The organism is Methylobacterium crusticola, from assembly GCF_003574465.1.
Classification (GTDB): Bacteria; Pseudomonadota; Alphaproteobacteria; order Rhizobiales; family Beijerinckiaceae; genus Methylobacterium; species Methylobacterium crusticola.
On sequence record NZ_QOWC01000062.1, the window covers coordinates 1 to 40572 of the forward strand.

Annotated in this window: 39 protein-coding genes; 16 read left to right on the forward strand and 23 right to left on the reverse strand. The window is 74.5% G+C overall.

The window, feature by feature from the left end:
- Positions 1–94: 94 nt before the first annotated feature.
- Complete coding sequence (locus DT057_RS19205; RefSeq protein ID WP_128563712.1) at positions 95–1057, reverse strand: LysR family transcriptional regulator; 963 nt, start codon at positions 1055–1057, stop codon at positions 95–97.
- A gap of 142 nt (positions 1058–1199) precedes the next feature.
- On the opposite strand from DT057_RS19205, the gene DT057_RS19210 reads away from it, so the two are divergent.
- From DT057_RS19210 to DT057_RS19220, 3 genes are read left to right on the forward strand one after another with little or no spacing between them, the layout of a single operon-like run.
- Positions 1200–1823 (forward strand): YceI family protein, encoded by a 624-nt coding sequence (locus tag DT057_RS19210; protein ID WP_128563713.1) that lies wholly within the window; start codon positions 1200–1202, stop codon positions 1821–1823.
- Between the two features lie 13 nt (positions 1824–1836).
- Positions 1837–2460 (forward strand): cytochrome b, encoded by a 624-nt coding sequence (locus DT057_RS19215; RefSeq protein ID WP_128563714.1) that lies wholly within the window; start codon positions 1837–1839, stop codon positions 2458–2460.
- Positions 2457–3023: a YceI family protein gene (locus DT057_RS19220; RefSeq protein WP_128563715.1), complete on the forward strand. Its 567-nt coding sequence runs from the start codon at positions 2457–2459 to the stop codon at positions 3021–3023. Before DT057_RS19215 ends, DT057_RS19220 begins: the two co-directional genes overlap by 4 nt.
- A gap of 73 nt (positions 3024–3096) precedes the next feature.
- On the opposite strand, the gene DT057_RS35535 is transcribed toward DT057_RS19220, so the two are convergent.
- The 6 genes from DT057_RS35535 to DT057_RS19245 all read right to left on the reverse strand — a co-directional run bounded on the left by DT057_RS35535 (position 3097) and on the right by DT057_RS19245 (position 11169).
- Positions 3097–3246, reverse strand: a complete 150-nt coding sequence (locus DT057_RS35535; protein WP_162501451.1) for a hypothetical protein — start codon at positions 3244–3246, stop codon at positions 3097–3099.
- A 4-nt stretch (positions 3247–3250) separates the two neighbouring features.
- On the reverse strand, positions 3251–3628 hold the full coding sequence (locus DT057_RS19225) for a hypothetical protein (RefSeq protein ID WP_128563716.1): 378 nt from the start codon (positions 3626–3628) through the stop codon (positions 3251–3253).
- 564 nt (positions 3629–4192) lie between these two features.
- On the reverse strand, positions 4193–5701 hold the full coding sequence (locus tag DT057_RS19230) for a DUF2252 domain-containing protein (RefSeq protein WP_128563717.1): 1509 nt from the start codon (positions 5699–5701) through the stop codon (positions 4193–4195).
- Between the two features lie 92 nt (positions 5702–5793).
- Positions 5794–9069: a TRCF domain-containing protein gene (locus tag DT057_RS19235; protein ID WP_128563718.1), complete on the reverse strand. Its 3276-nt coding sequence runs from the start codon at positions 9067–9069 to the stop codon at positions 5794–5796.
- A gap of 165 nt (positions 9070–9234) precedes the next feature.
- Positions 9235–9822, reverse strand: a complete 588-nt coding sequence (locus DT057_RS19240) for a c-type cytochrome (RefSeq protein WP_128563719.1) — start codon at positions 9820–9822, stop codon at positions 9235–9237.
- 57 nt (positions 9823–9879) lie between these two features.
- Positions 9880–11169 carry a PQQ-dependent sugar dehydrogenase gene (locus tag DT057_RS19245; RefSeq protein ID WP_238313268.1) on the reverse strand — a complete coding sequence of 430 codons (1290 nt, stop codon included), beginning with the start codon at positions 11167–11169 and terminating at the stop codon, positions 9880–9882.
- Positions 11170–11407: 238 nt separating this feature from the next.
- Between DT057_RS19245 and DT057_RS19250 the strand changes: the two genes are divergently transcribed.
- The 4 genes from DT057_RS19250 to DT057_RS19265 are packed head-to-tail and all read left to right on the forward strand — an operon-like array spanning position 11408 to position 15337.
- Positions 11408–12328: an N-acetylmuramic acid 6-phosphate etherase gene (locus DT057_RS19250; RefSeq protein WP_128563720.1), complete on the forward strand. Its 921-nt coding sequence runs from the start codon at positions 11408–11410 to the stop codon at positions 12326–12328.
- A gap of 44 nt (positions 12329–12372) precedes the next feature.
- Entirely contained in the window at positions 12373–13371 is a 999-nt protein-coding gene (locus DT057_RS19255; protein ID WP_128563744.1) for an SIS domain-containing protein, read from the forward strand.
- Entirely contained in the window at positions 13368–14549 is a 1182-nt protein-coding gene (nagA, locus tag DT057_RS19260; protein WP_128563721.1) for an N-acetylglucosamine-6-phosphate deacetylase, read from the forward strand. The genes DT057_RS19255 and nagA overlap by 4 nt, the downstream gene beginning before the upstream one ends.
- Positions 14550–14590: 41 nt before the next feature.
- Positions 14591–15337: a DUF4336 domain-containing protein gene (locus DT057_RS19265; protein WP_128563722.1), complete on the forward strand. Its 747-nt coding sequence runs from the start codon at positions 14591–14593 to the stop codon at positions 15335–15337.
- Positions 15338–15361: 24 nt separating this feature from the next.
- Here DT057_RS19265 and DT057_RS19270 read toward each other — a convergent pair whose 3' ends face one another.
- Positions 15362–16192: a phosphogluconate dehydrogenase C-terminal domain-containing protein gene (locus DT057_RS19270; protein ID WP_128563723.1), complete on the reverse strand. Its 831-nt coding sequence runs from the start codon at positions 16190–16192 to the stop codon at positions 15362–15364.
- 110 nt (positions 16193–16302) lie between these two features.
- Positions 16303–17499, reverse strand: coding sequence for a cytochrome P450 (locus DT057_RS19275; protein ID WP_128563724.1), 1197 nt, complete (start codon positions 17497–17499; stop codon positions 16303–16305).
- Between the two features lie 198 nt (positions 17500–17697).
- On the opposite strand from DT057_RS19275, the gene DT057_RS19280 reads away from it, so the two are divergent.
- Genes DT057_RS19280 through DT057_RS19295 form a run of 4 tightly spaced genes read left to right on the forward strand, consistent with a single transcriptional unit; the run spans position 17698 to position 22952 of the window.
- Positions 17698–19290 carry an ABC transporter substrate-binding protein gene (locus tag DT057_RS19280; RefSeq protein WP_128563725.1) on the forward strand — a complete coding sequence of 531 codons (1593 nt, stop codon included), beginning with the start codon at positions 17698–17700 and terminating at the stop codon, positions 19288–19290.
- Positions 19291–19336: 46 nt separating this feature from the next.
- Entirely contained in the window at positions 19337–20350 is a 1014-nt protein-coding gene (locus DT057_RS19285) for an ABC transporter permease (RefSeq protein WP_128563726.1), read from the forward strand.
- On the forward strand, positions 20347–21246 hold the full coding sequence (locus DT057_RS19290; protein ID WP_128563727.1) for an ABC transporter permease: 900 nt from the start codon (positions 20347–20349) through the stop codon (positions 21244–21246). The genes DT057_RS19285 and DT057_RS19290 overlap by 4 nt, the downstream gene beginning before the upstream one ends.
- Positions 21243–22952, forward strand: a complete 1710-nt coding sequence (locus DT057_RS19295) for a dipeptide ABC transporter ATP-binding protein (RefSeq protein ID WP_128563728.1) — start codon at positions 21243–21245, stop codon at positions 22950–22952. The genes DT057_RS19290 and DT057_RS19295 overlap by 4 nt, the downstream gene beginning before the upstream one ends.
- A 112-nt stretch (positions 22953–23064) precedes the next feature.
- Here DT057_RS19295 and DT057_RS19300 read toward each other — a convergent pair whose 3' ends face one another.
- The 6 genes from DT057_RS19300 to DT057_RS19325 all read right to left on the reverse strand — a co-directional run bounded on the left by DT057_RS19300 (position 23065) and on the right by DT057_RS19325 (position 28953).
- A complete protein-coding gene (locus DT057_RS19300; RefSeq protein ID WP_238313270.1) occupies positions 23065–23457 on the reverse strand; it encodes a PPC domain-containing DNA-binding protein in 393 nt (130 codons plus the stop codon).
- A complete protein-coding gene (locus tag DT057_RS19305) occupies positions 23450–24004 on the reverse strand; it encodes a PPC domain-containing DNA-binding protein (RefSeq protein WP_128563729.1) in 555 nt (184 codons plus the stop codon). Before DT057_RS19305 ends, DT057_RS19300 begins: the two co-directional genes overlap by 8 nt.
- Before the next feature lie 160 nt (positions 24005–24164).
- The gene (locus DT057_RS19310; RefSeq protein WP_128563730.1) at positions 24165–24944 is read right to left on the reverse strand and encodes an SDR family NAD(P)-dependent oxidoreductase; all 780 of its coding nucleotides are present in this window, start codon (positions 24942–24944) and stop codon (positions 24165–24167) included.
- 73 nt (positions 24945–25017) lie between these two features.
- Positions 25018–26655: an acyl-CoA synthetase gene (locus DT057_RS19315; RefSeq protein ID WP_128563731.1), complete on the reverse strand. Its 1638-nt coding sequence runs from the start codon at positions 26653–26655 to the stop codon at positions 25018–25020.
- Entirely contained in the window at positions 26652–27821 is a 1170-nt protein-coding gene (locus DT057_RS19320; protein WP_128563732.1) for an acetyl-CoA acetyltransferase, read from the reverse strand. The genes DT057_RS19315 and DT057_RS19320 overlap by 4 nt, the downstream gene beginning before the upstream one ends.
- Positions 27822–27933: 112 nt before the next feature.
- A complete protein-coding gene (locus DT057_RS19325) occupies positions 27934–28953 on the reverse strand; it encodes a TRAP transporter substrate-binding protein (RefSeq protein WP_128563733.1) in 1020 nt (339 codons plus the stop codon).
- A gap of 201 nt (positions 28954–29154) precedes the next feature.
- On the opposite strand from DT057_RS19325, the gene DT057_RS19330 reads away from it, so the two are divergent.
- Positions 29155–30012, forward strand: coding sequence for an IclR family transcriptional regulator (locus tag DT057_RS19330; RefSeq protein ID WP_128563734.1), 858 nt, complete (start codon positions 29155–29157; stop codon positions 30010–30012).
- A gap of 252 nt (positions 30013–30264) precedes the next feature.
- On the opposite strand, the gene DT057_RS19335 is transcribed toward DT057_RS19330, so the two are convergent.
- The 3 genes from DT057_RS19335 to DT057_RS19340 all read right to left on the reverse strand — a co-directional run bounded on the left by DT057_RS19335 (position 30265) and on the right by DT057_RS19340 (position 31551).
- Positions 30265–30555 (reverse strand): hypothetical protein, encoded by a 291-nt coding sequence (locus DT057_RS19335; RefSeq protein WP_128563735.1) that lies wholly within the window; start codon positions 30553–30555, stop codon positions 30265–30267.
- A gap of 133 nt (positions 30556–30688) precedes the next feature.
- Positions 30689–30844, reverse strand: coding sequence for a hypothetical protein (locus DT057_RS36185; protein ID WP_203236325.1), 156 nt, complete (start codon positions 30842–30844; stop codon positions 30689–30691).
- 188 nt (positions 30845–31032) lie between these two features.
- Positions 31033–31551 carry a hypothetical protein gene (locus DT057_RS19340; RefSeq protein ID WP_128563736.1) on the reverse strand — a complete coding sequence of 173 codons (519 nt, stop codon included), beginning with the start codon at positions 31549–31551 and terminating at the stop codon, positions 31033–31035.
- 458 nt (positions 31552–32009) lie between these two features.
- Between DT057_RS19340 and DT057_RS35540 the strand changes: the two genes are divergently transcribed.
- The 3 genes from DT057_RS35540 to DT057_RS19355 all read left to right on the forward strand — a co-directional run bounded on the left by DT057_RS35540 (position 32010) and on the right by DT057_RS19355 (position 36432).
- On the forward strand, positions 32010–32390 hold the full coding sequence (locus tag DT057_RS35540) for a hypothetical protein (RefSeq protein ID WP_162501450.1): 381 nt from the start codon (positions 32010–32012) through the stop codon (positions 32388–32390).
- A gap of 285 nt (positions 32391–32675) precedes the next feature.
- Positions 32676–34946 (forward strand): TOMM precursor leader peptide-binding protein, encoded by a 2271-nt coding sequence (locus DT057_RS19350; RefSeq protein WP_128563737.1) that lies wholly within the window; start codon positions 32676–32678, stop codon positions 34944–34946.
- 13 nt (positions 34947–34959) lie between these two features.
- The gene (locus tag DT057_RS19355) at positions 34960–36432 is read left to right on the forward strand and encodes a SagB/ThcOx family dehydrogenase (RefSeq protein ID WP_128563738.1); all 1473 of its coding nucleotides are present in this window, start codon (positions 34960–34962) and stop codon (positions 36430–36432) included.
- A gap of 26 nt (positions 36433–36458) precedes the next feature.
- Here the strand turns inward: DT057_RS19355 and DT057_RS19360 are convergent, their stop codons facing one another.
- The 3 genes from DT057_RS19360 to DT057_RS19370 form a co-directional block, all read right to left on the reverse strand.
- A complete protein-coding gene (locus tag DT057_RS19360; RefSeq protein ID WP_128563739.1) occupies positions 36459–37358 on the reverse strand; it encodes a VOC family protein in 900 nt (299 codons plus the stop codon).
- A gap of 139 nt (positions 37359–37497) precedes the next feature.
- Positions 37498–38358, reverse strand: coding sequence for an HD domain-containing protein (locus DT057_RS19365; RefSeq protein WP_128563740.1), 861 nt, complete (start codon positions 38356–38358; stop codon positions 37498–37500).
- 299 nt (positions 38359–38657) lie between these two features.
- Complete coding sequence (locus DT057_RS19370; protein WP_128563741.1) at positions 38658–38960, reverse strand: hypothetical protein; 303 nt, start codon at positions 38958–38960, stop codon at positions 38658–38660.
- Between the two features lie 123 nt (positions 38961–39083).
- Here DT057_RS19370 and DT057_RS37255 point away from each other — a divergent pair, with 123 nt between their 5' ends.
- The gene (locus DT057_RS37255; protein ID WP_276469424.1) at positions 39084–39212 is read left to right on the forward strand and encodes a hypothetical protein; all 129 of its coding nucleotides are present in this window, start codon (positions 39084–39086) and stop codon (positions 39210–39212) included.
- 269 nt (positions 39213–39481) lie between these two features.
- On the opposite strand, the gene DT057_RS19380 is transcribed toward DT057_RS37255, so the two are convergent.
- Positions 39482–39892 (reverse strand): hypothetical protein, encoded by a 411-nt coding sequence (locus DT057_RS19380; RefSeq protein ID WP_407068089.1) that lies wholly within the window; start codon positions 39890–39892, stop codon positions 39482–39484.
- A 203-nt stretch (positions 39893–40095) separates the two neighbouring features.
- A partial coding sequence (locus DT057_RS19385) for a TCP-1/cpn60 chaperonin family protein (RefSeq protein ID WP_276469425.1) occupies positions 40096–40572 on the reverse strand: 477 nt, incomplete at its 5' end.

Genomic DNA, 40572 nt, shown 5'->3' on the forward strand with positions numbered 1-40572 from the left:
CGGCCCCCGGCCGAGGTGCCGGCGGAGGGCAACGTCTACTGATCCGGCGCCCGGGCCGCCGGGCGCGGCGCCTGCGTCAGGCGCGGCGCCTGCATCAGGCGCGGCCGGCCTCGGCCGGGCGCTCCCCGGGGCTGTCCTGCCAGGTCGCCAGCGCGCCGCGCACGTGCTCCCGGAACAGGCGCACCCGGGCCGGCGGCTCGCGGCCCGCGAGGCTCACGGCCCGCAGGACCCCGCCGCGGCTCGCCCAGTCCGGCAGGACCCGCACGAGGGCGCCCGCCCGCAGGGAGCGCGCCGCCACGAGGCTCGGGATGTGGCCGATGCCGCCGCCGGCCAGGGTGAGCCGGAGCACCGTGGCGTAGTCGGTCGCGCGGATCGCCGGGCGCAGGGCGAGCGGCCGGTCCCTGCCCTCGCGGTCGGTGACGTGGAGGGGGGCGGCGCCGAGGCGCTCGCGCGACAGGATCAGGTCGTGGTCCGCGAGGCCGTCGAGGTCGGCCGGCGCCGCCCGGGCCGCCAGGTAGGCGGGCGCGGCGTAGAACCCGATGGCGAGGCGCGCCAGCACGGGGGCGCGGTATCCGCTGTCCTGCGCCGCGCCGGCGCCGAGCCGCAGCGCAAGGTCGATGCGGTTGGCCGCGAGGTCGAGGCGGGTGTCGGTGATCAGGAGGTCGATGGTGATCTGCGGGTAGAGGACCCGGAACGCCGCCACGAGGTCGGGGATGACCTCGGTGCCGAAATCGATCGAGGTGGTGACCCGCAGGTGGCCGTGCGGCAGGGTGCGGGCGTCGCGGGCGGTCTCCAGCGCCTCGTCGAGGAGCGCGAGGCTCTCCTGCGCCTTAGCGTGGAAGGCGAGGCCCTCGACGGTCGGCGACACCGCCCGCGGCGTGCGCGCGAGGAGCGTCACGCCGAGCTCGGCCTCGAGCCGCGAGATGCGGCGGCTGACGCTGCCCTTCGTCTCGCCGAGCGCCTCCGCGGCCTGCGTCACGGTGCCGAGGTCGACGACGGCGCAGAAGGCCCGCACGTCGCCGAGACCGCCGCGGAAGGTTTCCGAACGAGCAACCATGTGTCCCGGATTAGCCGTCTTACGCGGCTGCGGAAACCGCCTTAAGCGGTGACCCGCACGGTCGCGACTCCCGGACGCGTCCGGCCGGACCCGTCCGGCCGAACCCGTCCGGGACGCGAAGGCTGCCGCAACGGAGATCATCGTGAAGCCGTTCCTCTCGTCCGCCCTGGCGCTCGCCCTCGCGACGTCCCTCGCCGGGACGATCCCCGCCCACGCCCAGGGCGCGCCCACGCGCGACCCGGCGCAGATCCCGGCGGGCACCTACCAGGTCGATCCCGGGCACAGCCAGGTGGTGTTCAGCGTCCTGCATTTCGGGTTCTCGCACTACACGGGCCTGTTCTCGGACGCCTCCGGCACGCTGGAGCTCCAGCCGGCGAAGCCCGGCGCCAGCAGCCTGAAGGTCAGCGTGCCGGTCAAGTCGGTCTCGACGCCGAGCCAGAAGCTCACGGACGAGCTGAAGAGCGCGCAGTGGCTCGATGCCGGCCAGTTTCCGGAGATGACCTTCACGTCGACGAAGGTCGCGCTCGAGGGCAGCGACAAGGCCAAGGTCACGGGCGACCTGACGCTGCACGGCGTGACGAAGCCGGTGACGCTCGACGTGACGCTCGTCGGCGCCGGCACGAACCCGATGAACAAGCGGACCACGGTGGGCTTCGAGGCCAAGGGGACGATCAAGCGCTCGGAGTTCGGGGTGAAGACCTACGTGCCGATGATCGGCGACGACGTCACCCTGACCATCGCGGGCGCCTTCGAGCGCAAGGACTGAGCGGGCCCGCCCGATGCAGAGCGCCGCGACGCCCCGCCGCTACACCACCGTGGCGATCCTGCTGCACTGGCTGATCGCGCTCGGCGTGCTCGGCATGATCGGGATCGGGCTCGCCATGACGCGGGGCGGGCTGGCGCCCATGCGCCAGTTCCAGCTCTACCAGTGGCACAAGTCCCTCGGCATCACGGTGCTGCTGCTCGCGGTGCTGCGCGTCGCCTGGCGGCTCCTCCATCGCCCGCCGCCCCTGCCGGCCGCGATGCCGCGGGCGGAGCGGCGGGCGGCCTCCGCGGCGCACGGGCTGCTCTACCTCCTGCTGCTCGGCCTGCCGCTCACCGGCTGGGCCGTGGTCTCGGCCTCGCCGTTCAACATCCCGACCGTGCTCTACGGCCTGGTGCCCTGGCCGCACCTGCCGGTCCTGTCGGACCTGCCGAACAAGGCGCCGGTCGAGGCCGCCCTCAAGCTCGTGCACGGCTACGGCGCCTGGGTGCTGATCGGCCTCCTGCTCCTGCATCTCGGGGCGGCGTTGCGCCACCACCTCGTCCTGCGCGACGACACCCTGTGGCGGATGCTGCCCCTGGTCCCGCGCCCGGGCGCCCGCTCTCTCCCTCCCGCCGAGCCGGAAAGGTCCGCCCGATGATCCGCACCCGCCTCGCCCTCGCCCTCGCCCTGGCGCTCGTCCCCGCGGCCGGCCGGGCCGCCGACTGGACCGTCGACCCGGGCAAGAGCCGGCTCGGGTTCACCGGCACCCAGGTCGGCGTGCCCTTCAAGGGCCGGTTTTCGCGCTTCGAGGCGCAGATCAGCTTCGATCCGCAGAAGCCGGAGGCCGGCCGCGCCGTCGTGCTGGTCGACCTGACCAGCGCCGAGACCGGCGACGTCCAGCGCGACGAGGCGCTGCCGCAGTCAGACTGGTTCGACGCGAAGAGCGCCAAGCAGGCGCGGTTCGAGGCGACGCGCTTCGTGCCGAAGGGCGGCGACGCCTACGACGCCGTCGGCACCCTCACCATCCGGGGCGCGCGCCGCGACGTGACGCTGCCGTTCCGCCTCGCGCTCGACGGGGACACCGCCCACGCCACAGGGCACCTCGACCTCGTCCGCACCCAGTTCGGCGTCGGCCAGGGCGCCTGGACCTCCGGCCAGTGGGTGGCCCTCGAGGTCGGCGTCGACATCGACGTCACCGCCCGCGCGCGTCCCGGCGGCTGAGGCGGGGACGCGCACCGGGAGGCGGTTGCTTCGTGGTCACGACGGGGGAGCGGAACCGGCGGGCGGCTCCGCCTTACTCGCCGGTGGCGGCGCGGTTCCGGGGCGCCGCGTGTCCGTACTTGCGGTCGAACGCCTTACCGGCGAAGTGGAAGTAGCCGATCCCGCCACCCGCGAGCGCGAGGGCTCCGAGCACGAGCTGGACGGTGTACCAGTACGCGTCCACGGCCTCACTCCTCGCTTCGCATCTCGAACCGGACGACCGCCTGCCCTGCCATATGTAGACCGAGGCCGACGAAAACCCAAACCGGCCTGTACTCCTGGATGAAGCTGTCCAGCCCCTTGACCGCGGGGGCGATCCAGGCTGCCGCGAGCGCTGCGGCGGAGAGGGCATTCGTCCAGGCGGCGAAGACCTTGACGCCCTCGTTCCATCGCTTGGCCGCAAGTCTGCGCTCGGCGGGTGAGGGGCCGGCGGGAGGACTATCGCCTCCTCCGCCCGCCTTCGGTGATCCGGGCTCACGGGCCGGCACGCCTGCGCCGATGTCGGTCGCTCCGCTCGCCGCATCATCCCAGCTTTCCGACGGTCGTCGAACCGGTCCGCTCGTCATTCTCTGCTCGGCGAGGCGCTGGACATAGCAACGTCACGGAGCGCCCTAGATAGGCACTCATTCGTTTTCCGGCCGAGCAACGTAGTTGAATGCAAAGACATCGATAATCCGTGCATTCTTGGTCCGTCGCGCATGGGATCGTGATCGTCGAGTGTCGTCCATCGCTTGCGCGAGGGAGCCAGTACACGCACGCTCCGCACCCGAGGCGATGCACGCGGCTCCCGGCGCCCTACCGGTCGCGGCGCGTTCGCATCGTGATCACCGTGGAATCCTGGGGCTTTCCGCGCCGGGCGCTCGCCAAGCCGGGTGAGCCGCCCGGAAGACGACCTGCCCGCCGTCCGGGGCGCCCGTCCGCTCACTATGTGGGGAGTGAAGCGACCCGGCAAGGGGCAACTCCCGAGAGCGGTCGCGGCGGCGCGGCCGATGGGGGAAGGCCTGCGTCGCGGCGGAGAGTCGGGCGGGGAAGCTCCGCCCCTTACCGATCACCCGCGGGCGCGGGCCCGATCGCCGGCCAGCCGGAACGCGCGGCGGCGGCCGGCAGCCCGCCGGGACTTGCACCCCGCCTCACAGAAAAGGGTCCGGCGCCGCCTCGATCCGGCCGCTCGCGACGGCCTCGAGGAGGCGGCGGTGGTCGGCCGCGTTCTGCTCGCCGTAGGCGTCGGCCCACGCCGCCAGGGCCTCGCGCAGGCCGGCCTGGCGGTCCCGGCCGCAATAGCCCGCGATGGCGGCCGAATCCCCGGTGCGGGCGTGCGCCCGGGCCAGGAGGGCGCCGTAGGCCCACGAGAAGTAGATCAGGGGCTGGCCGCGCATGCAGCCGACCGGGATCTCGCCCTTCATGTTCTTCATCTGCCGCACGTAGAACGGGCGCCCGGCGATGCTGGTCCAGCCCAGCAGCGGGTCGCCCACCGCCTGGAGCAGGCGCTGGCCGTAGATCACCCGCTCGCCCTCGTGCGAGGCGTAGGGCTCGGGCATCCCGGGCAGGTAGGGCGCGTGGGCCGGCCGGACCGCCTCCTTGACCTGCAGGAAGAGCACGTCCCGGTCGGAATTGCCGCACAGGAGCGCCACGTAGGCGCGGGTGCCGACGCTGCCGACGCCGACGACCCGGTGGGCCACGTCGACCACGTGGTAGCGGCTCAGCATGAACCGGCGTTCCCGCGGCAGCGTCTCGGCGTAGCGCTCGAGGCCGCCGGTCACCGCCTCGCGGGTGGCCGCGTCGACGCGCGTGAGGATCGGCGGCTCCTCCCGGAAGCGCCAGCCGCCGTCGACGCGCCGCTCGCCCACCCGGGCGAGCAGGCTCCCGTTGTGACGCCGGCGCGCCTTCTCGATGGCCCGACGCACCACCTCCTGCGAGTGCGCGTCGATCCGGATGCCGCTGAAGCCGAGCTGGTCGGCCCGCGCCGCCTGGTGCCAGACGTCGAGCGGCCCCTGGGGGGCGAGCTCGGTCATGGTGTGCTGGTAGCCGCCGACCGCGGCCATCACGGCCTGCCGGCGGGCCTCCTGCGGCACGCCCTGGTCGCGCGCCGCCACGTCGATGCTCGCCACGAGGCGCTTCAGGTCCCATTCCCAGGGACCGACCGTGACCTCGTCGAAGTCGTTGAGGTCCAGGACGACGTCCCGCTGCGGCGTGCCGAACAGCCCGAAATTCGCGATGTGGGCGTCGCCGTTGATCACCACCGCGATGCCGCTCGCGGGCGTCCGGGCGAGGTCCCGGGCCATCACGTGCGCGGCGCCGCGCAGGAACGCGAAGGGCGAGCTCGCCATGCGGGCGACCCGCAGCGGGGTCAGGTGCGGCTGGCGCCCGTCATGCGCGGCCTCGATCACCGCGACCGGGTCGGGCCGGTCCGCGGGCGCGTCGAGATCCGCGTGGGCGGCGTGCGGCACGGCCGCCCGCAGGCCCTTGCCGGCGGCGCGGCGCTTCTCCCAGGGCTCGCCGGAGCTGCGCAGGTCGATCCGCGGGAAGTCGGCGAGCGGGACGAGGACGACTTCCTCGGCCGCCTCCACCGGGCCGGGGCCGGGCCCGGATCCGGGCGGCGGGGGGAAGTCGGGCGACGCGACGTCCGGCAAACGGTCCATGGGGGGCTCATCACTCAACGCCCGGGTCAACCTTGGCCTTCGCCGATCGTTCCGGTGGCCGGGATGAAAGCGACGCCGCGAACGTGCGCGGCTCACTCCTGGTGGTCGCGGGCGTCCTGGATGCGCTGGAGGAACGCCGCCGCGAGCCGCCCGCGCAGGACGGGATCGTCGCTCGGCCGGCGCAGGATGAGGCGTCCCTCCCGGGCCGTGATGCCGTCGCCGAGCGGCATCGCCCGCGGGGCGCAGCCGGGGCGGAAGTCCACGGCGAGGCCCTGGGGACCGCCGCTGAGCCGGGCGATGCCGAGGGCCAGGCACGCCACCCGCAGGTGCGCGAGGGTGAGCAGCGCCCGGACCGGGTCCGGCGGCGGGCCGAAGCGGTCCTCGACCTCCCCGCGCAGGGCCTCGACCTCCTCGGCCGAGCCGACGCGCAGGAGGCGGGTGTAGAGGCTCAGGCGCAGCTCCGGCTCCGGGACGTAGTCGTCCGGCACGCCCCCGGACAGGCCGAGCTCGATCTCCGGCGCCCAGTCCTCCGCCGGCTCCCCCTTGGCGGCGCGCAGCGCCAGGTGGAGAAGGTGCTGGTAGAGGCCGAGGCCGATCAGCTTGACGTGCCCGGCCTGGTTCTCGCCCACGAGGTCGCCGGCCCCGCGCAGGTCGAGGTCGCGGGCGCTGATGGCGAAGCCCGCGCCGAGGCGGTCGAGGGCCTCCAGGGTGCGCAGCCGCTTCTCGGCGGCAGGCGGGAGCGGCCGGTCCGGCCGGGCGAGGAGGTAGGCGACGCCGCGCCGCTGGCCGCGGCCGACGCGGCCCCGGAGCTGGTGGAGCTGGGCGAGGCCGAAGCGCTCGGCGTCGAAGACCAGCATCGTGTTGGCGCGCGGCACGTCGAGGCCGCTCTCGATGATGGAGGTGGCGAGCAGGACGTCGCCGTGGCCGTCGGCGAAGCGCACCATCGCGTCGTCCATCTCGGCGGCCGCGAGGCCGCCATGCGCCACCACGAGGTCGAGCGCGGGCACGAGCGCGCGCAGGCGCTCCGCCAGGGGGGCGATATCCTCGATCCGGGGGCAGACCACGAAGCTCTGGCCGGCCCGGCGGTGCTCGCGCAGCAGCGCCTCCCGCACCGTCTCGTCGGAGAAGGGCGCGATCACCGTGCGGATGGGCTGGCGCACGGCCGGCGGCGTCGCGATGACGCTGAGCGTCTTGAGCCCGACGAGGGCGGTCTGGAGCGTGCGCGGGATCGGCGTCGCGGTGAGGGTCAGGACGTGGGCGTCGCCGGCGGCCCGGCGCAGCGCCTCCTTCATCGTGGCGCCGAAGCGCTGCTCCTCGTCGATGATGGTGAGGCCGAGGTCGCGGAAGCGCACGCCGCGGCCGGCGAGCGCGTGGGTCCCGACGACGAGCCGGACCGTGCCGTCCGCGAGCCCCTGCCGGACGCGCCGGGCCTCGGCCGGGGCGACGAGGCGCGACAGCTCGGCCACCCCGATCCCGAAGCGCGCGAAGCGCCGCCCGAAGGTCTGGACGTGCTGGCGCACCAGGACGGTGGTCGGCGCCACCACGGCGACCTGCCGGCCGGCGAGGAGCGCGGCGGCGGCGGCCCGCAGGGCGACCTCGGTCTTGCCGAAGCCGACGTCGCCGCAGACCAGGCGGTCCATCGGCCGCTCGGTCGCGAGGTCGGCGAGCGCGGCATCGACGGCCCGGGCCTGGTCGGCCGTGAGCGGGAAGCCGAACCCGGCGCTGAACCGCTCCATCTCCCGCTCCGGCGCCGCCAGGGCCGGCGCCCGGGCCTCCCGGCGCGCCGCGGCAGCCTCCAGCATCGTCCGGGCGGCCCGGGCGAGGGTGGCCTCGGTCTCGAGGCGCCGCCGGGGCCAGGTGCCGCCCTCGAGCCGGTCGAGGGAGACCGCCCCGGCCTCCGAGCCGTAGCGCCAGATCCGGTCCGCCTGGGCGACCGGCACCATCAGGATCGCGTCGCCGCAGAAGCGCAGCCGCAGGGCCTCGGTCCGCCCGCCGTCGCCCGTCCCGATGGACTCGAGCCCCTCGAACACGCAGAGCCCGTGGTCGCGGTCGACCGCCACGTCGCCGGGCCGCAGGTCGACCTCGCCCAGGGGCAGCGCCGCGGGCTGTCCCGGGGCCGCCGACGCCGCGCGGCCGCCGTAGAGGTCGGCCGCCGCGATCACGGTGGCGCCCTCGGCGGGCACGTGGAAGCCCGCCTCCGCGGGCGCCTCGATCGCCAGGATCTCGCCCGGACGCGCCCGCCCGACCTCCGCCCAGGCGGCGATGGGCCGGACCTCCCGACCCGCGGCCCGGGCGGCCTGCCGCGCGAGGCGGCGCAAGGGGGCGCCCTCGCCCGCGAGCACGACGCGGTCGCGGGCCGCGATGCGCTCGCGCAGGGTGCGGGCGAAGGCCGCGCCGGCCCGGCGCTCCCGGACGAAGGACGGCACCGCGACCCCCTCGTCGGCCGCGGCGAGGCCGATCTCGCGGGCCCGGCGCTGGGCCGCCCACTCCTCGGGCGTCTGGTACAGGCCGGACCCCGCCGCGGCGCGGTCGGCGCCCTCGCGCCCCTCGGCGATCTGCTCGAAGAAGGCGGCGGCGCGCTCGTCCGCGCCCCGCTCGCACACGAGGCGGCCCGCCGGCACGTAGTCGAGCACCGTCGCGAGGGCGGGGTAGAGCTGCGGGAGCCGGTGCTCCTGGCCGGTGAACGGGGCGAGGCGCACCTCGGAATCCGGCGCCAGCACGATCTCGGTCGCCGGATCGATCACCAGCACCTCGGCCTCGGCCACCGAGCGCTGGGACACCGGGTCGTAGGAGCGGATCGCCGTGACCCGGCCCTCCTCGTGCTCGACGCGGCAGGGCCGCGGGGCGGCGGCCGGGAACACGTCGATCGTGCGGCCCCGGACCGCGACCTCGCCGGGCTCGTCGACCCGGTCGTCCAGGATGTAGCCGAGGCGCCCGAGCGCGGCCGTGATCGCGTCCGGGTCGAGGGCGTCCCCGACCCGGATCTCGACCCGGGCACCCGCCCAGGTGCCGGCCGGCGGCACCCGCTGGATCAGGGCGGGCGCCGTGGTCAAGACGACGGCGGGCAGGGCCGCCGCGTCCGTGAGCCAGCGCAGGACGCCGGCCCGGGCGCCCATGGTCCCGCGCGACGGCGAGGCGCGGTCGTGGGGCAGGCAGTCCCATTCCGGGTAGACCGCCACGCCGAGGCCCGGCGCGAGGGCCCGCAGCAGGGCGGCGATGTCCTCGAGCCGGCGGGCGTCCCGGGCGACGTGGATCAGCGGCGCACCCGATCGGGCGAGCCCCAGGAGGGCCACCGCGAGGGCTCCCGTCGGGACCAGCGGCGCCACGATCTCGGCGCCGTCCTGCGCCCTGCTCTTCCGCTTCGCCATGTCAGACCCACGCGCCTCGACTCCGGGAGCGAGGAACGCCGCGCGGGCGGGCCGGGGTCCGCGGCCTCCGGGACGATCCCCAGGGATTCGCCTGGGGCCGCGAGCCGCACCCCGACCGCCGGCCCGCCGCGCCGGGGCGCGGGGGCGCGGGGGCGCCGGCCCCGATCAGAGGCCCGCGAGGTAGCGCGCCAGGACCTGGATCTCGCCCGCGCCGAGACCCTGCGCGACCTCGTTCATCGCCGGGTCGTAGCCCGGGCGGGCGTTCGACTTGTAGCCCGCGAGCGCCTTCAGGAGGTAATCCTCGCGCTGCCCGCGGATGCGCGGGATCGCGTCGCGGCCGGCGAGGTCCGCCCCGTGGCAGGAGCCGCACTGGTGCCGGCTCACGAGGGCCCGGGCCTGCTCCGCCGCGGCGCCGATCGGCGCGGCGCCGTCCGGCGCGGCGGCCGGGCTCGCGGGCGCCGGCAGGGCCGCGAGCGCGTCCGCGAAGGCGCGCAGGTCGTCGTCCGAGAGGCCGGCCGCCATCTCGTTCATCGGCGGCGCGACCCGCTGGGTCTCGCGGAACTGGTAGAGCTGGGTCACCAGGTAGTCGGCCGGCTGGCCGCCGAGGGAGGGCACCTCCGGGATGGCCGAGCGGCCGGTCTCGCCGTGGCACGCGAGGCAGGGCGCGAGGCGCTCCGCCAGGGCCTCGGCCCGGGCGGCGGTGCTGCTGAGGAGGGCGGCGGCGAGCGCCGGCCCGATCGGGCAACGAGGCATGCGGGGCGACTCCCGGAAGGGGGACGGACGGGGCCCCGCGCGGGCGAGGCCCGGGGCTCAGCGGCCGTAGGAGATGCGGTAGATCGCGCCGTTGTAGTCGTCGGAGACCAGCAGCGCGCCGTCCCGGGCCACCAGCACGTCGACGGGGCGCCCGAGGTAGCGGTTGTCGTCGAGGAACCCGGTCAGGAACGGCTCGACCGAGGCGATCCTGCCGTCCGCCCCGAGCTTTGCCACCACGACGTCGCCGCCGACCTTCCTGGTGCGGTTCCACGAGCCGTGCCGCGCGATGAAGATCGCGTTCCGGTAGCTCTCCGGGAACTGCGTCCCGGTGTAGAAGCGCATCCCGAGCGCGGCGCTGTGGGGGCCGAGCAGGGCCGCGGGCGCCGTGAACGCGGCGCAGGACTGGCCCCAGCCGTATTCCGGGTCCGTGAAGGTGCCCTGGTGGCAGTAGGGGTAGCCGAAATGCTGCTTGCCGGGCTCCGACAGCACGTTGAGCTCGTCCTCGGGTATGTCCTCCGAGACCCAGTCGCGGCCGTTGTCGGTGAACCACATCTGCTTCGTCGCCGGGTTCCAGTCGAAGCCGACGGTGTTGCGCACGCCGCGCGCCACCACCTCGACGCCGCTGCCGTCGAGGTTCATGCGGCGGATCTGGGCGTGGGTGTCGGGCGGCATCAGGATGTTGCCGGGCGAGCCCACCGGCACGTAGAGCTTGTCGTCGGGCCCGATGGCGATGAACTTCCAGCCGTGCGCCTCGTCCTTCGGCAGGTCGTCGTAGACGAGCGTCGGCTTGAGGGGCGCGTCGAGATGCGCCTCGATGTCGTCGAAGCGCCAGATCCGCGAGAGCTCCGCCACGTACAGGGCGCCCTTGTGGAAGGCGAGGCCGTTCGGCCGGTGCAGCTTCGAGGCGATGACTTTGACGTCGCGCCTGCCGTCCTGGTCGCGGACCGCGTAGACCCGGTCGAGCAGGCGCGTCCCGGCGAAGACGGTGCCGCCGTCGCCCTGGCGCAGGGAGCGCGCGTTGGCGAGGCCTCCGGCGTAGACCTCGACCTTGAAGCCCTCCGGCACCTTGAGCCGGTCGACCGGCAGCTTCGCGACGGGGGTCGGCAGCGGCGGTCCGGCGACGGGCGCGAGCTTCGCGGCCTCCCCGCCCTCGGGCCGGCCGTAGAGCGCCGAGCCGCGTTCCTGCGTGGCGACGGGCGCCGCGCTGCCGGCCGGGGCCACCGGCGCGCTGCCCGGGGTCGGGGCCCCGCTCGGCTGCTGCTGGGCCGAGGCGCCGTGCAGGGCGAGCAGGCCGAGGGCGACGCCGGCGAGCGCGCCGCGCGCGCCGCGGGATGGGACAGGCCTCATGGGTTCACTCCCCGATGCGTCCGGCGCGAGGCCCTTGAGGCGGCCCGCCAGTTCGCGTGCCCGGATATCTGGACCGGGATCCCGGGCGTGCAACCCTGGCGGCGCCGCGAACACGGACCGCCTTCCCGGGGCGGGACCGCCGCGGCCCGGGACGGATCCCCGGCCGGGGGCCTGAGTTAGACACGAGGCGGCAGCGGAGCGGCGCACGCCGGTCGCGCGCGAGCGAAGGACGGGACGGATGACCACCGAAGGCGCGAGCGCCCGCTACTTCGACCTCGACGGCTGGGAGAGCGCGGACGTCCTCCAGGCGCTCTGGGAAGGCCAGCTCGCCGCGGTCGCGGCGATCGGCCCGGCCCTGCCGGCCCTCGCGGCCGCGGCCGAGGCCGCGGAGGCCGGCCTGCGCCGGGAGGGACGCCTCGTCTACGTGGGGGCGGGCACGTCGGGCCGCATCGGCGTGCAGGACGGGGCGGAGCTGCCCCCGACCTTCGACTGGCCCGAGGAGCGCCTCGGCTTCGCCATCGCGGGCGGCACCGGCGCGATCCTGCAGGCGGTGGAGAACGCCGAGGATTCCACGGCCGCGGGCGCGGCCTGGATCGCGGAAGCCGACGTCGGGCCGAACGACGTCGTGGTGGGCCTCTCGGCCAGCGGGACCACGCCCTTCACGCTCGCCGCCCTCAAGGCCGCCCGCGGGCGCGACGCCGTCACGGTCGGGATCGCCAACAATCCCGGCACGCCGATCCTCCAGCACTGCACCCATCCGATCCTGGTGGCGACCGGCGAGGAGGTCGTCGCCGGCTCCACCCGCCTGAAGGCGGGCACGGCCCAGAAGGTCGTCCTCAACCTGCTCTCGACGCTGATCATGATCCGGCTCGGGCGGGTCTACCGCGGGCGGATGATCGCCATGCGGGCGACGAACCAGAAGCTGCGCGCGCGGGGCGTCGCGATGGTGGCCGAGCTCGCGGGCTGCGACGCCGAGGCCGCGGCCCGGGCGAGCGCGGAGGCCGAGGGCGACATCAAGCTCGCGGTGCTGATCGCGGCGGGCGCCGCCCGCGACGAGGCCGAGCGCCTGCTCGCGCGCCACGACGGCAACCTGCGCCGCGCCATCGCGGCCTCGGAGCGGGAGGCCGCCGCGCTCCGCGACCCGGCCCGCGACGCGTGAGCGGCCACCCGGTGCCCGGCCCCGGAGCGGGCCTCGCGAGCTTCATGGCGCGGGAGACCGCCGAGGTGCCGGCGGCCGCGGCCCGGCTCTGCGCCGGGGGCGGGGCGGCGGCGCGGATCGCCGCCCAGCTGGCGGGGCGCAGCTTCCCCCTCGTGGTGGTCTGCGGCCGGGGAAGCTCGGGGCACGCGGGCGTCCACCTGCGCTACCTGATCGAGACCCGGCTCGGGCTCCCGGTCTCGGCCTCGGCGCCCTCCGTGGTGACCGGCTACGCCCGCACCCCGCGCGTCGCCGGGGCGCTGTTCGTCGTCGTGTCGCAATCCGGCCGCTCGCCCGACCTCGTCGCGGCGACGCGGGCCGCGCGGGCGGGCGGGGCGCTCACGCTCGCGATCGTCAACGACGCCGCCTCGCCGGTGGCGGCGGCCGCCGACCTCGTGCTGCCCCTGGAGGCCGGGCCGGAGCGGGCGGTCGCGGCGACGAAGACGGTCGTCACCTCCCTGGTCGCGGGCGCCGCCCTGGTGGCGGCCTGGGCCGGCGACCGCGCCCTCGCGGACGGCCTCGCGCTCCTGCCCGACCGGCTCGCCCGCGCCCTCGCGCTCGACTGGTCGGCCTGGTGCGCCGACCTGGCGCAGGCCCCCGCCGCCTTCGTGACCGGGCGCGGCCACGGCCTCGGCACGGTGCGGGAGATCGCCCTGAAGGTGGCGGAGACGCTGCGCCTGCCGGCCCTCGGCTACAGCGCCGCGGAGCTGAGGCACGGGCCGCGGGCCTCGGTCTCGGCCGCGACTCCGGTCCTGGCCCTGCGCCAGGCCGATCCGCTCGCCGAGGGCGTCGACGCGCTCGTGCGCGACCTGCGGCGGGACGGCATCCGGGTGCATGCCTGCGGCGGACCCGCCGGCACCCTGCCCTGGCTCGCCGACGGCCACCCGGCCTGCGACCCGATCGCGATGCTCCTGCCCGCCTACCGCGCCATCGAGGCCGAGGCGCGCCGCCGGGGCCTCGACCCGGACGCGCCGGCCGGCCTGACCAAGGTCACGGAGACCCTATGAGCGCCCCGGCGCCGGACGGGCCCCCCGACCTCGTCGTCGCGGCCGAGCGCCTGTTCGACGGCGAGGTCCTGCACCATGGCCGCGCCGTGGTGGTGCGCGGCGGGCGCATCACGGACGTGACGGCGGATCCGCCGCCCGCGTCCCGCCTCGTGCGCCTGCCGCCGGGCGCCATCCTGGCGCCGGGCTTCGTCGACGTGCAGGTCAACGGCGGCGGGGGCGTCCTGCTCAACGACGACCCGAGCCCGGCCGGCATCGCCCGGATCGCCGCGGCGCACCGGGGTGGGGGCACGACGGCGCTGCTGCCGACCCTCATCAGCGACACCCGCCCGGCGATCCGCGCCGCCATCGCGGCCGTCGCCGGGGCGATCGCGGCCGGGGTGCCGGGGATCCTCGGCATCCACCTCGAGGGGCCGTTCCTCAGCCCCGAGCGCCCCGGAATCCACGATCCGGCGCGCCTCGCCGGGCTGATGCCCGGGGACGTCGAACTCCTCACCGGCCTCGGCGGCCGGGGCGTCACCCTGGTCACGCTCGCGCCGGAGGTCGTTCCTCCGGGCACCGTGGCGGCCCTCGTCGCCCGCGGCGCCCGGGTGAGCGCCGGGCACACGGCGGACGACGGCGCGGCGATCCGGGCCGCCCTCGACGAGGGGCTGACCGGGTTCACGCACCTCTTCAACGCGATGTCGCAGCTCGGCCCCCGGGCGGCGGGCGCGGTCGGCGTCGCGCTCGCCGACGACCGCGCCTTCGCGGGCATCATCGCGGACGGCCACCACGTCGGCGAGGCCGCGCTCCGGATCGCGGCGCGCCTCAAGGGCCCGGCGCGCCTGATGCTGGTCACCGACGCGATGTCGCCGGTGGGCGACCCGGAGGCGGGCGCGACCTTCCGGCTGTTCGGGCGCACGATCCACCGGGACGGGGACCGCCTTGCGGCCGCCGACGGGACGCTCGCGGGCGCGGCGCTGACGATGGCGGGCGCGGTGCGCCACATGACGGCGCGGGGCGGCGCCTCGCTCGAGGCGGCGCTCGCCATGGCGTCGCTGACGCCGGCGCGCTTCCTCGGCCTCGACGGGCGGATCGGCCGGATCGCGCCCGGGTACGCCGCCGACCTCGTCGCCCTCGACGGGGCGCTCGCCGTCCTGGGCACCTGGATCGGCGGCGACGTCGCGCCGGCGGGAGCGTAGAACCGGCATCCGCCGGGCCCGACCGCGTCCAGGAGGCAGCCGTGAGCACCGTGACCTACCCGCCCCTCGACGTGCTCAAGCCGGTCGGGCCCGACCTCTGGATCGTCGACAGCGGCCCGGTGCGGGCCCTCGGCCTGCCCCTCCCCGTGCGCATGACGGTGATCCGGCTCGGCGGCGGCGACGTTTGGTTGCACTCGCCGACGCGCTACGACCCGGGCCTGCACGCCGCGATCGAGGCCATCGGCCCGATCCGCCACCTCGTCGCGCCGAACGTCGCGCACTGTACCTTCCTGGAGGGCTGGCAGCGGCACTGCCCGGGCGCCGTGACCTGGGCGGCGCCGGGCCTGCGCGAGCGCCGCCCGCTGCGCCGCCGCGCGGGACGGGACGCCCCGCGGCTCGACCGGGACCTCGCCGACGCGGCCCCGCCCGACTGGTCGGGGGACCTCCGGCAGGTCGTGGTGCGCGGCGGCCTGGGTTTCCGGGAGGTCGCCTTCTACCACCCGCGCTCGCGCAGCCTCGTGCTGACGGACCTGATCGTGAACCTCGAGCCCGGGCGGCTGCCGGCCCCGATGCGGCCCCTCGCCCGGCTCGCCGGCGTGTCGGCGCCCGACGGCCGGGCCCCGGCCTACCTGCGCGTCGTCGTGCGCCTGAGGCGGCGCGAGGCCGTGTTGGCGGCCCGGGCCCTCGTCGCCCTCGAGCCGGAGCGCGTCCTGTTCAGCCACGGCGCCTGGTTCGCGCGCGACGGCGCCGCGCGCCTGCGGCGCTCCCTGCGCTGGCTCCTCGACTGAGCGCGCCGGCCTCGCGGCGGCCGGTCAGGTGATGCGCCGGATGCTCTCGGCGATCTCGGCCTCGTCGAGGCAGCCGAGCCAGTCGTCGCGCATCAGCCGCGGCTTGCCGAACCGGATCGCCTTGTTGCAGGCGTCCGAGAACACGCCGGGCACCTCCCCGAAGGTCACGGCCGCCAGGATGTTGAGGTGGCCGAGGAGGAAGTCGCGGGCGCACTCGGCCGGCACGCCGCGGCGCACGGTCTCGTCCATCGCCTCCCGCATCACGTCGAGGAGCGTGGCGCAGACCGTCTCGGACAGGCCGGGCTCGAGGAGCGCCATCTGCTCGACGGTGACGCGGTGGGAGCGCAGGATCGGGGCCCAGATCGCCTTGGCGACGCGCTCGCCGAGGTCGAAGGCCTCCTCGGGCCCCTGCATCAGCGCGCTGGTGATCGACTGGCGGGCGGCGATGCCGCCGAAATGGTCGCGCCGCCCCTCGGGCGTGGCCTCGTCGTTGAAGATCGGCGGGTGGCAGGGATGGGTGACGAAGTAGGTCAGGTCGGGCCGCTCCGGGAGGTGGCCGGCGAAGGGCGCGGCGGCGTCGAGGATCACCACCATGGTCCCGGCCCTGAGCTTCGGCGCGAGGCCCGCCGAGACCGCGCGGATCAGCGTGTCGGGCACCGCGAGGATCACCACGTCGGCTCCCTCGAGCGCCGCGTCGGCGTCGACGCAGTCGAGGCCGAGCTCGTCCTTGAGCCGCCGGCGTCCGGCCTCCCCGACCTCGACGTGGGCGACCCGGAACTCCGAGCCCGCGAGGTTGCGCGACAGGCGCACGCCCATCTTCCCCCCGGCGCCGAACAGCGCGACCGTCTCGTTCATGGCTTGGCTCCTCCCAGATATGCGTCGCGCATGCGCGCTCTCGGGGCGCGCGGGTGCGAGCGTAGACGCGGGCCCGCGCCCGGGCGAGCGGCGACGCGGGGCGTGGCGCGTCAGGCCCAGGTCACGGGCAGCTCGGCGACGCGCCGGATGCCCCCGAAGGCCTCGACGCGCAGGGGCGCCGCCGTCCTCAGCCCGGGCACGCGGCGCGTGAGCGCGCGCAGCCCCTCCTCCAGCTCCATCCGGGCGAGCGCCTCCCCGAGGCACCGATGCGCCCCGCCGCCGAACACGAGGTGCCAGCGCGGGTGATCCGCGCGGCGGATGTCGAACCGGTCGGGATCGGCGTAGAGGTCGGGGTCGCGCAGCGCCGACAGCGTCGAGAACGAGACGAGCGCCTGCGCCGGGAGCACGTGGCCGTCGATGTCGATCTCCTCCACCGTGAAGCGCGGGAAGGAGCCGACGGACGGCTCGTAGCGCAGCGCCTCGGCGACCGCGCCCGCGACCAGGCCCTCGTCCGCGCAGACGGCCCGCCACTGCTCGGGGTGGGCGAGCAGGAGGGCGACCTGGATCGTCAGGGCGGCCCGGGTCGTGTCGCTGCCGGCCAGGACGACCGAGACGACCTGCGCCACGGCCTCGGCGGCGCGCTCCCCGCCGTCGTCCCCCGCGGATTGCGCGAACGCCGTGAGGAAGTCGTCGCGCGGCGCGCGGCGGCGCTCCGCGAGCCGGTCCCGCACGTAGTCGGTCAGGCTGCGCGTCGCCTCCTCGATCCCGGGCGTGTCCGCGGGCGTCCACGAGGAGCTGAGCGCGCGCGCCATCCGGTAGACCCAGCCCGTGAAGCGCGGGATGTCGTCGTCCGGCAGGCCCAGGACCGCGCCGATGGTCCGCGCCGGCAGGGCGGCCGCGTAGTCCGCGAGCAGGTTCATCCCGCCCGCCCCGTGGTGGCGCTCGAGGATCGCCTCCGCGATGGCGCGGATCCGCGGGCGCAGCGCCCGGACCATCTGGAACGCGAAGGCGGGCGCCATCGGGGCGCGCCGCCGCGCGTGGGCCTCGCCGTTGGACAGGAGCATGCTGCGCTCCAGGAAGTCGAACAGGGGCCCGGCGGTCACGCCGCGCAGCCGCGCGAACTCCGTCTCGACCTGGCGCGTGCGCGGATCGGTGACGAGCCGCTGCACGTCGCGCGCGCGCAGCAGGATCAGGACCCCGTCATCCGCCGAGATGAAGGGGGCGAGCGGCCGGTAGCGGCGGCAGGCACCATGCGGGTCCGCCTCGAGCTCGGCCCGCGGCACGACGATCGGTGCGCCTGCATCCATGCCCGCCTCCCCGGAACCGTCCTCGCGGCCGCGCCGACGATGGTGGAGGCTGGTGCGGGATCGGGCAACCCGCAAAAGCGGGCGGCGCGCCTGCCCGCGGGGCAGCCCGCCCGCGCGGCACGAGTCCTGCCTCTGGGATTCCCGCCTCCGGCAAAGCTCGCGCGCCGGCGGCGCGGTCCGGGAGGGGGAAGTCCACGCATGATCACGCGCCGCACAGCCCTCGCGGCCGGCCTCGCCGCGCCCTTCGTGGCCAACGGACGGGTCCGGGCCCAGGCGCCCTCGCGCAACGAGACGCTGCTGCTGATCCAGGAATACGGGCCGAATTCCCTCGACATGCAGGGCATCGGCGCCTCGCAGCCCGTCAACGGCGTGGCGCTGAACTGCTACGACCGCCTGCTGCGCTTCAAGCCCGTGCCGATCCCCGGGGGCGGCGGCCACCAGGTCGCCATGACGGAGCTCGAGGGCGAGCTGGCCGAGAGCTGGCAGGTCGCCTCGGACGGGATGAGCTGCACCTTCACCCTGCGCGAGGCCCGGTTCCATTCCGGCCGGCTGGTCACCGCCCGGGACGTGAAGTGGTCCCTCGACCGGGCGGTGTCGATCGGGGGCTTCGCCACCACGCAGATGAACGCCGGCTCGCTCGAGAAGCCCGAGCAGTTCGTCGCGCTCGACGACCGGACCTTCCGGGTCGATTTCGCCCGCCGGGACAAGCTGACGATGCCGAACCTGGCCGTCACCATCCCGTTCGTGTTCGATTCCGAGCTCGCCCGGCGCAACGGCGGCGACGATCCCTGGGCCAAGGAGTGGCTGAAGAACAACGTCGCCGGCTCCGGGGCCTTCAAGGTCGAGAGCTGGAAGCCCGGCGTCGAGACCGTCTACGTCCGCAACGACGCCTGGGCGTCGGGCCGGCGGCCGTCGCTGCGCCGGGTCATCGCCCGCGACATCGCCTCGCCCTCGACCCGCCGGGCGCTGATCGAGCGGGGCGACGCCGACATCTCCTACGGCCTGCCGCCGAAGGACTTCAAGGATCTGATCGACGGCGGGAAGGTGAAGGTCGTCGGCGTGCCGATCCCGAACGGGGTGTGGTCGCTCTACCTCAACACCAAGGTCGGCCCCTTCGCGGACGTGCGCCTGCGCCAGGCCGTGGCCTGGGCCGTGCCCTACGAGAAGATCCTGCAGGCCTCCCTGTTCGGGCGCGGGGTCGCCATGTCGGGCGGGCCCGAGACCCCGCGGGTCGCCTGGCCGCAGCCCTTCCCCTACCGGCCCGATCCCGCCCGGGCCAAGGCGCTCGCGGCGGCGGCGGCACCCGGGGGCTTCGCGACCACGCTGCTGTTCGACGCCGGCAACGCCACCGTGGCCGAGCCGATGGCCGTCCTCATCAAGGAGGCGCTCGCGCCCCTCGGCATCGCGGTCGAGATCACCAAGGTGCCGGGCTCGAACTTCCGCGGCGAGATCGGCAAGAAGACCAACCCGATGGTGCTGAACCGCTTCGCGGGCTGGCTCGACTACCCGGATTATTACCTGTTCTGGACGCTCCACGGCAACAACTCGATCTTCAACATCGCCTCCTACCAGAATCCGGAGCTCGACAGGCTGGTGGATGCCGCCCGCTTCACCTCCGATCCGGCCGCCTACGACAGGAGCGTGATCGACTTCGTGTCGCTGGTGGAGCGCGAGGTGCCGATGGTGCCCATCGCCCAGCCGACCCACGACGTGGCGATGCAGAAGACGATCGGCGGCTACCAGTTCCAGCCCTGCCGCGAGCCCGATTTCCGCTACCTGACCAAGGGGTGAGCCCGATGGACCCCCACCCCCCAGACGGCCGCCGGCGGGCCGCCCGATGCTGAGGCTCGTCGCCGACCGCCTGATCACGACGGTCCCCGCCCTCGTCGGCGTGATCGTGGTCTGCTTCCTGCTCACCCGCGTCCTGCCCGGGGACACGGCTGCCTATTTCGCGGGCCCGACGGCCACCCCGCAGGCGATCGAGCAGATCCGCCGGGAGCTCGGCCTCGACCGGCCGCTGCCCGAGCAGTTCGCCCGCTACGTCGCGGACCTCGCGCGCGGCGACCTCGGCCAGTCCCTCACCACCGGGCAGCCCGTGGCCGCGGACCTGCGGGCGCGGCTGCCGGCCTCGGCGGAACTGACGCTGTTCGGCCTCGTCCTGTCGCTGATCGTGGCGATCCCGCTCGGCATCACGGCGGCGGTGCGGCAGGGCTCGATGGTCGACCACGCCTGCCGGATCGTAGCGACGACGGGCGTGTCGCTGCCCGTCTTCTTCACGGGCCTGCTCCTCGTCACGGTGTTCTACTTCCTCCTCGGCTGGGCCCCGGCGCCGCTCGGGCGCCTCGACACCTTCGCGTCGCCCCCGCCGGAGCTCACGGGCTTCTACCTCGTCGACAGCCTCGCGGCCGGGGACCTCGAGACCTTCCGGGCGGCCCTGGCGCAGATCGCCCTGCCGGGCATCACCCTGGCGATCTTCGCCCTGGCGCCGATCGCCCGCATCACCCGCGCCGCGATGCTGGCGGTGCTCGCCTCCGACTTCATCCGCACGGCGCGGGCCGCGGGACTCTCGGGCCGCACCGTCGTGATCACGTACGCGTTCCGCAACGCGATGCTGCCGGTCGTCACCACGCTCGGCATGGTGTTCTCGTTCCTGCTCGGGGCGAACGTGCTGGTCGAGAAGGTGTTCGCCTGGCCGGGCGTCGGCTCCTACGCGGTCGAGGCGCTGATCGCCTCCGACTTCGCGCCGGTGCAGGGCTTCGTGCTCGCGATGGCGATCCTCTACATCGCCCTCAACCTCCTGATCGACCTCACCTACGGGGTGATCGACCCGCGCACCGCGAGCGCCGCGTGAGCGCGGGCCCGCTCCTCGATCCCGCGCCGGGCCCTCGCCCCCAATCCGGCCTCGGCGCGACGCTCGCCCACGCCCGCTACGTCGTGTCCGGCAACCCGGTCACGGCCCTCGCCTTCGGGCTCCTGCTGCTGCTCGTCCTCTGCGCCGTCCTCGGGCCCGCCCTGGCGCCCTACGACCCCCTCGCCTCCGACACGGCGGCGGCCCTGAACCCGCCCTCCCTCGCCCACCCGTTCGGGACCGACCAGCTCGGGCGCGACATCCTCTCGCGCGTGGTCGCGGCGGCCCGGCTCGACCTCGCCATCGCGGTGTTCTCGGTGGCCCTGGTCTTCGCGGTCGGGGGCCTGGCCGGCCTCGCGGCCGGGTATTTCGGCGGCTGGACCGACCGCGTGGTGGGCCGCATCGCCGACACCATCATGGCGTTTCCGCTCTTCGTGCTCGCCATGGGCATCGTGGCGGCCCTCGGCAACACGGTCACGAACATCGTGCTCGCCACCGCCATCATCAACGTGCCGCTCTACGCCCGCCTCGCCCGGGCCGAGGCGGCGGTGCGGCGCAACGCCGGCTTCGTGCTGGCGGCGCGGCTCACCGGCAACAGCGAGATCCGCATCCTGCTGACGGGCATCCTGCCGAACATCCTGCCGCTGATGATGGTGCAGATGTCGCTGACCATGGGCTACGCCATCCTCAACGCCGCCGGCCTGTCGTTCATCGGGCTCGGCGTGCGCCCGCCCACCCCCGAATGGGGCATCATGGTCGCCGAGGGGGCGGGCTTCATCGTCTCGGGGGAGTGGTGGATCGCGCTCTTCCCGGGGCTCGCGCTGATGATCGCGGTGTTCTGCTTCAACCTGATCGGCGACGGGCTGCGCGACATCGTCGACCCGCAGAGGCGCACGTGACCGCCCTCCCGCTCCTCGAGGTCCGCGACCTCACGGTCGAGTTCGCCACCCGCCGCGGCACCGTCCAGGCGGTGCGCCGGGTCGACGTGGCGGTCGCCCGGGGCGAGACCGTCGGCATCGTCGGCGAGTCGGGCTCCGGCAAGTCCGTGACCTCCTACGCGGTCATGCGCATCCTCGACCGTGCGGGCCGCATCGCCGGCGGCTCGGTGACGTTCTCGGGCGTCGACCTGCGGGCGGCGGGCGAGCGGCAGATGCGCGACCTGCGCGGCCGGGAGGTCTCGATGATCTTCCAGAACCCGCGCAGCGCCCTGAACCCGATCCGCAAGGTCGGCCACCAGATCGAGGACGTGCTGCGCCGGCACGCCCAGGCCGGCTCCGGCGACGCCCGCGCCAGGGCCGTGGCGGCCCTGGAGCAGGTGCGGATCGCCCGGGCCGCCGAGCGCTACCACGCCTACCCGTTCGCGCTCTCGGGCGGCATGTGCCAGCGCGTCGTCATCGCGCTCGCCCTCGCCTGCCGGCCCCAGCTCCTCATCGCCGACGAGCCGACGACGGGCCTCGACGTCACGACCCAGAAGGCCATCATGGACCTCGTGGCCGAGCTCACCCGCGCCCGCGGCATGGCGACGATCCTGATCACCCACGACCTCGGGCTCGCCGCCGCCTATTGCGACCGGGTCGTGGTGATGGAGCAGGGCCGCGTCGTCGAGGCGGCCGCGGCCGAGACCCTGTTCCGCGCCCCCGCCCACGCCTACACGCGCCGCCTCGTGCGGGCGACGCCCCGGCCGGGCATCGGGCTCCGGGACCTCCTGCCCGAGCCCGCGCCGGAGGCCGCGCCCCTCCCGGCCGGCGCGGGCGTCGTCCCTGGCGAGCCCCTCCTCACGGTGACGGGCCTCGCCAAGGACTACGCCGGCGGCGGGACGGCGCCGCTGCTGCGCCGTCTCCTCGGCCGCGGGCGGGCCGGCGCGGCGCCCGCGCCCGTCCGGGCCGTCGACGGGATCTCGTTCGCGGTCCGGCGCGGCGAGAGCGTCGGGCTCGTGGGCGAGTCGGGCTGCGGCAAGTCCACGACCTCCACCATGGTGATGCGGCTCCTCGACCCGAGCGCCGGCTCGATCGTGTTCCGGGGCGAGGACATCGGCGCCGTCCCGGCGGCCCGCTTCGCCCGGCATCCGCTGCGGCCCCGGATCCAGATGGTGTTCCAGGATCCCACGGACGCGCTCAACCCGCGCTGGACCGCCGCCCGCGCCATCGCGGACCCGCTCCTGCGCTTCGGCACCACGCGCGCGGTGCGTCCCCGCTGCGAGGAGCTGGCGCGGCGCGTCGGGCTTCCCGCCGCGCTGCTCGACCGCTTCCCGCACCAGCTCTCCGGCGGCCAGAAGGCCCGGGTCGGCATCGCCCGGGCCATCGCCACGAACCCCGACCTGCTGATCCTCGACGAGCCGACCGCGGCCCTGGACGTCTCGGTGCAGGCGGTGGTGCTGAACCTCCTCGCCGACCTCAAGCGCGACCTCGGGATGAGCTACCTCTTCGTCAGCCACGACCTCCACGTGGTGCGGCTGCTCTGCGACCGAGTCATCGTCATGCGGGCGGGCGCCATCGTGGAGGAAGGCAGCGCCGCCGAGGTGCTGGAGCGACCGAAGGCCGCCTACACCCGCGAGCTGATCGCCGCGATCCCGCACCCGCCCGCGGCCTCGCCGTCCCCGGCCTGACGCCGCAGCGCCGGGCGGCCTGCGTACCGGGAGGCGGCCCGCCTGGCGGGGGCTCGCTCGCCGCGAGCGTCACGGCCGCGGGCCGGTCCCGCGGGCCCGGCTCCGGGTCGGATCACCGGGCGGGAAGCCACTCCTCCAGCGTCACCTCGAAGGTCATGCAGATCGGGTTGGAGCCGGCCACGAAGGGGCCGCCGTAGACGTTCCCGTCGGGATCCGCCACCACGCCGGTGAGCGAGGCCCGCAGGGCGCCGTCGCCGCTCGAGCGCACCTCGCCGGCGAGGCTGACGATCTCGACGGCGGGACCCTTGACCTCGATGTAGTGGCCCTCCTGCGTGCCGAGGCAGGCGTCGACGAGGCTGCCGAGCGCGCCCCGCACGAAGGCGTTCCTGAACCCCTCGGCCAGGCACAGCTTCTCGACCCCGAGGACCAGGTCCTCGTTCGGGCCGATGCGCGCGTAGGCGACGCGGCCCATCGATCCCGTCTCGACCCTGATCGTGTCACTCATCGACGCCTGCCTTGAAGGGCTGGAGGAGCGGGATGTTGGTTTCCGGATCGTAGGCCTGGCGCAGCTCGAACCCGTCGAGGGAGGTCACCAGAACCGGGATCGGCGCCGAACTGACGACGCAGGCATCCGTCAGGATGTGGCCGCCCTTCACGGAGCCGTCCTGCGTCCGGATGGCGGCGTGGCAATGCACCAGGGGCTCGCCCTTCAGGCTCTTCCCCAGCGTGGCGTTGCCGAAGATCATGTAGGTGCGGCCGGCCTCGATCGGCGGACCGTACGCGATGACGGCCTGCCCGGACGGGTCGGGCGGGGCCACGCAGTAGCGCAGCTCGGCGAAGTAGCCCCCGAGGATCGTCATCGAGGCGTTGCGGATGCCGAGGAGCGCCAGCGGCTCGACGAGGCCCCGGAACAGCGTGTCGCCGGGCAGGAGGGCGAGCCGGACGTGGCGGCCGGCCTCCGAGCGCAGGCTGTGGATGCGCACCGGGTTGAACCGCCCGGGATGGATCAGGGTGCGGGGCCTCGGGGGCCGGGCCGAGACGGGGGATCTCACGCCGGCCCTCCCCGGTCGGCGGGGCGCGCGTGCCGGCGCCCGCGAGCGTCCGCCCGGAGCCCGGCGCGGCCCGCGCCCGGTGCGACGAGGCCCCGGCCCTCCGGCGGCGGGCTGGGCGGGATCCGGCCCGGGGCGTGCGCGCGTGCCATGGACGTCTCCCTCAAGGTGTCGTCGCGGAGGCCGCCGCGCCGATGAGGCCCCCGATGGTGAAGCCGCCGTCGACGCAGAGCGTCTGCCCGGTGACGAAGCTGGACTTGCGCGAATCGAGCAGGAACACCGCCGCGGCGGCGATCTCGTCCGCGGTCCCGTAGCGCCGCTGGGGCACCGTCGACAACCAGGCGTCGCGGGTCTCCTGCGAGTGCATCTCCCGCGCCATGGGCGTCTCGATCGGGCCCGGCGCGATCGCGTTGACCCGGATGCCGAGCGGAGCGAGCTCGACCGCCATGATCCGCGTCATGGTGATCATCCCGCCCTTCGAGGCGCCGTAGGCGGTGCGCCCCTCGTTGCCCATGATGCCCGAGACCGACGCGATGTTGAGGATCGCGCCGCCGCCGTACGTCCGCATGTGCCGGGCGGCCTCGCGCGAGACCACGAAGCTGCCGATGAGGTTGACCTCCAGGACCTTGCGGAAGAGCTCCGTGCCGGTCTCGAGGGTCGGCACCACGGCCCCGATCCCGGCCGAGTTGACGACCCCGGTGAGGGGCCCGAACTCGGCCGCGCAGGTCGCGACCGACCGCGCGACGGCCGCCTCGTCGGCGACGTTCAGGGCCTCGAAGCGCAGCGCGGCGTGGTGGCCGAAGGTCTCCCGGGCCCGGTCCAGGCTCCGCTCGTCGAGATCCGCCACGACCGCCCGCCAGCCCTCGGCGAGCACCGCCGCGACGATGGCGAGGCCGATGCCCGAGGCACCTCCGGTGATCAGCACCGTCTGCTGGTGGGTCACGGTTTCCTCCGCATGTGTGATCCGGGTCAGGCCCTCCGGTCCGGCAGCGCCCGTGCCGCCGCGGCGGGCCGGGTCAGGCCGAGACCTGGGCCGGTCGCTCGAGGGGCAGGCAGCCGCGGGCCTCGAGCTCGGCCCGGACGGCCTTCTTGGTGATCTTGCCGTAGCCGGATTTCGGCAATTCGTCGAAGAAGAACACCCGCTTGGGGAGCTTGTAGCGGGAGACCTGGTCCTCGAGCCACGCCAGCACCTCGCGCTCGTTCAGGGCCTGCCCGGGCCGCAGGACGCAGACGGCGACGCCGACCTCGCCCCAGGTCCGGTCGGGCACGCCCAGGATCGCGACCTCGGCCACCGCCGGGTGCTTCAGCATCTTCTCCTCGGTCTCGCGCGGATAGACGTTCGAGCCGCCCGAGATGTACATGTCCGAGGCGCGGCCGGTGATGAACAGGTAGCCCTCCGCGTCGAGGTGGCCGAGGTCGCCGGTGCGGAACCAGCCGTCCCGGAACGACTTCGCGTTCGCCTCCGGGTTGTCGTAGTAGCCGGCGAACACCGCCGGGCCGCAGACGCAGATCTCGCCGGTCTCGCCGGGCCCGACCTCGCGCCCGTCCGCGTCCTGGATCTGGACCTGCATCCCGGTGCGCTCGTAGCCGCAGGTGCCGGCCCGGATGCCGGGCCCGTCCTCGAGTTCGTGCAGGTGGGCCGGCAGCACCGTGATGTTGCCGGTGACCTCGCCGAGCCCGAAGTACTGGACCAGGACCTTGCCGAGCTTGCGCAGCGCGTGCTTCTGGTCCTCGCGGTACATCGGCGCGCCGGCATAGATGACGTGGCGCAGCGAGGCGTGGTCGTGACGGTCGACGGCGGGGTGCTCGGTCAGCATCTTCACGATGGTGGGAACCGTGAACATGTTGGTGACGCGCCAGCGCGCGACGAGGGCCCAGGCCTCCTCGCCGTCGAAGCGGTCGCCCGTCAGCAGCACCGTCTTCACCGCGCGGGCGACCTGCGCGAGCTGGTGGATGCCGGCGCCGTGCGACAGGGGCGCCACCACCAGGGAGGCGTCGCGGTGGGTGGTGCCGGGCATCAAGTCGCAGAGGTGGTTGGTGATCACGAAGGCCATCTGGCCATGCGTCAGCACCGCGGCCTTGGGGCGCCCGGTGGTGCCCGAGGTGAAGAAGAACCAGCACGGGTCGTCGTAGGCGACCGGCGCCGTGGGCGCCGCCTGCCCCGCATGCGCGGCCACGAGCGCATCGTACTCCTCGCCGAAGCCGGCGGGGCCGATGGCGATCACGAGGCGGATCGCCGGCGCCGCCGCGCGGGCGGCGGCGACGTGGTCGGGGAAGTCGCTGTGGCAGATCATCACCGAGGCGCCGCTCGCCTGCCCGAGATAGGCGACCTCGCCGGGCGTCTGCCGGAAGTTCGTCGGCACCCAGACGGCGCCGAGGCGGAAGCAGACGAACATCGACTCGAAGAGCTGGTTGCAGTTCTTCGCCTGCACCAGCACGCGGTCGCCCGGCGTCACCCCGCGCGCCGCGAGGGCCGCCGCCATCGCGTCGACGCGCCGGTCGAGCTCGGCCCAGGTCCAGGTCCGCTCGCCCCAGACGAGGCCGATCTCGTCGCGGTGGCGGCGGGCCGCCTGGCGCAGCACGTGCGAGAGGTTCATCACCCGCCGGGAGGACGGCGCGACGCCGCCCTTCGGGGCGGGAGCGGCCGGCGTCATCGCCGCCGCTCCAGGATCGAGACGTAGTTGGTGACGGCGGCGCCCCCCATGTTGAAGACGCCGGCCAGGGCCGCGCCCTCGACCTGCATGGCGCCGGCCTCGTTCATGAGCTGCAGGCAGGCCATGACGTGCTGGGACACGCCGGTCGCGCCGACCGGGTGGCCCTTGGACTTGAGGCCGCCCGAGGGATTGACCGGCAGCCGGCCGCCCATCTCGGCGAGGCCCTCGCGCACGACGCGGTAGCCCTGGCCGGGGGCGGCGAGGCCCATCGCCTCGTACTCGATCAGCTCGGCCACCGTGAAGCAGTCGTGGGTCTCGACGAAGTCGAGGTCGTCAAGGGAGATCCCGGCCGCGGCGCGGGCCTTGTCCCAGGCGAAGCGCGCGCCCTCGAACGCCGTCGGGTCGCGCCGCGACAGCGGCAGGTGGTCGTTGACGTGCTGGCGGGTGCGGAACCCGATGGCGCGCTCCAGGGTCTCGGCCGTCTCGGCGTCCGCGACCACGAGGGCGGCCGCGCCGTCCGAGATCAGCGAGCAGTCGGTGCGCCGCAGGGGCGCGGCGACGTAGGGGTTCTTGTCCGAGACGAGGTTGCAGAACTCGAAGCCGAAATCCCGGCGCATCTGCGCGTAGGGATTGGCGACGCCGTTGCGGTGGTTCTTGGCGGCGATGCGGGCCAGTTCCTCGCTGCGGTCGCCGTACTTCTGGAAGTAGGCGGCGGCGATGCGCCCGAACACGCCGGCAAAGCCGCCGTCGATGTCGCCCTCCTCCTTGCGGTAGGAGGCGCTGAGCAGGATGTCGCTGGTCTCGACGACGGGCTTGGCCGTCATCTTCTCGGCGCCGATCACGAGGGCGATACGGCCCCGGCCGCTCTCCACGAAGTCGAGGGCGGTGTAGAGCGCGGCCGATCCGGTGGCGCAGGCGTTCTCGAGGTGGGTCGCCGGGACGTGGACGAGGCCGGGCTGGTGCAGGGCGACCTGGGCCGCCTCGAAGCCCTGCTTGGAGAAGCCGTTGTTCATCACCCCGACGTAGATCCCGTCGACCTGGTCGGTCCCGACGCCCGCGTGGGCGAGGGCCTCGCCCGAGACGCGCGCCATCAGGCTCTCGACGTCCGGATCCTCGAGCTTGCCGAAGGGGGTGTGGGCCCAGCCCACGATGCAGGCGCGTGTCATCTGAGATCTCCTGTCGAGGCGGTGAGGATGGGTGACGCGTCCCCGCCGCGGGCGCCGGCGGCGCCGGGATGAAGGCCCCGGCCGCGGCGCGTCCGCGGCCGGGCCATCGTCGTCACACCAGCTTGCCGGTGGTCTTCTCGAGGACGGCCCAGGCCTCCTCGCCGTAGCGCCCCTTCCACTCGGTGTAGAACCCCGCCTTGCGCAGCTTGTCGCGGAACAGGGTCGGATCGGGCTGGTTCACGATCAGGCCCTTGGCGGAGAGGTCGGTCTGGAGGCTGGCGTTGAGCCGGGCGACGTCCTCCCGCTCCTTCAGCCCGGCGGCGTCGATGTGCCGGGCGACGACCGCCCGGACATCCTGCGGCAGCCGCTCCCAGGCGCGCCGGTTCGCGAGGAACCAGAACCCGTCCCACATGTGGTTGGTCAGGGAGCAGTACTTCTGCACCTCGTTCAGCTTCGCGGTGCTGATGATCGCCAGGGGGTTCTCCTGGCCGTCGACGATCTTCGTCTGCAACGAGGAGTAGACTTCGTTGAAGTTGATCGAGGTCGGCGCGGCCTCGAAGGCCTTGTACATCGAGGTCCAGAGCGGCGAGGGCGGCACCCGGATCTTGAAGCCGCGCAGGTCGTCGGGCGTCGCGATCTGCCTCGACGACGAGGTCGTCTGGCGAAAGCCGTTGTCCCAAATCCTGTCCATGGCGACGAGGTTGGCCTTGGCGATCTGCTGGCGGACATGCGCCCCGAGGGCGCCGTCCATCGCCTTCCAGACCGCGTCGTAATCCGGAAACACGAAGCCCATGCCGCTGATCGAGGCGGCCGGCACCAGGGTCGACAGGATCAGGGGCGAGAGCGTGAAGAACTCGACGCCGCCGGCCCGCACCTGGCTCAGCGTGTCGGTGTCGGACCCGAGCTGGCTCGTCGGGAAGATCTGGAGCTCGAACCTGCCGTTGGTCTCCGCCTTGATGGCGGCCGCCATCTCGCGCGCCCGCAGGTTCATCGGATGCGTGTCGGGCAGGTTGTTGGCGTACTTGTAGCTGAACTCGGCAGCCTGGGCGCGGGCGACCCGCGGCGCGCCGATCAGCCCTCCGGCGAGGGCCGACGAACCGGCGGCGAGCAGATTGCGGCGAGACAACATCATGGGCAGCCCTCCCGGCACGAGCCCCGCGGGACCCTTGCGTTCCCGATCCGGTTGGTCCATTATATGGACCTCACTGGTTCGACGATCGATTGATACGCGATCGTCCCGGACTGTCAACAGCCGTTTGCGGCCGAGCTTTGAGCCGGATCGGCGGGTGCAAGGCGCCGGCTCGATCCGGCGCGCACAAACCTGGTCCATGATATGGAACATTCTCGCTCCGCCTCGGCCCGGAAGGCCGTCCAGGCGACTGCCGACGTCAGTGCCGGTGGGGCGCAGAGCCTCGACCGGGCGGCGACGCTCCTGATCCTCGTCGGGCGCGCCGGCCCCTCGGGGGCGCGCCTGGCGGACCTCGTGGCCGAGACCGACCTGACGAAGCCGACCGTGCACCGGATGCTCAACGCCCTCGTCCGCGCGGGTCTCCTCGACCAGGATGCCGAGACGCGGCGCTACCACCTCGGCCCCGAGATCTACGTGCTGGGCACGCTCGCGAGCGTGCGCTTCGGGCTCCACCCGGTGTCGCTGCGCGCCCTCGTGCGCCTGAGCGAGGCGACCGGCGACACGGCCTTCCTGTCGGTGGCGCGCGACGTCTACGCGATCTGCCTGCATCGCGAGGAGGGCGCCTACCCGATCCGGGTCCACGCCCTGCAGGCCGGCGACCGCCACCCCCTGGGCGTCGGCGCCGGCAGCCTGGCGCTCCTCGCGGCCCTCCCGGACGCCGAGGTCGAGGAGGTCCTCACCGCCAATGCCGACATCCTCGACGAGCGCTACCCGAGCTACGCCGGCGCGGTCCTGGGCGCCCTCGTGCGCGAGACGCGCGCGCAGGGCTACGCCCTGAACCCCGGGATGCTGCTCCCGGGCTCGTGGGGCATCGGCGTCGCCATCCGCGGCCAGGACGGGCGGCCGATCGGCGCGCTCTCCATCGCGGCGATCGACAGCCGGATGGGCGAGGAGCGTCAGCGGGAACTGATGCACCTGCTGCGGCGCGAGGCCGCCTGGATCGAGGCGCGCATGCTGCAACGCGATCACGGCCCTGCCCGGGCGAACGGCAAGCGGACCTGAGGCGCGCACCACCGGACTCCTTCGGGAGACGCCGTCCGGCGCACGATCGTTCCGGACCGTTCGAGAGGTTCCCCGGGCGGCTCGGGTCATGCAACCGATCGAGGACCTGTGCGCCTCCCGGTGCGCGCCGAGGCCCGGGGCCGGTCGTGCCGCCCGCGTGCGGCAGGCCTCGGCGTGGGTCGCCGCGAGCGATCGCCCTCGATCGCCGGGAGCGCCTCGACGGAAAAGCCCCGCCCGGACCCGCCGGCGGGCCTAATCGTCGTCGATGTCGGCGGGCGATCCCGGCGCCATGGGGCCGCTGTCCTCGATGTCGTCGTCGAAGATGCCCGGGGGCCCGTCGAAGCCCACGACCCCGTCCGGGTTGTCGGGGCTGACGTTCGGGTCGACGGGCGGCGGCCGGTCGCGCCCGAGCCTGCGCTCGAGGCGGCGCTCGCGCTGGAGGTCGCGCTGGATCGGCACCTCGTTCGATCCCTGGGCATAGGCGTCGGCGGCGAAGGCGGCTCCGACCGTTCCCAGCAGGGCCGCCGCGATCATGGCTCTCATGGGGTGTCTCCGCGCGAGGCTCGGCCTCGCCTGCCACCCGTCAGCTAGAGCAGGCGCCGACGGAATCGAGTTGTTAGCCCTTCCGGCCGGCGCGCGGCCCCTCCTGCCCGGCGGGATGCACCGGCCGCGCGCCTCACCGGCTCGCCGCCGGCGCGTCCCGGCGGATCGGCCGGCCCCGTCTCTGGATGCGGGGAGCCGGGGTCTGGCCGGCCACGGGCCGATAGCCGTGGAAGAGCGGCAATGCACCCGCCATCAACAGCAACGCCGTCACGAGCAGCAACATCTCCATCGCATCCTCCCTGTTCGATCACAGTCCTTCGCGGATCTGACGGCGACGAGAGGGTGGACGGGCCGAAGTCGCAAGCGAGGCAGCGACACGTCCTGGTCGCGAGGCTGCTTTTACGCCAGCCGTGTTGCAACGCGGACACGGTTGGGTGGCGGAGTCCCGGGCGCCCGGAGCCGCCGCGCCCGCACCGCTCAGCCGTCGCGGCGCGCCTGGGCGTCCTTGACGGATTGCGAGACGCGGCCGACCTGGCCCGGCTCGATCCCGGCGACGCGCCTGGCGCTGTCGGCGGGGTGCATGCCGTGCCGCGGGGTGCGCCCCGGCGCGGGATGGTGCCGGCGGCCCGCGCCCTTGCGCCTGAGGGCGTCGCCGAGATTCGCGCGCGCCGCCTCGCGCCGCTTCGCCGCGCGGGCGCGGTCGAGCCGCGCGTTCACGCGCCTGAGGGCGCGGGCGAAGACCTGCTTCTTGGCCGCCAGGCCCCGTTCGCTGGACCCGGGCGCCTCGATCCCGCCGGTCGCGGCCTTGCCGCGGCGCGCCCGCCTGCGGGCCGCGACGATGTCGCGGATGCGGTCGCGCTGCTCGCGCAGCCACCGCGCCAGGGACAGCGTCGCCTCGCCGTCGAGGCCGCCGAGATCCGGGTAGTGGCTGAGCCTGACCTGCTGCAACTCGTCCTCCGAGAGCAGCCGACGCTCCGACGCGATCCCGACACCCATGGTCCGCCTCCTCCCCGGTCGCCGATCCGGCCCCGCGGCGGCGGGGGCCACCGGCCCTCGCGACGAAAACGGGGTCCTCTGCGTCGCGGCGCGCCCGGCCTCGCGCCGTCCCGGCGCAGCGCTTCGAGCCGGCCAGGAATAGTCCTCGCAGCGGCCTCCAGCAAGCGCCGAGCCCACGCGCGAGGGCCGCCGGCACCCGGGGGGCGAAGGCCGAGCCGGCGCGCGAGGCAGCGCCTCGGCACCCCGCTTGACCGCTCCGCCTGCAAGACACGGCCCGGACACAATGCTCCAAGACCAACTCCATCAATTTCTTAGCATTTCGGCGAGCGTTCGACCCGCATCATGCCTCCTATATTGACGCTGTTTCGGAGACCGTTATGCTACAACCCCCGGCGTGACTGCGCCGGGTTGGAACGCGTAGGACTGATCGGACCCAGGCTCCACCAGCGGAGGGAACCGTGTCGCGCAATTCGAAGGGTAAGCGTCCGAGCGACGTGGTGCCGGCAGCGGGCATCGTCGGCTTGACATTGTCGATGGCCGGCGGTGCGTCCGCCGCCGTCGGGACGCCTGCGACGGATGCCGCAGCGCAAGCGCAAGACAACCCGCCCCGGCCCGAGATCGCGCTCGGGCTCCACGAGGAGGAAGTCAGCGACGTCAGCCTCGCGACGTTCTTCGTCTTCGACAAGGAAGCGACCGACACGCTGCAGGGCAACGTGCAGCCCGCCTACTACGTCTGGAGAGGCTGCCGGGGATGCCGCGGCTGCCGGGGATGTCGCGGCTGCCGGGGTTGCCGCTGCGGCGGGTGCGGGTGCGGCGGCTGCGGCGGCTGCCGTTGCTAGAGCGTCGCCCGGTTCCGCGGGATCGGCCGATCCCGTCGGACCGGCTCACCTCTGCACGCGTCCGCCGCGCGGCGCGCCCCGTCTCCGGATCCCCTCCGGTGCCGCGGGGCGCGGGGCCCGGCGCGGGCGGCGTCGCGACCGCCCCGTGAGGCGCCCCGTCGGGACCATCCGTCCGTCGCGCGGTCCGAGGCCGGCGCGCCTGCGCGCGCCGTCCCTCCCGGTGCGGGACGGCGCGGCACGCGAACCCACCGGAATGTCCGCGATGGCACGGCGGGCGATCTCGGGATGACGGCCGATCGGGGCGGCGCTGCGGTTCGGCGTGACGGTCGCGAGATCCCGTCCTTCGCACCGAACTTCTCCGTCTACGTGCTGCCGCCGAACGTCGTCTGCCTCTACTCGGACCATCGCAAGTTCTTCCTGGAAGGCGAGCTCTACGTCGCGCTCGCGCCGCTGCTCGCGGCCGGGCGGAGCTTCAAGGCGATCTTCGACGCGCTCGAGCCCGACTTCCCGGTCGCGGCCGTCACCGAGGCGCTCAGGCGCCTGGTCGAGCGCCGCTTCGTCCGGCTCGCCGGCGCGGCCGGCGTCCCCGCACGCGCGGATCCCGCGGCCGCCTACTGGGCGAGCCTCGGCCTGCCGCCGGGCGCCGCGGAGTGGAACCTCCGGAACTGCCGGGTGCGGATCCGCGCGCTCGACGTGGAGGGCGCCGACGACCTCGCGGCGGCCCTGGGCGCCCTCGGCGTGCGCGTGGTCAGGCGCGCGGCCGACCTCACGCTCGTGCTGGTGAGCGACTACCTCGAGGCGCGGCTCGCGCAGGAGAACGGCCGGCACCTGGCCGCGGGCGCGCCGTGGCTGATCGTCCAGCCCTCCGGGATCGCGCCGCTCGTCGGTCCGGTCTTCACGCCCGGTCGGGGCGCGTGCTGGACCTGCCTTGCCGACCGCATGCGGTGGAACCGCGAGATCAAGGCGTTCCTGGAGCGCCGCCACGCCCGCCCCGTGGTGCTGTCGCCCCTGGCCCGTGGCACGCTCGGGCACGGCGCCGCGGCCTTCGCGGCCCTCGAGATCGCCAAGGCGATCGCCACCGAGTTCCGCACGGACCTGCGCGATCACATCGTCAGCCTCGACCTGACGGGGTCGACGATCGCGCGCCACTTCGTGGCGGCGCGGCCTCAATGTCCGGCCTGCGGCCGCCCGGAACGGCGGGACCCCCACCGCGCGCCGGTCCCGCTCGCGCTCAAGGCCGGCGGCACGCTCGTGCTGACGAGCGGCGGCTACCGCGCCCTCTCCCCCGGGGCCACCCTCGCGCGCTACCGCAAGCACGTGAGCCCGCTCACGGGCGTCGTCTCCCGCCTGGAGCCCATGGAAGCCGACCTGTCGCTGAACACGAGCTACGTCGCGCGCCACAACTTCTCGCCGCGTCCCGAGACCGTCCAGGCCCTCAAGGCCGGGCTCGGCGGCGACAGCTACGGCAAGGGAAGCACGTCCGAGCAGGCGCAGGCCAGCGCCCTCATGGAGGCGATCGAGCGCTATTCCGGGATCTTCCAGGGCGACGAGATCCGGGCGACCCGGCGCTTCGCCGACTTCGCGCCCGGCGAGGCGGTCGCCCCGAACGACGTCATGCTGTTCAGCGAGGCGCAGTACCGCCAGGGCCCGGCGGGCCCTCACGACCACGGATCCGACGCCCCGGCCCCCTTCGACCCCTCTGCCGACATGGAATGGTCGCCGGTCTGGTCCCTGCGGGACGAGAGGTTCAAGTACCTGCCGACGAGCTTCCTGTACTATTTCTGCCGGGGCCAGGGCCACGAGCAGACGAGCGCGGACTCCAACGGCTGCGCGGCCGGCAACACGCTCGAGGAAGCCATCGTGCAGGGGTTCCTCGAACTCGTCGAGCGGGATGCCTACGCGATCTGGTGGTACAACCGGGTGCGGCGGCCGCCCCTCGACCTCGACGCCCTCGACGATTCCTACATCCGCGACCTGCGCGCCCAGCTCGCCGAGGCCGGGCGCCGGCTGTGGGTGCTCGACGTCACCACCGACCTCGGCATCCCGACCTTCGTGGCGATCTCGCAGTGGACGGAGAACGGGGAGGAGTACGTCGAGTTCGGCTCGGGCGCCCATTTCGACACGCGGATCGCCGCCCTGCGCGCCATCACCGAGCTCAACCAGTTCTTCTCGATCGGGCTCATGGCGCGCCGCAACGGCGTCGATCCGGGCCACGACGGCGCGGCGGGCTGGCGCCTCGCGAGCAACCCCTACTTCGTGCCCGAGGGCGCGCCGCGGCTCACGGCGGATTTCCGCCCGGGCTTCGCGCGCCTCGACCGCCGCGACCAGGTCCGCGCCTGCGTGGACCTGACGGCGCGCCTCGGCCTCGACTTCCTCGTCCTCGACCAGACCCGGCCGGACATCGACGTGCCGGTGGTCAAGGTGATCGTCCCCGGGATGCGGCACTTCTACCGGCGCTTCGGCCCCGGCCGGCTCTACGACGTCCCGCTGGCGCTCGGCTGGCTCGACCGGCCGGTGCCCGAGGCCGACCTCAACCCGCTGTTCCCCCCGACCTGAGAGGGAAGCCGGCATGCAAGCCTCCCCGACCGCGGACGCGCCGGGAGAGCCGCCCGCCACCGTGTCGGTCCGGCTCAGCCCGCACGCGGCCCTCGACACGGGCGCGGGCGGCGAGATCCTGGTCCGCCTCGCCCACCAGACGGTCAGCCTCGGGCCGTTCGAGGCCGGCGTCGCGCCCGCCGCCCGGGCGCTCGCGACCGGCCTGCCGGTCGACACCCTGGGCGCGGGGGCCGACGGCCGCGACCGCGAGGTGCTGCGCCTCGTCCGGAGCCTCGCCCGGCGCGGCCTCGTCGAGTACGGCCTTCCCGGCGCCGGCGGCGGCGACGCGGTCGTGGTCGAGCCGCAGGTCCCGGATTACTGGCCGCGGCTGCCGGATCTCGCCGACGGCGATACCCTGGTCCTGTCGCGGTTCGCCTACATGCGGCGGCGCGCGAGCGAGACGGTTCTCGAATCGCCGCGCTCCGGCGCCCTGTTCCGGCTCGCCGACCCGGCGGCGGCGGCCCTGCTCGCGACCCTCTGCGTGCCCCGGCCGGTCGCCGCGCTCCGGCGCCGGGACGGCTTCCCGGACCTGGCGTTCCTGGCGCTCCTCCTCGACGGCGGCATCCTGCTGCGGCTCGGGCGGGCGGGCGACGAGGGCCTGCGGGCGACGGAGGGCGACGAGGGCCTGGTCCTGTGGGACTTCCACGACCTCCTCTTCCACGCCCGCAGCACGGAGGGCCGCCACGCCAACCCCCTGGGGGGCCGCTACCCCTACGTCGGCGTGATCGACCCCCTGCCGGCGATCCGCCCCGGCTGGCCCGGACCGGCGATCGACCTGGACGTGCCGGCGTCATCCCCCGGCGCGATCCTGCCCCCCGTGACGGCGCTCCTGCGCGAGCGCCGCTCGACCCGCGACTACGACGACGGGGCGCCGCTCACCCGGGCCGAGCTCGCGCGCTTCCTCGACGGCGCCGCCCGGATCCAGGCGACCTGGTCCAGCCCGCTCGGCGACGGGGAGGACGGCCCGACCGCGACCTACACGGCGCGACCCTATCCGTCGGCCGGGGGAAGCTACGAGCTCGAGCTCTACCTCGCGGTCCGCCGCTGCGACGGGCTCGCGCCCGGCTACTACCACTACGACGCGGAGCGCCACGCCCTGACGCGCCTCGACGCGCGCCCGCAGGACGTCGGCGCGCTGCTCGGGGCCGCCGCCTACGCGATGGGCGTGCCCGGCGCGCCCCAGGTCCTGATCACCATCGCGGCGCGCTTCGGCCGGGTGTCGTGGAAGTACAGCGCCGTCGCCTACGAGCTGATTCTGAAGAACGTCGGCGCCCTCACGCAGACGCTGTACCTCGTCGCGACGGAGATGGGGCTCGGCGGCTGCGCCATCGGCAGCGCCAACATCGAGCTGTTCGCCCGGATGACGGGCCTGCCGCACCACGTCGAGGGCGCCGTCGGCCAGTTCGCGCTCGGGCGCGGGCTCGACCTCGAGGAGGACGCACCCTGAGGCGGGCGGCCGCGCCCCCGCGGGGCTCAGCCGTCCGGCTCCGGCGGGCCCTCCGGCGGCGCCTCGGGCGCGGCCGGGGTCCGCGGCCCGATCCGGGTGACCAGGACCCGGCCCCCGGACGGGCGTCCCGGCCAGTCCGCCGCCCATCTCGCCCCGACTGTCCGGGCGCTCCCGCGCCCGAGGAGGGCGAACAGGGCGCCCTGCGGGTCGACGCCGTGCAGGATCCAGGCGCCGCCGGGACCTTCCAGCGGACCTTCGAGGATCCAGCCGCCGCCGGCCGTCACGCGCTCGGCCGCCCGGGCGATGTCCGGGACGACGAAGTAGTGGAGCCAGAACGGGGCCGGCACGCTCGCGGGCTTCGTGACGACGCCGCCGATGACCCGCCCGCCCGACGCGAGGACCCGGTCGTTGCCGGCCGCCTCGCCCGCGGCCTCGTCCCAGCCGAAGAGGGCGCGGTAGAACGCCAGGGCGGCGCGCCCGTCCGCCGCGAGGAGCTCGGACCAGCCGACATGGCCCAGGCGGTCGGCTAGGCCCCCCTCCTCCGGGCGGGGCATCAGCCAGCGGAACAGCCCGAGCCGGGCCGCCTGCGGATCGGCGATCACCGCGAAGCGGCTCACGCCCGGCACCTGCATCGGGCCGATGTGCAGCGAGCCCCCGAGCCCGACCGCCCTGCGGGCCGCCGCGTCGACGTCGACGTCGCCCACGTACCCGATCCAGCTCGGCCCCGCCTCCGTGGCCCCCCCGGGGGCGAGTTCCATGATCCCGCAGACCGAGGTCTCGCCCACGGTCAGGAGCCGGTAGGGCATGCCCGGCCCGGAGGCATCCCGCACGCCCCAGCCCACGACATCGCCGTAGAAGGCCGCCGCCGCCGCCGCGTCGCGCGTGATCAGCTCGAACCAGACGAACCGGCCGTGAGTAGGGACCATCGCGCGCCTCGCCCCGGGGAACGGCGCGGACCCGGCGACGTCGCCGCGATCCGCCGGCCGGCATGGTCGCACGGGTGGACGGGCCGAGCCATCGCGGACCGGCGCCGCCGCGGCCGCGGCCGGCGCGTCGCCCGGCCGGTCAGGGCTGGCAGCGGACGGCCGGGCGCCTGGGCCCGACCCCGTTCGTGCGCTCGGCCCGGAAAACGTTCGCCTCGAGCCCGGCGATCCACTGGCGGCCGCTCACCGTCACCTCGAGGTACTTCAGCGCCCCGTCGAGGTGCGACGACACGCTGTTCCAGAAGAACTCCGGATAATGCTCCACGAGATCGGTGGCCGAGGTGTAGCCGAGGGTCGCGTTCGTTCCCACCTCCTCGAACTCGTGGAAGAGCGCGTTGGCTTTGCGCAGGTAGAGCGGGTCGCCCATCTGTCCGATCAGGTCGGCGGCGCGCACGAGGCGCGCCTCGTCCGAGAGGGGACCGCCCTCGTCCCGGGCGGGGAAGCGGGTGTGCTCGATCGCCTGGATGATCCGGCCGGCATCGAGAAGGTCGGACTGGCCGAGGCGGGCCGCCACGAACAGCTTGGAGCGCTCGACGTGATGCGGGGTGAGCGCGGCGTCCGAGGCGCCCCGGGGCAGGACCAGCCGCCCCCCGTCGCCGTCGATCACGTAGCCGTCGACGGCGGAATCGCCCTTCAGGATGCCCCGCACGTAGCCGATGTCGTGCATCAGGCAGGCGACCAGGAGGTGCGCCCAGTCGCTCGGCCCCACCGGCTCGAGCAGCGTTCGCCCGCGCAGGATCTCGAGGCCGACCTGGGTCACCAGCAGGGTGTGCTCCAGGTCGTGGTAGAGCGCGTCCGAGTTCGCCAGGCACTCGAGCGCGAGGCAGGCCACCGAGCTGACGGTCTCGGCGAGCGGCGCCTGCGTCGCCCCGAACGTGCCCTGCAACTCCGCGGCGAGATGGTCGCCGAGCGCCCTGGCGGCGAGATGTGCCGTTGTGATCATGCCCGTCACCCGCTGGCTGCGCGAAGAGGAGATAGGGTCGCCCGTGCGGCGCCGGGAGCACGGCGTCGTGACGCGGCGCGCGGGCCTCCCGCCCCTATCCATGCCGGGCAGCCGCGACCGGTTCCGCCGGCGCGCCGACGCCGCGACCGGGTCTCCGGTGCGCCGATCCGGTCGGGCACGGGTCCAGGCGGCGCGCCTTCATGCGGCACGGCGCGTCGCGGGCCGAAGGCGCACGCGCCGTCGCGGCGCGCCCGTTCGCCGAGCCGGCGGCCGGGCCCCGGGAACGTCCCCGGCGCGGTCTACGCGCGGAGAGCAGGCGCCTCGTCGGCGATGGCCCGCCGGATCCTGAAGGCGATCTGGGACCACATCAGCCCTTCCGTCCGGTCACCTCTCGCCCGCGCGGAGCGGGCCCGCGCGCGCGCCTCGTCGAGTGCAGCCTCGCCGAACGTCGCGATCAGCGTGGCGGCAGTCGCCCGGGTCGCCTGTACGGCCAAGGTTTTCACGGGTTGATTGTCGGTCGCGACGCGAAACATCGTGATACTCCCGAGCCGCTGCGCCTGTTCTCTTTCCAGGATGACTGAACCCGCGAAGCGAGTCATCATGATTGCGCATCGGGTGCCGAAAATTCCTGTGCTTCGGGAGGATCTCCCATGTCGGGCCAGTCAATTCACTGCAAAATGGACGGAAGGACGTATTCCGGAACCTACAAGGTCGACCGGAATATCATGACGGTGACCACCTCGTACGGGAAGAAGTCCGTCACGATCGAGAAATCACAGCACGCCGCCCTCGCCCACAAGCTCCTCGAAGAACTGGTCAGGCAGGAGAAGGCCAGGAAAGGCTCGACGCTCTGATGCAGGCGCACCGGGCCCACCAGTGAAACCAGGACGAGGCCCGATTCCGGCGACCCGATCCGGTCGCGATCCTCCGGAATCCTCTCACGCCGAGCGGGGCAGGCTGCGGCCGGTCCTGGCGGGATCGGTCGCAGCGCGGGTGCCGGAGGTCGTCACGGTCTGGCAGGTCTCGGCCCCGCGGGTCCGCATTGCGGGCAGGTCCGGTGCGGGCGGGGCCTGGATCCGCGAGCCCTCGCCCCGGGGCTGGCGCCGGCGCTCGCGACAGCCCCTCAGCCGGGGCTGCCGCGCGGGGGCCGCTTGCGGGCGGCGGGCTTGCGCGCTGCCGTTCCGTCCGCCGGGCCCTCGCGGCGCGCCGGATCGGACAGATGGGCGAAATCCGCGAGCACCGCCGAGACCAGGCTCTGGAGACGGGGATCCTCGCACGCCAGCGAGGCGGTGAAGCGCTCGAGGAGGTAGCGGGCCTTCGCGGCGGCCTCCGGCCAGGTCGCGGCCGCGGCCGCGAACAGATGGGTCTCGAGTTCCTGCTGCCGCGCCGCGAGCGAGGCGTGCTGCGCCTCGACCTCGGCGTCCTTCCGGCGAAGGTCCGTCGCCTTCTGAGCGGCCATCCCGCGCCGCTCGTCCAGTTCGATCGAGCGGTCCGTCATTGGATTCCTGCTGCTGCGTTCGATGTCGAACGTCACTCTAGCGTGGTTCCGCCGCCTCCCGCAGGACAATCGCGGGCTGTCGCGACGGGTCGCGTCCACCCTGGCGCCGCGCGGTCGGCCCATCGCGGACGGGGAACCGCCGGGCGTCCGTCCGGCGCGCGGCCCCGAGCCGGCGCGGGCCCGCCGCGGTGCGGAAGACGGCGCTCCGGCCGTCCCCGCACCGTGCCGTCGAGGCCGGATCAGAAGTCCATGCCGCCCATGCCGCCCATGCCGCCGCCGCCGCCCGGCATGGCCGCGGATTCCTTCTTCGGGTTCTCCGCCACCATCGCCTCGGTGGTGACGAGCAGGCCGGCGACGGAGGCCGCCCCCTGGAGCGCCGCCCGCACGACCTTGGCCGGGTCGACGATGCCGGCCTGGATCAGGTCGACGTACTCCTCGGTCTGGGCGTCGAAGCCGTAGGTCGCCGAGGAATTGGCCAGGATGTTCCCCACCACGATCGAGCCCTCGACGCCCGAGTTCTGCGCGATCTGGCGGATCGGGGCCTCGAGGGACTTCAGGACGATCTTGATGCCGGCCTGCACGTCCGGGTTGTCGCTCGTGATGCCCTCGGCCGCCGCCTTGGCGCGCAGCAGCGCGACGCCGCCGCCGGGAACGATGCCCTCCTCCACCGCCGCGCGGGTGGCGTGGAGCGCGTCCTCCACGCGGTCCTTCTTCTC

What these genes read in the sequence shown, in the direction of transcription:
- DT057_RS19205 (WP_128563712.1), bottom strand. Translation starts at nt 1,057, where the DNA reads ATGGTTGCTCGTTCGGAAACCTTCCGCGGCGGTCTCGGCGACGTGCGG.
- DT057_RS19215 (WP_128563714.1), top strand. Translation starts at nt 1,837, where the DNA reads ATGCAGAGCGCCGCGACGCCCCGCCGCTACACCACCGTGGCGATCCTG.
- DT057_RS19220 (WP_128563715.1), top strand. Translation starts at nt 2,457, where the DNA reads ATGATCCGCACCCGCCTCGCCCTCGCCCTCGCCCTGGCGCTCGTCCCC.
- DT057_RS19225 (WP_128563716.1), bottom strand. Translation starts at nt 3,628, where the DNA reads ATGACGAGCGGACCGGTTCGACGACCGTCGGAAAGCTGGGATGATGCG.
- DT057_RS19230 (WP_128563717.1), bottom strand. Translation starts at nt 5,701, where the DNA reads ATGGACCGTTTGCCGGACGTCGCGTCGCCCGACTTCCCCCCGCCGCCC.
- DT057_RS19235 (WP_128563718.1), bottom strand. Translation starts at nt 9,069, where the DNA reads ATGGCGAAGCGGAAGAGCAGGGCGCAGGACGGCGCCGAGATCGTGGCG.
- DT057_RS19240 (WP_128563719.1), bottom strand. Translation starts at nt 9,822, where the DNA reads ATGCCTCGTTGCCCGATCGGGCCGGCGCTCGCCGCCGCCCTCCTCAGC.
- DT057_RS19245 (WP_238313268.1), bottom strand. Translation starts at nt 11,169, where the DNA reads ATGAGGCCTGTCCCATCCCGCGGCGCGCGCGGCGCGCTCGCCGGCGTC.
- DT057_RS19250 (WP_128563720.1), top strand. Translation starts at nt 11,408, where the DNA reads ATGACCACCGAAGGCGCGAGCGCCCGCTACTTCGACCTCGACGGCTGG.
- DT057_RS19255 (WP_128563744.1), top strand. Translation starts at nt 12,373, where the DNA reads ATGGCGCGGGAGACCGCCGAGGTGCCGGCGGCCGCGGCCCGGCTCTGC.
- nagA (WP_128563721.1), top strand. Translation starts at nt 13,368, where the DNA reads ATGAGCGCCCCGGCGCCGGACGGGCCCCCCGACCTCGTCGTCGCGGCC.
- DT057_RS19270 (WP_128563723.1), bottom strand. Translation starts at nt 16,192, where the DNA reads ATGAACGAGACGGTCGCGCTGTTCGGCGCCGGGGGGAAGATGGGCGTG.
- DT057_RS19275 (WP_128563724.1), bottom strand. Translation starts at nt 17,499, where the DNA reads ATGGATGCAGGCGCACCGATCGTCGTGCCGCGGGCCGAGCTCGAGGCG.
- DT057_RS19280 (WP_128563725.1), top strand. Translation starts at nt 17,698, where the DNA reads ATGATCACGCGCCGCACAGCCCTCGCGGCCGGCCTCGCCGCGCCCTTC.
- DT057_RS19285 (WP_128563726.1), top strand. Translation starts at nt 19,337, where the DNA reads ATGCTGAGGCTCGTCGCCGACCGCCTGATCACGACGGTCCCCGCCCTC.
- DT057_RS19300 (WP_238313270.1), bottom strand. Translation starts at nt 23,457, where the DNA reads ATGAGTGACACGATCAGGGTCGAGACGGGATCGATGGGCCGCGTCGCC.
- DT057_RS19315 (WP_128563731.1), bottom strand. Translation starts at nt 26,655, where the DNA reads ATGACGCCGGCCGCTCCCGCCCCGAAGGGCGGCGTCGCGCCGTCCTCC.
- DT057_RS19320 (WP_128563732.1), bottom strand. Translation starts at nt 27,821, where the DNA reads ATGACACGCGCCTGCATCGTGGGCTGGGCCCACACCCCCTTCGGCAAG.
- DT057_RS19325 (WP_128563733.1), bottom strand. Translation starts at nt 28,953, where the DNA reads ATGATGTTGTCTCGCCGCAATCTGCTCGCCGCCGGTTCGTCGGCCCTC.
- DT057_RS19330 (WP_128563734.1), top strand. Translation starts at nt 29,155, where the DNA reads ATGGAACATTCTCGCTCCGCCTCGGCCCGGAAGGCCGTCCAGGCGACT.
- DT057_RS19335 (WP_128563735.1), bottom strand. Translation starts at nt 30,555, where the DNA reads ATGAGAGCCATGATCGCGGCGGCCCTGCTGGGAACGGTCGGAGCCGCC.
- DT057_RS36185 (WP_203236325.1), bottom strand. Translation starts at nt 30,844, where the DNA reads ATGGAGATGTTGCTGCTCGTGACGGCGTTGCTGTTGATGGCGGGTGCA.
- DT057_RS19340 (WP_128563736.1), bottom strand. Translation starts at nt 31,551, where the DNA reads ATGGGTGTCGGGATCGCGTCGGAGCGTCGGCTGCTCTCGGAGGACGAG.
- DT057_RS19350 (WP_128563737.1), top strand. Translation starts at nt 32,676, where the DNA reads ATGACGGCCGATCGGGGCGGCGCTGCGGTTCGGCGTGACGGTCGCGAG.
- DT057_RS19355 (WP_128563738.1), top strand. Translation starts at nt 34,960, where the DNA reads ATGCAAGCCTCCCCGACCGCGGACGCGCCGGGAGAGCCGCCCGCCACC.
- DT057_RS19360 (WP_128563739.1), bottom strand. Translation starts at nt 37,358, where the DNA reads ATGGTCCCTACTCACGGCCGGTTCGTCTGGTTCGAGCTGATCACGCGC.
- DT057_RS19365 (WP_128563740.1), bottom strand. Translation starts at nt 38,358, where the DNA reads ATGATCACAACGGCACATCTCGCCGCCAGGGCGCTCGGCGACCATCTC.
- DT057_RS19370 (WP_128563741.1), bottom strand. Translation starts at nt 38,960, where the DNA reads ATGATGACTCGCTTCGCGGGTTCAGTCATCCTGGAAAGAGAACAGGCG.
- DT057_RS37255 (WP_276469424.1), top strand. Translation starts at nt 39,084, where the DNA reads ATGACGGTGACCACCTCGTACGGGAAGAAGTCCGTCACGATCGAGAAA.